This is a genomic window from Pseudomonas sp. MWU12-2037 (assembly GCF_023242345.1).
GTDB classification, from domain to species: domain Bacteria; phylum Pseudomonadota; class Gammaproteobacteria; order Pseudomonadales; family Pseudomonadaceae; genus Aquipseudomonas; species Aquipseudomonas gingeri_D.
Genome location: NZ_JALLIZ010000025.1, coordinates 1 through 57,671, shown reverse-complemented (window position 1 = coordinate 57,671; position 57,671 = coordinate 1). Strand labels below are relative to the sequence as shown.

The window sequence follows — 57,671 nt, the reverse complement described above, 5'->3', positions numbered from 1 at the left end:
GGCCGAAACCCCAGAGGATGATCCCGGCGACCAGGCCCAGCCCGCTGGCGATTTCACCGATGCCAGCGAAACCGTTGGCGGCGAAAATCGCCGGCGAGTCCGCGCCCAGCACCAGCATGCCCAAGGCTCCGGTCCCGATCGGGCCTAGCGCCAGCCAGCTCGAGGCCGCCATGTTTTCATGGGGCAACTTGTGCAAGACCATGCGCAACAGCAGGATCACCAGGATGCTGAACGCCACCGGCACCGAGAACGCCCAGAGCACATAGCTGGTGATCAACACGTTGAACTGCATAGGGGTATCGAGCAGGTGCGGCGCCAGCAGGCCACCGCTGGCCGCCGCCACTTCCGCGGCCACCACCGGCAACAGCCAGACCGCCGTCATCTGGTCAATGCTGTGCTCCTGGCGGGTGAACATCAGGTAGGGAATCAGCACGCCGCAGGCCAGGGACATGGCCACGTCGATCCACCACAGCACTTCGGCGACCTGCACCGCGCTGTCGCCCCAGCGTGGCACGCCGAACAGCAGGAAACCGTTGATGATGGTCGCCAGCCCCATGGGAATGGTGCCGAAGAACATCGAGACCGTGGAATGCCCGAAAATCCGCCGCGCCTCATGGAAGAACAATACCCAACGCGCGCCGTAGAGCAGGCTGAACACGGTGAACAGCAGGATATTGAACAGCCACAAGCCTTCGGCGAAGGCGCGCTGGCCCGGGACTTCGACCGGCAACTGGGCCAGGGCCAGCGCCAGGACACCGGTGCCCATGGTGGCGGCGAACCAGTTGGGGGTGAACTGGCGAATGACTTCACGAGGGTGCTGCAGGTGGCCTAAAGGCCGGATTCCGGGTTTGACGCTATTGGGGCACGGTTGCATGACTGACTCCTGTCCTCGGGTGAGGTTGCAGCCATCATAGAACCGGATCGAATATCCATATAACGGGTAATCTCTCTAACTGTTATCTATTTTACAGATAAGCAGTCAAGGACTAAACACACTATTCAGCTCGCCGCCGCTCTTCGGGTGCCTCAGATAGTTTTTCGGGATCGTGGTTTTGAGCCCCTTGGCCGCGACCGGGTTCAGTTGCTCGTTGCCAGTGCCTCACCTGATCGTTGACACTGGCAACTGTTTTATATTCGCTCTCGTTATTATGCCTTTAGTAGATGAAAAGGCCCTGGACTCACCGCCTCGCTGCTTGGCTCAGACGGGTCAAACACCAAGGCCACCTCGACTTTCACTAACGCGCCTATGGGCACCGCTTCCAGATCTCGGCGCGGGATTTCCATGGACAGGCCAGCGGTGACTTGCGAGGGGGTCACGGCCCCGCTATATATCTCGGTCCTGAGAGCATCCACCAACCAGACGGCGTCGAAAAACGCCGTGACCAATTGGCCCTGTGCGATCAACGGCCACGGCGCCAAGGTTACCTGCGCATTGCCCGTGAAGCTGCTCAGAACCAGTGTTTGGTCCTGGGCCTGCACGATCCTTGGTTTGGGCAGGTCGCCCGAATTCATCGCCATGACGACGATCCTGTCCCAATCCGATGGCAGCGAGGTCGTGACACCGCGCGTCACCGTGTAGGTGATAAACACATGCTTGTTCAGATTGAAAGCGATGACCGACACCGGGATAGGGATCTCCCGAGTGGTAGGCAGCGTCTGCTCCGGGGTGGTATGAGACCCGGCCCCGGCGGTGCCGGCCCAGGTCACGCTGACCCGATCCCCGGGTTGGATACCGTAGTCCGGAATCACCACGGTCAGATTATCCTTGCCATCCGCCGGACGCAGGGCCTGGTAGGGTGAGTAGCCAGAGCCTTGCTTGAGGCTGGGAGCGGTCAGATCCATTGCGCGGACAGTATAGGTGCGTAGAGGGAAGGTCTGGGCATGGGCTTCGTTGGTGCTTTTACTGAAGTCGACCTTGAACTCCATTGTCAGGGTGCTGCCATGCATCAGTTCCTTCAGGTAGCTATAGGCGGCCGGGACCTCATAGAATTCTTGGGAGATCCAAGTAGGATTGACCCTTGGGCCCCGTGGGGGCGGTGCCCAGATGTTCAGGTCATAGGGGACGGTCCCGTCGGCCTTGGTACCCTTGAGGCGCAGCCACACATCCTGATCCGGGGCGATAAACGGCCAGATGCCGACCCGGCAGGTCGCGTTGGCACTGATAGTACTCAGATTCAGTTCAGTGCCTTCCCCCTCATCGGCGGCTTGCAGAAGCTTCGGCTTGGCGCCCAACAGATCACTCTGAGCAAAGGGCAGTACCGCCACATTGAGTGGGGCCGACGGTGATAATTCGCGGCCACCACGGGTCACCGTATAGGTGACTGTTACAGGCCCACCCAGGTTGTAGACGATCACCTCGACCGGGACAGGTATCTCCCGGCTGCTAGGCAGCACTTGCAGAGGTGTGGTGTGTGACCCGGCGCCGGCGGTTCCCGCCCAGGTCACCCTGACCTCATCGCCGGGCAGGATGCCGTAATCCGGAATCACCACGGTCAGGGCATCCTTGGCCGCCACCGGATTCAACTGTTGGAAGTTGGGCGCGGTGCCGATGGCCTGCTTGACGCGAGGGGTGGACAGGTTCCGGACATCGAACACGTTTAAAAGGCGTACGTTGGAGAAGACCGGACTGACAGGATAGATCGCCTTGGCATACAGACGGCGATCACCGACGTCGACCGTTATATCTTTTGTCCAGATGCCCGTGGTTGCATTGGCTGTCGCCTCGCCCTTGAGAACTGCACCGGCTCCACTCCCGTCGTAAATCTCGACTTTTTGCCCCTTGCTGGCGTGACCCGAGAGCTTCAAGGTGAGACTGACTGTCGTGCCGCGGTCCGGAATTTCAACTTCGTCGGCGTCTTTGACGCTGTCGAGAGTCGGCTCCACGACGGGAACCACGGTTAAATTGCGAACGGTTGAGTAGATCGAATCGGCAGGATAGAGCGCTTTGGCATACAGACGGCATGCATGGATCTCGACGGTTATCTCTTTTGTCCATCTGCCTGTGTTTACATCGGCTATCGCCTGGCCCTTGGAAACCGCAGTGCTTCCACTTCCGTCGTAAATCTCGACGGTTTGCCCCAGGCTGGCGTGACCCGACAGTTTCAACGTGGTGCTGAGGGTGAGTCCGCCCTCCGAGACCTCTTCGTCGCTGGCGTCTTTAACGCTGTCGAGGGTCGGGCGAATCAGTTCGATGGACTTGACGGTATAGGTGCGCGACGGAAACGTGGTGGCCTGACCTACCTCGGTGCTCTGGTTGAAGGAGGCCTTGAACACCAGCGTCAATGTGCTGCCGTCCCGTAACCCCCGCAGATCGTCGTAGGGAATTTCTTTTTCACCGTATCCTCGGTTATACCATTCCACGCTTACCCAGTTACCTGACCCTCTCCAAAGATCTTTTTCGTAAGCTGAATCATCGATATTCGTACCCTCCACGTGCAGCCATGTGCGTTGGCCGTGTGCAATGAGCGGCCAGCTATCAACACGCACCATGGCGTCGCCCGACAAGCTGCCCACGTCCAGTTCGGCACCATTGCCGTCCTGCGCGGCCTCGAGGATACGTGGGCGGCTCGGCTCCAACGCGCTCTGCGGCAAGGCGCCGACAGCCAGCGTTAGGTCGTCCGAGGCCGGCAGCGGCTCGCCGTCGCGAATCACGGTGTAGCTGACCGTCACCGACTGGCCCAGACTGTAGGCAATCAGCGACACCGGCAACGGGATCGTCTTCTCCCCTACCGTTCCCACCTCAACCGGTGACGTGGTAACCGAACCCTCCGCCGGGCTGCCGGCCGCCCCGGTCCAGGTGACGCTGATCCTGTCGCTAGCCAGCATGCCGTCATATTGCGGCACCAGCGCCGTCAGCGTGTCTACCGCCGCCAGCGGCTCGAGCTGGCCGCCGGATGCCTCGTCAATGGTCAAGGCCGGCAACCTGTTGGTGGTGCCATTCAATATCGGCGGTTGTTTGAAGCGAATACAGTCGAAGCGCAGGGCAAAGTCGCCACTGACCTCCGCAGTCGTGATGCTCCAGGTGAGGCCGCTGGCGGTCAGGGGTCGATCACCCGTCGGCTCGATCTGAAGCCTTTGCGCAGGATCGACGGTGAGCGCCAGATCCTGACCGATCAGCACGCTGTCGGCGCGTGGTTCGAGGGTCAGTTGGTAGGACTGGCCGGGCAGGATCCGCCAACTCTCTTCGGGTGAAATTTCCGTTCCATCGACGCTGAGTTCGAACTGCGCCCATAGGCGGGTCGGGATGGTTTTGACAACAAAGTCTTGCGTGTCAGCTTCAGGCTTGTAAGGGCTGTCGACAACTGCGATGACCGTGGCATCGGCAGTTGGCTGATAACTGAAGAGTGCCCACCCACCCTCCCCAGTGAACTCGGTTTCCAGAAGGTCGCTGCCGTGGCGCCATTCGACGGCAGCGCCGGGTTCCGGCTTGCCGGAGACGGTGTAATGAACCTTCACCTGAAGATCGATGGTTTCCCTTTCCTCGACGCTTGGCCAATAGTCGGGCTGCCGCTGGTCGGTGATGTCGAGCTTGTAGGGCCCGACGATGCAGGCCAACGCTTCATAGGGAGCGGCATGGTAGACACTTTCGAAGCACAGGGTTGCCGTCTTGCCGTTGACCCCGAGGTCATCCTCATCGGCATCGTTGCGAATGTCCCAGGCTTTGGCGATATGTTGGGCCTCGTCATCCGCGTCGGGGTCTGTCGGCACCACTTGCAGCCCGGCCTGCCCGGCCTCGTTCTGATCGGTAAAGGAGGCATAGGCGCTGGTGCCGGTATAAATCCCGGCACCGGCCCATCCGCACTCTTCGGCCACCGGCAGGGTGAGAGCGTGCGCCCCTCCCCCCCGACAGATCGGCATATAGGCACGACCGTCCTTTTCCACCCAATAACGGGCGCCAACCCCATCAAATTCGGGCATGGGTTCATTCGTGCTCAACGCCAGCGGCTTGAGATGCACGAACACCGACACACCGTCGGCCATCTCGGGAGCGACATCCGTCCCCAGCGCCTTGCCGGAAAAATGCAACTCCCCCGGGCCGGCCGGCCAGTTCGGCTCTTGCGCGATAAGCTGATCACGCCCGGGCTCGGTCGTTGCATCGGCAGCGGCGGATGGATCGAACAGTCCGGACTGAAGGGCCAGGGCAGCCTTTGGCTGGGTGTTTGCGTCGTTCAGAACAATTTTGTCATCGCAGATCAGCCAATCGCGTGGCGGCTCCGCTGCCGCGTTCACGCTGCTCGTCTGCAACTCACGCGTCCAGAAATGCGTCCCGGCGTTGAAATACGCCACCACTCTTGGGTTTTCGCTCGCCTGCTGCGTCGGCTGATACAAAAACCTGACTTGATAGCCGGGCTCCCCCGTCAGGCGCAGGTCGATGGGCAGATCGAATTCGATCGCGGCTTCCGCTTCACCATAGAGGTAGACATACCGGCGCTGGGTGTCGTTGCTTGACACATAGATGAGATCGGCACCGCTGAAACCTGCTCCCGTGCGTCTCTTCCATTCGGGAGGCCAGGTGCTCGTGGGCAGGTCGGCTGCCGTGCCCAACAGGTTCCGGTTGATCCGTTTTTGCAGGTTCATGTCCACACTCCCCAACAGGTTGTGTTTGCGTCAGTCCGGGCGACTGCGTGCCAGTCTTGAACGAGGCCTTGTGTGCGCTGCGTCCTACCGGCGAAACCCCGTCTCATTTAAAAGCGCTTCGATTTTTTCGGAAAAATCTCTGCCGCCATCGAGGGCGGTGTATTCCACTTGGACGATAATGTCGGTCAGCGACGCTAGAAGCCGCTCTTGCGTGCCAGGGCGAGTCCGTGGAATGGAGATCTGCCACGAGGAGATCGCGCCGGTTCGTTCAAAGGACGCGTAGCGCTCTTCGTCGAAGGAAAAACGGGAGCCGATGCCGTCATCGTCGAGTCCGTCGGAAACCGCGATTTGCGGCTGAGCGCGCAGGTTATAGCGCACATGGGTGGTATCGGCATCGGGATGCTGGGGATCGTAGAGGTGACGAGCGCCGCCGAGATCGGGTTTGATCAAGAGCTTGCTGGAGATTTGCGTCAGCGTCATGCTGGCCATTTCATAGGGGCCGAGCAACGCCGGCAGCGTGACCGATATACGCCGGATCTGACGCAGGTAGTGGCCGGGATAGTCGCTGTCGTAAAACCGACTATCGAGATTGAAGTCCAGTTTCCCGGTGCTCTCGAGCAGCAGCAGTTTATCTGACCACTCTTCCTCCGCGAAATAGTCGCGCAGCGAGACCATCTTCCTGATCGTCAGGCGCCGTTCATAGCGATGGACAAAGGCCGACTCCATGCGCAACAGCCCAAGCGTCAGCGTGTCACCGGCCGTGAAGCCGTGATGGCTGTCGACCCATGCGCCCGGCAGGATAAAATGGGTTTCATAATCACCGATTTCATATTGCCAGCAGGCCTGCACCGACAAACACAGGGCGGTCACCGCATCGTAGGTCTGGAAATAAAGCGTTGCCATCTTGCTTTGCATCCAGCGGTAGAGCGAAGCCCGGGACGTGCGGGTCTGGGTGAGAAAGGCGTACATCTCCCTGGCTTGCTCGATGCTGCGGACCTGCTGGTTGAGCGAGACCACCGATGCCTGGATCTGGATTTTCTGGGCTTCCAGTTGCTTGTCCAGCGCGGCCCGCTCAGCGAGCGCCGCCTTGTGTTGGAAGTTCCATTCATCACGCATGCGCTGTTGCGAACCGTAGCGGTCGTGCAGGGTGCTCCAGATCGATTCTGTCTGACTGTATGCGCCCAGCATTGTCGCAGGCGCCTGAAACACACCACTGAACTTCATCCCCCCCGTAGCCATCCCGATGATATTGGGAACAGAATCCGCCCCATGTCCCACAGCGCTGACGAGTCCGGCGAGTAAGGTATTCGTTTTTGCCTGTTTCAGACTCTTGGCCGCCTCGATTTCTTCCTTGTTGAGATCCCTGAAGCTCACCCCCTCGAAATACTTTTCTCGCACTTCGATCGCAGCTCGGGAGGCCTCGAGGGCCTTGAGCATGGCCTTGGCATACTTCAACATTTCGTCTTGCAGTTCGCGACTGAAGTCCCCCATCTCGATCAGATGTTCCTGTTGCAGGGTTTCCTGGTCGCAGCGATCCGCCTGCTCCATGTATTGCCGGAGTTGATCGCCAAACCGGCACAGGGTCTGTACCGCCTGCTGCGCGCGGGGCAAGATGGCCATGAAGCGGTAAGGCGGAACGATCGGCGGCGTCAGGATATCTCGCAGGTTGAAGCCTCCACCACCGGCCTGGGCGCGCATCAGGTCTTTGGGGTTGATGGGCGTGTCGTAAAGCGGCAGGTCGATGGGCTTGCCGTCGATCGTCAGGTGATGCCGCAGGTTGTGCAGACGGGCTTGCAGCGTGTCCCAGACATCCAGCAGGTCCCGGTTGATTTCCGGCCGAAAGTCCGGGTGGTCCAGCATGGGCGCCCACAGTGCATGGCCGGATGTCAGCGGCAGATTGATCAGCGTATCGACCGACAGCGATTGGGCGAGCGCATCGAAACACTCGAGGTTTCGGGCGCCCTCCAGCTCACTGAGTGTTTTGGGTGTCCAGTTGGACGCTCCGCGCACATCAGGGGCCGGTCCCATCATCCGCGCAGCCCTCAGATAGAGCATTTTGGCTTCGGTCAGACTGTCGCGCGTGAGTTGCCTGTAGAGCCAATCCCCCCATTCGATCAGGGTTTCGACATAGTCACGAAAAATCCGTTTGCGATAGTGGATCGGGTTGCTGTAGGCGATGGCATCCGGATCGGCGGGCGATGCCACTTCGAAGCTTGGATCGCCCTCCATCAGCAACGGGCGCGAGCGCCAGTAGGCGGTGGTTTCGATGCGTCCCGGATTGATCCTGGCGGATGGATCGAACAGATGGTGCAGCCAGCCGAGCGCATCCTCGTAGCTCATTTCGCGACGCAGGCGCACCGCTATCAGGTGCGGAAGGTGGAAGAATATTTCCCAGAAATAGCGCCCGTTCGCCCCGTGGAAATCAAGAAACTCCGGTTCATTGGACCCTGGCCGCGGCGGCTCTTCGGTGTGCTGGCTGTCCCAGGAGAGCAAACTGTCGATGGAGAGCGCCGCCCGCTCCACCAATTCGCGACCGAACGTGGTGTTCAGGCGGATGGCGTCGACGGTTTTGTCCGCGCCGAACTCAAGACCAAAATCGAGAAACTGACCGGCCTGGCCTTGAACGCTTTCGGGTCCCCTGGCGATCCTCGGCCCGTCGAGCGACGGGGCCTTCAACCTGACCTCGTATTCTTGATAGCCCTGGCTCCAGGTATCGTCTGTGTATTCCCCCAACCCGACGGCAATGATTTGGGAAACGCTCGCCAAGGGGAGTATTTTCAAATGCGACGCCGCGCCATTGAATCGAAAGAGCGGCAGCTCACCGGCGGGCGTCTTGTCTTCCCCTACCCAGATCGGCATGGCCACTGGATTTGCCCATTGGGTGCCACGCCGGGTGAAGGATTCATTTATTTTAAAGCCGGAACTACCGCCACTCGTAACCTTCAGCCAGGTTCCAAAGGTGTAGTAAGCGTCATCCGACATATTCGCCATGTGCAAGAATGTATCGCTATAAACCCCCTCCCTGTCCACTGCCGGAAAAGATGTGCCAAACCTGGGAGGGCCCCCCACAAAATTCACGTGGTGCCCCACCGCCCCCTGCTCGTTCACTAACTCGATCCGCACGGGGAGCGCATAACCACGCCACGACGAGAAATCAAGTTTCACGTCGTAGTAGGGGCGGCCAGAAGACGACTCACGGAACACCATATCGATATCGAAAAAGGTAGATTGTGTTTGCGTGTCATTGGGTTGAACGCGCACCACGGCCTGAGATAGCCATTTCTCATGCAGTTTCTGCGCGCTATCGACTGTGACGGACAGGCTTTTTCCGGCGATATTCATTGCCCGAAGGCGCAGATAGTCTGTGAGCAGGGACGGATGCGCGCTGCCTTTGACTCGGATGGATTCCACTGGCCATTCCTTGTAATCCCCCTCTTCCCCCAGCTGCGGCAAGCGTCGCTGAAGGTAGGATGGGCCTTGATCAGGCGCCCCCTGCGAATACTGGGCGAGTAAGCGGTCAATATGGCGCTGCTCTTTTTCTACAAGTCCGATGCGGTTCAACAACTCATCCCACGCGTAATAGCATGTCGTGCGCTCGCCACCTGCGGTCGACAGGATAATGCCGAGCACCATCTGTTTCGCTTCTTTGGTAAGCCCGCTGTCGCTGGTGATAGCCAGAAGAGCGCTCTGGCCTTCATCGGCACGTGCACGTCGGTGGCGCTTGCCGGGTGGCGTGCTTTCGCGCTCGAGCATGACCGTGTCAACGGTCAAGGACGGCGCCCAAGTGCCGCTCAACCCGCGATAGGAAAAGCGAATATCGAACAGGTCCCAGTTGAGCCCCTCACTCTCGCCGATTTCATTGAGGGACGACCTGCTCACCCAGAAGACATAAAGCCGGTTGCCAAAGAAGGTCAGGCGCACGCTCGAAGCATCACCAATCCCGGCCTCGATAGGCTCCCATTCGCTCCAGGCACTGGGAGGAACGCGGGTTTGCTCCTGGCCGAGAACGATCGCGACCTTGCGCCAGTAATATTTATTGTCGGCACGCTTGCGCCCGAGAAAGTAATAATCCGCCCGGTAAACCGTTGAATCAGATATGACAAAAGGCCCATCGATATAACCGTTGAGCACATCGATATCGGCGACGTCCTCGAATCTCTCCAGGTAGGCGAGAACGGACGATTGTGCACGCTCGGTGTTGAGGCGCCCTTGCGCCAGGTCCCCCTCCAACTGTTCATAGAACCGTGATTTGACGATGCGCAATTGCGGATCGATATAGTTCTCCGGATAGCTTTGCAGTTTTTCCGCGCCGGCCCAGATCGCATAACGGCTTTCCCACCGGCGCCAGGTGTCGACTTCCCGCTCATCGAAAGGCTGGCTGAAACCCGGCTCGTCGCCGGAGTAGATGCCGTGGATATAGCGCTGCAGGCTGGCGATCATCTCGCCCACGGGGGAGGTTTTCGGTGCCGTGCCGACATGGTGGTCGAACAGGTGATACGCATCCAGATCAGCGGCGGCCGCCAACACGTTGGTATCGCCGTCCCGGGCCGCCACGGTACCCAGATAACATTCAAGGAGCGCTTCCTGGCGCTGCTTGCTCAAGGCTTCGAGTTTCGTCGTAAGATCGGTCATGACCATGCCTCTTGGATTTTCGTTCGCAAGATCTGGCTGTAGGGGGTGCCTTGCAGTGTTGCGCCGATCGAAAACACCGCCCTGGGATCCGGCAGCTGCCGGCAATCGATTTGCCAGCTCAAGCGTCCGCCCTCGGGCAGCCGACGCATCTGCAGGAAACTCGGATTGGCCACCAGCCCCTGGCCGACCGGATTGACGCCACTCCAGGTCAGGGCAATCTCGCGTCCTGTCATATCACTGGGGGCGGACCTGTCCTCAAGGGTCAATGTGTAGCGCTTGCCTACGCTGAACGTCAGCGAATCCTGCTCGTCTTCGCTCTCCGGCTGATCGATCAGCGTCAAGAAGAACGCCCAATGCGGCTCTGCCAGGACATTCACCGTGAACGTCACTGCCTGCCCCGCGAGGGCATTCAGCGTGGCCGACAAGGTATATTCTCCAGCCCCATCAATCGGCACGGCAAAAACCGCTGTGCCTTCGGAATCGGTTCGCGTCTCTTTCCCGCCCCCGGCGCCGTCCATGGTCCATTGCACGGGGTATTCGCCAACCCCCTGCAACACCGTCTCGGTACCGCCCCTGACCTCGGCTTCCACCCGGACCCGCATATGTACCACCTCACCGGCCTGTGCAATCACCGACACATTGGCCGGCGACGCCGCGGCAAGCCTCGGCACGGGAAGAATGATCATGACTTGTTCGAAGAACTCCGTTCTGTCGTCCCCGTCCTGTGAAGGCAACAGGGTCGCGCGGACCGTCATGGCCCCTTCCTTCACCACCGACGAAGGCAACTCGAGCACTGCGTATCCGTCAGGATCAGAAGCAACCGGCTCGTCAGATTCATACGTCGACCCATCGGCGAATTGCACGCTCCAGTCGATGTGTTCTTCCGGTTTGCCCGCTCCGCTCAGGGAGAGAACGCGGCAGGCGATGCTGACGTCCTGCCCCACGACATTCGGCCCCTGGAAGCGCAGCCTGTAGAGGCTTTTATCGATAAAGGGCGCGTCGATGAAGCAAAACGTTGCAAACCCTTCAAGCTCCAGACCGGCGCCCAGAGTTGCCCGGACCTTCGTGACCCCCACCTCGTTGCTGTACAGCTCGGCACGGGCGACCCCGTTTTCATCGGCAATCGTCGTATCCTTCCTGAACTGACCTGGCCCCTCGATCACGCTCCAGCGCACACGCCGGTTACGCCCCCAGTTCCCATAACCGTCGCGCAAGATGACGGACAATTCGAAAGACTCACGACGACCGGCCAGTTTGGGTGCAACGTCCTCATCCGGTTTCGGCTGACGCAGGTCCAGCGTTTCCTCGTCGCAGTCGATGGTCACCGCGGGCATGGCAATCCGCTGGTCGAGGCCGATGGTGGCAAACACCGTTGCAATGCCCATCTCGGCACTCGAGACCAGCGTGACTTCGACCACACCGTCCGCATCCGTGTGCGAGATATCCGCATCCAGGGCACCGGGGCCTGTCAGCGACCAACGCACGCGGATATTGACCAGCGCTTTGCCGCTCAAGTCCCGCACCAGCAAGCGATACACCGCCTGCGCCTTTTCCGGGACGTCGCTCAGCGCGTTGGCGACCAGGCGCGTCCGGTCGACCGAAGCCTCGCTCGTGGTCGCCTGGCCGACCTCGGGGGCATTGCCGGAACCGCCCAGTTGCAGTCGACCGGCATAGAGGCTGCCGAGGGCATATTGCACGGCGTTGCGATAGTCCTCCGTATTGGCGGACACCGGCAATCCGCCCAGTTCATGCAGCGCCAGAATACTGAGCTCGCTGGTGCGGGCCATTTCCAGCATCCGGATAAAACCATTGAATTGGCTCAGTTGCGTAATCACCCCCGTCGGGGCAATGAAGCGCGCGGCCTCAAGCACCTCGCGGGCGCTGACGCCCAACATCTCCGCAACCTTGACGGCGGCCGCATCCTGCATCAGGCGGGCATAATCCTCGCTCTCGGCAACCAGATCGGGATCGAAGGCCTGGGGATCGTTGACCAGGGACAAATAGTCCATCAATGCCGCTGGGGTCGCTTCCATTCGCGACGTGATATCGCGATAGGTTTGCAGGTGATACAGCGTGGTAAGCGCAATCGCGCCGGTTGCATCCAGGCCTGGGGCAAATCCGAATGGATCGGGGGCGTCGGGCCAGCCTTCCAGTTGCCGCTTGCTGGCCGCATGCCGGCTGAGCATTTCGCCATCCAGCTCGAACTGGCGAACCACATCGGCCAGGCGGTACAGGCTCCCGAGCTTCTGGAGCATGACGTCGACATTGCTCCAGTCTTCAAAGTCGCCGTCGCCGTCCTCGATGAACGCGTTCCGATACTGGGCCGCGGCGCGAAAACGCCGCGCAACCGGATCGGAGGGACTCAATAACTGCAAGGCCATCGAGCGCAACGACTCGGCGGGGGTCACCACGCCTTCCGTCTCCCAGACCCAACGCAAAATGGCGTAGACGCTCTGATCGGCCCATTCGATAAGAGGCAGGACAAGATCCGGCGAAATCGCCAGGTAGGTGGCCAGATGCTCCTCGACCAGCGCCCGCTGCGAAGCCCGCATCCGCAGAATGACCGCGGTCACGGATTCCACCACCGTATTTTTAAGCGTGTCCGCCTCACCCTGGTCGTTCATGGAGATGGGCTCCTCGCCCCGGGCGATCCTCTCCACCACATCGGCCACGATGTTGCGGACACTCACCGCGTAATCCGTGTCCGAGCCCGAGACGCCGTCAAGCACGATGCCCTGGGCATCGATAACGTCCGTGAGCGCGGCCACCCAATCAATGCCGAGCCTCGTCGCCCTGACATTCAAGGCGGCGGGAACACCTGCCTGCTCCAGGACTTCATTGGTGATGCGAAGACCGCCCAGCATCGTATGCAAGCTGGCGACCAATTGCCGTTCACTGTCACTGGCCACGGGCACTGTGGTGTTTGAACGCATGGCCCGCACAAACCACGCCAGATCGATGCCTTTGTCCCGGCACCAGCGCACGCAATCGACCACCGCCATCAACGCCGCGGAAAAGTCCATTTCACCCAGCGTGGGCAACGCATCGACCGAAGGGACGCCAGCCATCTGTTTCACAATCGGCCCCGATTGGCCGAGCGTCTGCACCAGCCCGATCAGGACCGTGGGGGTAACTTCCAGATAGCGGGCGATGCTGACAATGCGATAAAAGGAGGACAGGATCTCCAGGTTGCGCCTGAGTTCCGGCGGGTCATAGCTATTGGCGACAACACGCGCCAGATAGGTGAACTCGGACGTATCCAGGCCAAGGCTGGCACAGATCGCCTGGACGGTTTCCCGCCCGTGTTCATCGGTGTTGTCTTCGATCCGTGCGCTAAATGGCGAATTGTCCAGAAGCAGGGGGCTCCCCAAAAGCCCATGGTTGACAAAAATGCGGTCATATTGGGCGACCTCCTCTCCAGCGCCAAAAATCGATACCTTGTCGAGCCAGGCGGCAAAGTCCTCCGCGGTCACCCCATAACGCAGGCGCAGTTCGCAAAAAACCCCAAGGGCTTTCAGCGTATTGCGCGTGATTTGTGGCGCCCCGCTTTTTTTCTCGGCGCGATGGGCGGCGACAATCAGTTGATCCATCTCTCGAAAAGAGCTCCCCAGCCAGTGGCTGAGGCGGATCAGCCGGTGGATCCGATCCGCGCGTTCATCCGTCAGATTCGCCAGTTGAACGGGTGGATCGACCGGGACGGCTTCGGTGTCCCTGGCCTGTTGGAAGGTGTGCGGGTCATGCATGACCACCAGGTCAATGGCGGGGCTCCGCGCACCATTGATATAAACCGCGCCAAACTCATGGGGGCCGGGCTCCTGCAGGGAAACCGCCGCCGCGGACACATGCGCGGACAAAACCGGCGCGTCTTCGCTGACGGCAAACAACCCGGGCAGCGCGTCCCGCGTTATCCCGGCGCGCGTGCAGAATTCCGCGCTGTCTTCCAGAGCCGCCCGGGAATAGACTCGATAGGTCGTCCAGTAGAAGCTCGCCATCTCTTCTTCGTTTCCTGGCCGGGCGCCGTTGAAAATCGCCTCCAGAAGCAGTTCCCGGCGCGCCGGTCCGATTGGCAGACTCAGAAGGAAGGTGTCGTCGCCGCGATCTGTCTGCATGCCTGGAAAGGCAAAATAATGAAACTCCGGATCGGTTGCCCGCGCCAGCTCGCCAAACGCTGAAACAGACGAGTCAAAAAGCGACAGGATCACTTGAAGCTGCTCAACCCAATGCTCGTACGGCATGCTCAGCGGATAACGCGCTCTGGCAAGGACACTGTCCGCCTCAGCGGTGTCGGGATCCGATAGCCGCCCGGCGTCGAGAAGCGACGCCTCCAAAATCTTCGTCGACAGCGACAACACCGAACATTCCTGCGTCATTGCCGCGGAATCAATCAGTTCGGCGGCCATATCCGGCCGCCGAACCTGCAGACGAAACCGGTTCCCCTCGTCTCCGGCGCCCTCCAGGGAGAGTGCCTTTTTGTAAAGACTGACCAGATAGGCCACGGGCGAGGTTCTTGCCTCAATGGCATTCGGACGGGCCATGTTCGACCAGTCTTCGTCAAACTCCATGTCATAACGCGGCCCATCCGTGAGCGAGGCAAAACCACGACGCACATCATAGGTCAGGCGATCCGCGCCTCGAAGCTCGCGTTCGCGGTACTGCCGCGCCATCCATATCGCCGTGCTGACCGCGCGTTCATGCAGTTCCCGCGCCTGCCCGATGCGCAGGCCCTGTGCAACCCAGCGCTCAGGGTGCTCCCGCGCAAGCGCCAGGATCGAGCCCGCCTGCGCAACAATGGCATTGATTGTTTCGCTTCCAGACGGATTCAATTGCGACATGATGGTTGTCGCCAACAGAGCCCCGGAAGCTGAAGAATGGGAGCCGGAGGGCGCGCGAAGATCAGGTGGCATAAAAGTTCTCCGAAGAAAGACTTCTAGACCCACAGCCTGCGCGCGAAACTACCCAGTAAAACTGAAACCCACCCACGGCCAATAGCTAGGCCTTGCCGGCGATCAATACTATCGGCCTACTTAAGATGGGCCTTACCTGTGAACACCTGTCCGGACTCGCGCTTGGAGTCCAACATGAGTCGTCATCCGTCCTGCTTGAAATCAATGACGACCCTGAAATGAGGTAAGCACAGGTTTTTGCTTCCAGCAACTGCAGAACGTCGCTTGATAAGCAATCAGGGGCTGCCTTCGGTTTCGATCACCAGCACCCGTGCCTCGCCCAAGGGTTCGGCCAGGTGCTCACAACCGATGTCGGCATAAAAAATATCGCCGACCTCCAGCACCACGGCCTGCTCGACCCCGCCTTTGCGATAACGCATGCGGACCCGGCCATCAAGTACCACAAACACTTCCTGCCCGTCATTGACGTGCCAGATATAAGGCTGGTCGGTCCAGTGCAGACGGGTACTGATGCCGTTCATGCTGGCGATGTCCAGCGCCGCCCAGGGACGGCTGCCGGTGAAGTCTGCACTGCGGGTAATCGTCATGGGCGGGGGCCTTGATGGGATTGTCGAGCACTCATGATTGCCCGTGCCCCACACATTATCCCATTTTCCCTGACAGGTATTGATGACTCACTCGGCAAACAGGCGCAGGCCTGCGAAAGAAGCCGGTGTATCCGCCTCCCGTTCCAAACGATAAAGATCCAGTTGAGCCTCCCTGCGCAACCACGCGGCATCCAGCACCGGCTCCTTACCCGGCGCTGGCCGCTTGATTTCATCGCCACGCACCAACGCGCTGCGCAAAATCGCAAAACGCGCGCGGTTGATATGCCCACCGGAACCATAGACCCCCGCCCTGCCCAATTTCGCAGCGACGCCGGTTTCTCGCCCGAACCAACCGCCACCGATACCGAGGCGCACCATGATAAAGGCATGATCGCGGAGAATCGCCGCACAGGTCTGGATCAGTTCGATAAACCCCTGGGTCGCGATATCCATCGCCTCCAGCCCATGCAACTGGGCAATACGCTTACCAACCCACACGCCCCGGGTCTTGAGCAACAATCCATCGACGCAATCATGGGCCAGCTCGACCCGCCGCCGTGGATCGGGCTCGTGCAACAGCGCCTGCCGCAGGCTCCGCAAGGCAAAGGCCATGGGCGCCGCGCCCTGGGGCCGCATCCGCCGCGAGGGCAGCACATGGCAAAGCAATTGATGCAAGCCGAACAGACTCTCGGGTTGCAGGAACAAACGGGCCTGAGCGGACAACGGCTGCCAGGCCACCTCCTGCAACAGACCGAGCATTTGTGTCAGATCCGCCGACTGGAGCCGCAGGGCAAGCTGGGTGGACGTCGGCAAGGGCGTCCGGATGCCTGAGCGTGTGGGAGTCGTCATTGAGCACCGTGATCCTTCCGGTAAAAGACCTCAGTCTGACCAGCACCCCGCCGTCGATCTTGCAATAACCGATCAGCCGGCCGACCGGCTCAGGCCACCAGGTCCCGCGCCGGGCGGCGCCACAGCAACATCAGCAAGGCTCCGAGCGACAGCCCGATCAACATCACGCCATAGCCGTCGGTCGTGGCGATCAGGCCCAGGCTGTGACTCAGGTTGCCCGCCAACAACGCCGGCAGACAGAACGCCAGGTAGCTCAGCGCATAAAAAGCCGACATCAGCCCTGCCCGTTCATGGGGCAAGGCCAGCGGCACCACGCTGCGCAGCGCGCCGAGGAAACCCGAGCCGAAACCGCCCCCCGCGACCAAGGTGGCGAAGAGAAACAGCGGGAGACTGGCGCTGTGCACCGCCAGCAGAATCAGACTGACGCCAATGGCCAGCAGCACGGCCCCCAGGCGCAGGATTTTTTGCGCCGGGCGATCGCGCAAGGTGAAGATCGTCAACGCGCCGCTGAGGGTCAGGATTGCCACCAGCACGCCACCGATCAGATTGGACGTCGAGCCGGTCGCGGCGCGTACCAGCGAAGGCGCGAGGGACAGGTAGAAACCGCCCATGGCCCAGACCGCGACGTCCACCGGCAAGGCGATCCACAGGGCCTTGCGCGCTTGCGGCGGTACATGCAGGGTCGGACGCAACGAGGCCAGCGCGCCCGGCTGCGCGCTGACCGTTTCCGGCAAGCGCCAGACAGTCGCCGCCTGCACCACCAGCAGGCCGAACAGAATCCAGTACACCAACTGCATGGGGTGTGGCGCGAACTCCACCAGCAAACCGGAACCGAGGCCCCCGCAGGCCATGCCCAGCAAAGGCGCGATACTGTTGATCAACGGCCCCTTGCGGTTGTCGTTGTCCAGCAGGGACGCGCCCAGTACGCTGGTGGCCATGCCGGTGGCAAAACCTTGCAGCGCCCGCGCGGCGATCAGCAACACGACGCTGTCGGCCGTGATAAACAGCCACATCGCGCCGATATCCAACAGCAACGCGGTAAAGATCACCGGCCGGCGACCCAGATGGTCGGACAAGGAACCGACCGTCAACAAGGCCGCCAGCAGGCTCAGGGCATACACCCCGAAGATCAGCGTCAGGGTCGCCGCGGAAAACCGCAGGGTTTCCTGATACAGATGGTACAGGGGGGTCGGCGCGCTGGAGGCGGCCAGAAAAGTCAGCAAGGTGATCGACAGAAACACCAGGCTGGCACGGTTGGACACGGGCTTTTCGGCGCGAGGGGACATAGGCACACTCCACAAAAGCTAAAATATTGCTTTTACGGAGTGTGCTACGGCTTTTCTCTTAAAGCAAATTCTTTGTGTTAAGGTTTTGGCATGGCGATCAAAGAAAGTGTACGTCCGGGCGGCCGCAGTGCTCGGGTGCAGGAATCGATTCATCAGGCGGTCCGTGGGCTTCTCGAAGAGCAGGACCGCGCGAGCCTGACCGTCCCGCAGATCGCGGCGCGGGCCGGGGTCACACCCTCGACCATCTATCGGCGTTGGGGCGACCTGGCGGTGTTGTTGGCCGATGTGGCTTTTGCGCGTATGCGCCCGGAGGTCGAACCGGCCAATACCGGCAGCCTGCGCGGCGACCTGCGGGCCTGGGCCGAGCAGTATCTGGATGAGATCAGCTCGGAACCGGGCCGGCAGATGATGCGTGACGTGCAATGCAGCACCAGCACCGGTTATTGCACCACCATCCTCGGCGGGCAGTTGCAGATCATTCTCGATCGTTACCCGCAGGCAATGCTGCCCAGCGTCGAGCGCCTGCTGGACCTGATCGTCGCACCGACGGTGTTCCGCGTGTTGTTCGCGGACAAGCCGTTGAGTGTCGAAGCTCTGCACCAACAAATCGAGTTGGCACTCACCGCCCGTTAGCAACAGGGCTGCGACCTTGGTCGACACTGACGCCGCCCGGTCATCGTGCGAGACTGTAGCGCCAGGGCCGGACTGCCCTCGGAATGTCTTTTGCCGGGAGTTTCCATGTCGCTGTCCAGCGGGCTGATCGCCGCCGTCGCCCTGGCCTATATGGCCATCATGTTCGCCATCGCCTTTTATGGCGACCGCCGCAGCGCGCCCCTGCCGCCACGCGTGCGGGCCTGGGTGTACAGCCTGTCCCTGGCCGTCTATTGCACCAGTTGGACCTTCTTCGGCGCGGTCGGCCAGGCCGCCGACCAGCTCTGGGCGTTCCTGCCGATCTACCTGGGCCCCGTGCTGTTGCTGGTGTTCGCACCCTGGGTCCTGCAAAAGATGGTGCTGATCAGCAAACAGGAAAACATCACCTCCATCGCCGACTTCATCGCCGCCCGCTATGGCAAATCGCAATCCCTGGCGGTGGTCGTGGCGCTGATCTGCCTGGTCGGCGTACTGCCTTATATCGCCCTGCAACTGAAAGCCATCGTCCTCGGCGTCAACCTGCTGATCGGTGCCGGTGCCGACGCCATGGGCGTACGCGCCCAGGACACGGCGCTGGTGGTGTCGCTGATCCTGGCGCTGTTCACCATCGTCTTCGGTACCCGCAACCTCGACGCCACCGAACACCACCGCGGCATGGTGCTGGCGATTGCCTTCGAATCCCTGGTCAAGCTGTTCGCCTTTCTCGCCGTCGGCGCCTTCGTCACCTACGGCCTCTATGACGGTTTCGACGATTTGTTCAGCCAGGCCAAAACCTCGGCGCTGCTGGCCGAATACTGGGAAGAAACGGTCAACTGGCCGTCCATGGTGGTGCAGACCGGCGTGGCGATGATGGCGATCATCTGCCTGCCCCGGCAGTTCCATGTCACAGTGGTAGAAAATATCGAACCCCAGGATCTGCGCCTGGCCAAATGGGTGTTCCCCGCCTACCTGATACTCGCGGCACTGTTCGTGGTGCCGATCGCCCTGGCCGGGCGCATGATGTTGCCCACGGATGTCTTGCGTGATTCCTACGTTATCAGCCTACCGTTGGCCCAGGCCCATCCGTCGCTGGCCTTGCTGGCCTTTATCGGTGGTGCCTCGGCGGCCACCGGCATGGTGATTGTCGCCAGCGTCGCGTTGTCGACCATGGTCTCCAACGACATGTTGTTGCCCTGGCTACTACGCCGGCAGAACTCCGAACGGCCGTTCGAAGTGTTCCGCCACTGGATGCTCTCGGTGCGTCGGGTCAGCATTGTCGCCATTTTGCTGCTGGCCTATGTCAGCTACCGCCTGCTGGGCTCGACCGCGAGCCTGGCAACCATCGGCCAGATCGCCTTCGCCGCCGTGACCCAGCTCGCGCCGGCCATGCTCGGCGCGCTGTACTGGAAACAGGCCAACCGGCGCGGGGTGTTTGCCGGTATCGCCGGCGGCACCTTCCTCTGGTTCTATACCCTGATCCTACCCATCGCCGCCCGCAGCCTGGGCTGGTCGCTGAGCAGTTTCCCCGGGTTGGCCTGGCTGCACGGCAACCCGCTTAACCTGCCGATCAGCCCGCTGACCCAAGGCGTGGTGCTGTCGCTGGCAGGCAACTTCACCCTCTTCGCCTGGGTCTCGCTGCTGTCGCGCACACGGGTCTCCGAGCACTGGCAGGCCGGGCGCTTTATCGGCCAGGAACTCAATGCCCGGCCCAGCGCCCGCTCGATGCTGGCGGTGCAGATCGAAGACCTGCTGACCCTCGCCGCGCGCTTTGTCGGCGAAGAACGCGCACGCCAGAGTTTTATCCGTTTCGCCTATCGCCAGGGCAAGGGCTTCAACCCGAACCAGAACGCCGACAGCGACTGGATCGCCCACACCGAACGCCTGCTGGCCGGGGTACTCGGGGCCTCCTCGACCCGCGCGGTGGTGAAAGCCGCCATCGAAGGGCGGGAAATGCAACTTGAAGATGTCGTCCGGATCGCCGACGAAGCCTCCGAAGTGCTGCAGTTCAACCGCGCGTTGCTGCAAGGCGCCATCGAAAACATCACCCAGGGCATCAGCGTGGTCGACCAGTCACTGAGGCTGGTGGCCTGGAACCGCCGTTACCTGGAACTGTTCAATTACCCGGACGGCCTGATCAGCGTCGGCCGGCCGATTGCCGATATCATCCGCTACAACGCCGAGCGCGGCCTGTGCGGTCCCGGCGAGGCCGAAGTGCATGTCGCGCGGCGCCTGCACTGGATGCGCCAGGGCCGCGCGCATACCTCGGAGCGGCTGTTTCCCAACGGCCGGGTCATCGAGCTGATCGGCAACCCGATGCCCGGCGGCGGTTTTGTCATGAGCTTCACCGACATCACCGCGTTCCGCGAGGCCGAGCAAGCCCTGACCGAGGCCAACGAGGGCCTGGAACAGCGCGTCACCGAACGGACCCACGAACTGTCGCAACTGAACGTCGCCCTGACCGAAGCCAAGGGCACGGCGGAAGCGGCCAACCAGTCCAAGACCCGCTTCCTCGCGGCGGTCAGCCACGACCTGATGCAGCCGTTGAACGCCGCCCGCCTGTTCTCCGCCGCCCTCTCCCACCAGGACGACAGCCTGTCCCGGGAGGCCCGGCAACTGGTCCAGCACCTGGACAGCTCGCTGCGTTCGGCCGAGGACCTGATCAGCGACCTGCTGGATATCTCGCGCCTGGAAAACGGCAAGATCACGCCCAACCCGCAGCCCTTTGTCCTCAATGAGCTGTTCGACACCCTCGGCGCGGAGTTCAAGGCCCTGGCCCAGGAGCAAGGCATGAACTTCCGGGTTCGCGGCAGTCGCTTGCCGGTGAACAGCGATATCAAACTGTTGCGGCGGATCCTGCAGAACTTCCTGACCAATGCCTTCCGCTACGCCAAGGGCCCGGTCCTGCTCGGCGTGCGGCGCCAGGGCGGCCTGTTGTCCCTGGAAGTCTGGGACCGCGGGCCGGGGATTCCCGAGGACAAGCGCCAGGTGATTTTCGAGGAGTTCAAACGTCTCGACAGCCACCAGACCCGGGCCGAAAAAGGCCTGGGGCTGGGTTTGGCGATTGCCGACGGACTCTGCCGGGTACTCGGGCATCGCCTGCAAGTGCGCTCCTGGCCGGGGCACGGCAGTGTATTCAGCGTCAGCGTGCCGATTGCCCGTCATCCGGCGAGCGAGGCCGGCCACAGTCCGCCCGTCAACGGCCAGGCACTGAGCGGTACCCAGGTGTTATGCGTGGATAACGAGGACAGCATTCTGATCGGTATGCACAGCCTGCTGACCCGCTGGGGCTGCCGGGTCTCGACCGCGCGCAATCGCGAGGAGTGCGCCGCGCTGCTCGATGGCGGCCTGCGTCCGCAACTGGCGCTGGTGGACTATCACCTGGATAACGGCGAAACCGGAACCGGCCTGATGACCTGGATGCGCACGCGCCTGGCGGAGCCGCTGCCCGGTGTGGTGATCAGCGCCGACCTGCGCCCGGAAACCGTCGCACAGGTGCATGGGGCGGGGTTGGAGTACCTGGCCAAGCCGGTGAAACCGGCGGCGTTGCGGGCGTTGTTGAGTCGGCATCTGCCGCTTTGAACGCGGGCTGATTACTCAGGCAACTGCACCACGCCGTCCTCATCGGTCATCGCCCGTTCCAGCAGCTCCGCGGGCAGGCTCTTGCTCGCCCGCGCGCCCAGCAGCTTGAGCTGCTCGCTGCGGCTGACCAGGTTGCCACGCCCATCCGTCAGCTTGTTCCGCGCAGCAGCGTAGGCCTTGTCCAGTTGCTGGAGGCGATTGCCGACCTCGTCCAGGTCCTGGATAAACAACACGAACTTGTCGTACAGCCAACCGGCGCGCTCGGCGATTTCCCGGGCGTTCTGGCTCTGGCGTTCCTGCTTCCAGAGGCTGTCGATCACCCGCAAGGTGGCGAGCAAGGTGGTCGGGCTGACAATCACGATATTGCGGTCGAAGGCTTCCTGGAACAGGTTCGGCTCGGCCTGCAAGGCCGCCGAAAACGCCGCTTCGATGGGCACGAAGAGCAAGACGAAATCCAGGCTGTGCAAACCTTCCAGACGCTTGTAGTCCTTGCCGGCCAACCCCTTCACATGATTACGCAACGACAGCACATGCTGCTTGAGCGCCGCCTGGCCGATCGCCTCGTCATCGGCACCGACATATTGCTGGTAGGCGGTCAGGCTGACCTTGGAGTCCACCACCACCTGTTTGTCACCCGGCAACAGGATCAGCACGTCCGGCTGGAAACGCTCGCCATCCGGTCCTTTCAGGCTGACCTGGGTCTGGTACTCGCGGCCTTTTTCCAACCCGGCATGCTCAAGCACCCGTTCGAGAATCAATTCGCCCCAGTTGCCCTGGGTCTTCTGGCCCTTGAGCGCCCGGGTCAGGTTGGTCGCCTCATCGCTCAGGCGCAGGTTCAGCTGTTGCAGGCGCTCCAGCTCCTTGCCCAGGGAGAAGCGTTCGCGGGCTTCCTGTTGATAACTCTCTTCCACACGTTTTTCGAAGGACTGGATACGTTCCTTCAAGGGGTCGAGCAATTGTCCGAGGCGCTGCTGGCTGTTTTCGGCAAAACGCGCCTCGCGCTCGTCGAAGATCTTCGCGGCCATTTCGGCAAACTGCGCACGCAGCTCATCCCGCGAGCCCTGCAGGTCGTCCAGGCGCTGCTGATGGCTTTCCTGCTGTTCCCGCAGCTCGGCACTCAACGACGCCGCCTGGGCATCCAGGCGGCGCAGCTCGGCCTCTTTCTGGGCACGCTCGAGGTTCCAGGCATGGGCGGCGTCGCGACCGTTGTCACGCTCGACCTGCAGCAGTTCGACTTCCCGGCGCAGCGCCGCCAGTTCCGCCTGCTTGACGGTATTGGCCTGGCTCAGGTCGCTGACCTCGTCGCGGCTGGCATCCAGTTGTGCACCGAGCCCATCCGCCGCCAGCCGGGCACTGCTCAGACGCTCGTCAAACAGCACCAGCTCGGCCTGGGCAGCACTCGCCCGGCGCTGCAACTGCCAGGCCAGGGCCAGCAACGGCAACGCCGCGCCCGCCAAACCGAGCAAGAGACTGGTCAGATCCAACGCCATAAGAACTCCCAAGGTGCCAACCAATTGTAAAGAATCAAGGGTAACGAAGGTGATCGGCCCTGGACAGTTCGCGCCAGGTAGAAATCGTATCGGGCCGGGACAAGGGCAAGGAAGCCAAGCGAAATTTCATGTAGCACTGCACGCCAGATCGCGGGGCGCGCCACTCTACGCTGTTTTTCGTACGGGTAAAGCCGAAAAAACTCGACATGCCCGTCCTAGAGCAAGCGCTTGGGACAATCCACAGAAGCTGTGGATAACTCAGTGGACAACCCCTCTCCAACCCTCGCAAAGCCGCATGGAATGGGGCTCGCAGTCAAACTGTCGATTTTTTCACCAATAAAAAAAGACGATATTTTTCATTGACTTGTATTGGCGATACAGGCATTCGAGGGACAGATTGCGCAGATGACAGTCCGGTGACAAGCCGTGGGCCGATTGTGCACAAGTAGTGCGATAACGGTTATATCGACGCACCTTTTTTGCACAGGCGCGGCCATTCGCTCTTTAGCGCTACTCCTGGAGCCAGCATATCGCCCCCTTTCGGGCAGCGTCCCGCCAGCGAAATTCCGCCTCGGTACCACGGGAGCGCCTTGAACAAGTTTTTTGCCAACACGCTTCCCTTATCCGTTTTAATGCGATAGTATCCGCCCCGTTAGTACCAAGCTGAAAGTCAATTCAGGTCGAACATTCCCTCAGAAGCACTCTCCAAAATGGATCAGTCGCTCGAAAAAGGGATCGACCCCTCGATGGTTTCCAGGTAAATCCTCTCCAGTACAGCCTTATGAAAGGCGGCTGCCGAAGGTTGTTACTCTGACCGAACCAACCTGCAAGATTGATCAGGATCTTCACCCCGGGCCCAGAACCTTTGCCCTTGTTGTGATTGCCTGCCCTCCTAAGTACCTACCTGCCAGCCCCAGCGCCACTTGATTTCATGCGCTCAACTGGCGGCTTTGTTCCAGTCAGGTTCTTCGTCCGATCCATAATGGTTCGACGCTACTGGAACGTTTTAACGTTGCACGGATCAGATTCCGTGTCATTTGCAGGAACACCTAATAATTATGTCGACTCAAATCCATACCCAGGACGCTATTCGCACCCTGACCAACGCCTTCGCACCGATGAACTGCCTGATCATGGCCGCTCGCAAAGGCTGCTTCAGCTTCACGCTGGTCAACGAACACGGTATCGCTCGTCACAGCGAACGTCTGTATCCGGACCAGTACTCCAGCGCCGAACCGCTGCAGGCGGTCATCGACCGCACGCGCCAGGCCCTGGTTGCCTGAGGCCCGTATAGCCCAGCTTAGAAACAAGCTGTAACCCAAAAGCCCGGTCTTTGTTGCCGGGCTTTTTATTGCCTGAAGTTTCGCGATTTTGACTGTATGGCTAAGCACGAATAAATATATAAGCCACGCGCTCATAGTTTAAATATTTTAAAAACAGTCCTTTACAGCAGAGATATGACACTACACTTCAACTCAAGCGGCCCGGGCCGCTTCCGGCGGGCCTGAACGCCTCCACCGCTACCAGGGGCCAGGCCACGCCGACCAATAAAAAACGCCGATCACACGGCCGGAGTATCGAGGGTGTCATGGGTATCGCCGCCAGGGAACTGCGCCTTTATGTGATTCGCCCGACCCTGCTGTACCTGGGTCGCCACAGCCCGAGCGCCGAAGCACTGCTGCTGGGCATCGCCGCCAGCCAGTCGGACCTGGGCTCGGCCCTGCACGACCGCCGCGGTCACGGCCTGTACTGCATCGACGAAAGCCGCCATGCCGCGTTATGGGACCGCTACCTGGCCCCGGACCCGGAATTGGCCAGCCTGGTGCGCGGCCTGGCCAGCCAGCACGCTTTTTTTAGCAGCCCGAATCTCGAACTGGCGGTGAATCTTCGTTATTCCACGGCCATCGCCTGGCTGCTGGTGGAAGAACACCACCCCAAGCTCCCCGCCATCGACGATCTGCTCGGTATGGCGCGGATCTGGCGACAGACTTTCCAGCCACAAGGACGTTTACGGGATTTCACCCGTGCCTGGCAAAGTTGTGACTCATCGGTCACTCCGATCGCCTGCTAGAGCCAAAACCCAGTTTCCGGGAAAACCAATCGATTTTGGTCGGATTGTCCTACAAAACCGCTCTATCTCCAGCAATTCACCCTATAGCGCCGGGGCGAAAATGTTGCTACTTTTCGCCTCGGTGATCACCACGGAGTTCTAATAATGAAAAAAGTAATGCTCAAGACCACTCTCAGCCTTTCTGTTGCTCTGGCATCCACCCAGCTTTTCGCGAGTGGCTTTGCCCTCAACGAACAGAGCATCAGCGGGATGGGGACCGGTTATGCGGGTCGATCTTCTTCTGCCGAAGATGCAAGTACCGTTTACGGCAACCCTGCCGGTATGTCCCTGCTCAAACGCGATCAAGTCACTGCGGGCGTTGCCGCGATTGATGCCAGTTCCGATATCAAAACCGTTCGCGGCGGCCCTCCAGGCGGCACCAGCGACGGCGACATGGTTCCATTCACCTCTGTACCCAACGCCTTCTTCGTCAAACAGCTGGGCAACGGCTGGGCATTGGGTCTCGGTGCCTACGCGCCTTTCGGCTTGATAACCGATTATGAAAGCAGCGCTTCCGGTCGTTATTACGGCCAGAAGAGCGAAGTCAAGGTTGTCACCCTGCAACCGACTGTCAGCTATGCATTCAACGATATGGTTTCCGTCGGTTTCGGTCCGACCATCAACCGTATCAGCGGCGAACTGAGCTCCGCGACGCCTTTTGCCCCGACTTTCGGGCGCAACGACGGTTCGGTGGACGTCAAGGGCGACGACACGGCGATCGGCTACAACATCGGTGTGATTGTCCAGCCTACCGACACCACGCGCCTGGGCCTGACCTACCATTCCAAGGTCAGCTACACCCTGGATGGCCACACCAGCATCACCGGCGTCGGCTTCGGTCCGTTCAATGGCAGCCGCTACAAGGGTTCCCTGGATATCACCACGCCAGAGAACGTCGACTTCTCGATCACCCAGAAACTGGATGATCAGTGGACCGTGTATGCCGGTAGCACCTGGACCCGTTGGAGCCGTCTAAAAGACATCACCATCAACAACCAGGGTGTTCCTGCCGGGCTTGGTGGTTCCCCCGGTCCGATCGGTACCATCACCGAACAACAGAACTGGCATGACACCTGGGCCTCGGCGATCGGTGTCTCCTACCGGGTCAACAAGGAATGGATCCTGCGCAGCGGCTTGTCGGTTGACCAGGCGCCAACCAACAATACCGATCGTTCCGTGCGTATCCCGACCGGTGATCGCCGGGCCATCAGCTTCGGTGCCGGCTACAGCCCAACCGACGACCTGACGATCGACGTCGCCCTCTCCTACCTCAAGGAAGAAGACGTCAACGTCAACCTGAACAACCCGCAAAAAGGCGGCGCCTACACCGCCAAGTACGAAAACAGCGCTTGGGGCTACGGCCTGGGCATGACGTACAAGTTCTGATTCACTACGGGCCTGAATCGCTCGCTAGCTGGATAGAAAAAACCCGCATCGTCTGATGCGGGTTTTTTATTACCTGATATTTATCAGGGCTTCGAGGCGATGGCCTTCTCCACCGCCTCGATCAGCTCGGGATTGTCGGGTTTGGTCAGGCTGGAGAAATGCGCGATCACCTTGCCCTGGCGGTCCACCACATACTTGTAGAAATTCCACTTTGGCGCCGCGCTCTGCTGCGCCAGCACCTTGAACAGGTGCACGGCATCCGGCCCTCTGACCGTTTGCGGTTCGGTCATGGTGAAGGTGACGCCATAGTTCACATAGCAGACCTTGGCCGTCTCGGCGCCATCGTCGGACTCCTGCTTGAAGTCATCCGACGGCACGCCGATCAGCTCCAGGCCCTGGCCCTTGTAACGCTGATAGAGCGCCTCAAGGCCTTTGAACTGTGGGGCAAAGCCACAGAAGCTGGCGGTATTGACGATCAGCAGCGGCTTGCCGGCAAAACGCTGGCAAAGATCGATGGACTCCTTGGCCCGTAACTTCGGCAATTGTCCCTGCAAGAGTTCCGGACAACCGGCAGCCAGAGCCGCCCCGGAAAAGGCCATCAAAACGGCAGGAACCGCCAGCCAGCGCATCGCCATATCCTGAATCCTGGAGAAAGATCGAGCCGTCAACTTACGCGCCGGTCCCCCTTTCTAGCAAGCGGCCCTTAACAAGCGCCCATGCCCAACTGCATCAACGCCAGGCCGCCCTGATGCCAGCCCCACCAGGCCAGCGCCAGCAGCAAGGCGATCACCGCCAGGGCCAGCAGTCGCGACCAGAAGGCACTCATGCCAGGCCTGCCTGCGCCTGTAACCGCGCCACGGGCCGCTCACGCACCGGCCAGTTCAAGGCCGCAGCGAGCAGGCTCAGAAGGATCGAGACCTGCCAGATCAAGTCGTAGCTGCCGGTGTGGTCATACACCACCCCACCCAGCCAGCCGCCGAGGAAGGCCCCCAACTGGTGGAAGAGAAACACGATCCCGCCGAGCATGGAGAGATTGCGCACGCCGAACAGCGTCGCCACGGTGCCGTTGGTCAGGGGCACCGTCGACAGCCAGAGAAAGCCCATGGCCATGCCGAACAGATAGGCACTGAACTGCGTCACCGGCACCCAGAGAAACACCGAGATCACCACGGCCCGCGCCAGGTACAGGGCAGTCAGCAGGCGTGGCTTGGACATCCGTCCGCCGAGCCAGCCGGCGGTGTAGGTACCGAAGATATTGAACAGGCCGATCAGCGCCAGTACCGTGGTCCCGACCGTGGCCGGCAGGTGCTGGTCGACCAGGTAGGCCGGCAGGTGCACACCGATAAATACCACCTGGAAACCACAGACAAAAAAGCCGAACGCCAGCAACCAGAAGCCGGAATGGGAACAGGCCTCGCGCAGTGCCTCGGACAGGGTCTGCTCACCCTCAAGCTTGGGCAGCGGCTTGTCCTTGAGCATGCTCACCAGCGGCACGATCAGCGCCACCAGCACGCCCAGCACCAGCAACGCCGTCGACCAGCCGAGCCAGCCGATCAACCCCAGGGTCCCCGGCAGCATGGCGAACTGGCCGAAGGATCCGGCGGCACTGGCAATACCCATGGCCATGCTGCGCTTCTGCGGCGGTACGGCACGTCCGACCACACCGAGGATCACCGAGAACGAGGTTCCCGACAGGCCGATACCGATCAGCAGGCCCGCACTCAGGGACAGGGTCAGGGCGGAATCGGACAGGCCCATGCAGACCAGCCCGACGGCGTACAACACGCCACCGATCAACACCACTTTCGCCGCGCCGAAGCGGTCGGCCAGGGCACCGGTAAAGGGTTGGGACAGGCCCCATATCAGGTTCTGCAAGGCGATGGCAAAGGCGAATACTTCGCGGCCCCAGCCGAACTGCGCGCTCATGGGGGGCAGGAACAGCCCGAAACCGTGCCTTATCCCGAGGGACAGCGCGAGGATCAGCGCACTCCCGAGCAAAATCCAGCCACTGGCACGCCACATCGAGGTCATTATTGTTCTTCCTTAGCGGGTATATACCCGTTTTATGTCGATAAAACGGCGATTACTCGCCGCTTGCCAACTCTTCCAACAAGGCTACCAGAGCCGCGCGCTTTTCATCACCCAGGCGGTTCGCCAGACGCTGCTGCGCCGCTTCCCAGGCGGGCCCGGCGGCCACCAGCCGTTCGGCCCCGGCATCGGTGAGCCGGACCAGGCGGTTACGCTGGTCGGCGCCTTCGGTCAGGGCCACCAGGCCGTCACACTCCAGCACCCGCAGGTTACGCCCGAGGGTACTGCGATCCAGGCCCATGGCTTCGGCCAGGCTGGAAATGCTCGGCTGGTCGAGGCGCTTGAGATTGCACAGCAGAGAATACTGGGCAACGTTGATCCCGAAGCCGTCGAGAGCGCCGTCGTAATGTCTGCTGACGCCACGAGCGGCGCGACGCAGGCAGATGCATAAGCAATCGGTTGATAACATGGCGTGTGTATATACCTGTGACACAGTGAAAACAAGTTTTGCGCAACGCCTTCAGAACAGCGCCAACCCCACCAGCACCAGCACTTCCAGCAACTCCAGCAACGCCCCCGCCGTGTCGCCGGTGGTGCCGCCCAGACGTCGCATCATCAGTTGCCGCAACCAGCAGAAACCCAACACCGCCAGTAACACCGCCCCAGCGCCCTTGAACCCGGCCAGCAACCCACAGAACAACGCACTCGCCAGCAACACATACCAGCCGGCCCGGCGCGGCAGATGATCGACCAATGCCTGCCCCAATCCACCGGCACGCACATAAGGCGTGGTCAGGAACAACCCGAGCAAGGCACTACGACCGATCAGCGGCGCCAGCAGCAACGCCACTGTCTGCTGTTGCTCGATCAACGCCAGCAAGGCACAGAACTTCAACAGCAGCACCAGCACCAGGGTGACCACGGCAATCGGCCCACTGCGCGGGTCCTTCATGATCAACAAGGTCCGCTCACGATCGCCGAAACCGCCCAGCCAGGCATCCGCGCTATCAGCCAGGCCGTCCAGGTGAAGGCCGCCGCTGAGCAGCACCCAGGCCGTCAGCAACAAGGCACCATGGAGCAACAGCGGCGCCCCCGCCAACGTCCAATCGAGTGCATAAAGCACGCCGCCGAACAGCAACCCCACCAGCGGGTAGCACAACAACGACCGCCCCATCTCCCGAGGTTCCGGCATGCCCGGCAGACGAATCGGCAGGCTGCTGAGAAACTGCAAGGCGATCCAGAACGGCAAGCGGCTCACGGCGCTTCCCCCAGCCCACCGTCAGCCGCCACCTGCAGCGCGAACAAGGCGCCATGGGCCACCTCGATCTGCAATAGCTGCTCGCGCGGCAATCCACGGGCACGAGCCAGCAGAACCTTCATCACCCCACCATGACTGATCAACAGCAGGCGCTGGCCGGCATAGCGCTGCTGCAAGCGCGACACCGCCGCCAGTACCCGCTCGGCGAACAGCTCAACCGGCTCGCCATCCGGTGGTGTGAAGCCGTAAGGATCGGACCAGAACCGCCCCAGATCGTCGGCGTCCGTCTCCATCAACGCCGCCGCGCTCCGCCCTTCCCAGGCACCGAAATGCAATTCGCGCAGGTCACCCTCGATCTCGACCGGAAGCCCCAGGCGCGCGCCCAGCTCTTCGGCAAACCGCGCGCAACGCTGCAAGGGCGAACTGATCAGGCGATCCCAAGGCCCTTGCTGCGCCACACCGGCACGCATCTGCTCCCAGCCCTTGTGTGTCAAGGCATCGTCCAGGCTGCCGCGCAAGCCGCCACCCAGTTCGGTTTCGCCGTGACGCAACAGGTCCAGGCGCACACTCATGCCGGGCGATCCGCCACGGCCGCCTCGGCAAAGGTCGCCATCTGCCCGTGCAGGTCGCAGGCCAGGCGCACCAATGGCACCGCCAACGCCGCGCCGCTGCCTTCGCCCAGGCGCAGGCCCAGATCGAGCAACGGTTCGGCCAGCAGGCTCTCCAGCACATGCCGATGCCCGCGCTCGGCGCCACGGTGGGCGAAGATCAGCCACTGCCGACACTCGGGATTCAAGCGCACCGCGACCATCGCCGCAACAGTGCAGATAAAGCCGTCGACCAGCGCCGCCACGCCCTCCTGGGCACAAGCCACATAGGCCCCGGCCAGCGCCGCGATCTCGAAACCGCCCAGGCGGAACAAGGCCTGCAACCCATCGTCGGTGTGTTCGGCATGCAGCGCCAGCGCCCGCTCGATCACCTGCGCCTTGTGGCTGACGCCGGCCGGGTCGAGCCCAGTGCCGGGGCCGGCCAACAACGCCGCCGGGCATTTCAGCAACGCACAGGCCACCGCGCTGGCCGAAGCCGTGTTGCCGATGCCCATTTCGCCGCCGATAAACAACTCGCTGCCCGCTGCTACCGCGCGCCGTACGCTGTCACGCCCGGCTTCCAGCGCCAAGCGGCCCTGGGCTTCGGTCATGGCCGGCCCCTGGGCGAAGTTCGCCGTACCGGCGCCGATCTGCAGATGACGCACACCTGGCAGGTTGAGCATCGGCGTGACCGTGCCAAGGTCGTTGATATCCAACTGTGCGCCCAGTTGCCGCGCCAGCACACTGATGGCCGCACCGCCGCCGACGAAGTTGGCGAGCATCTGCCCGGTCACTTCCTGCGGATAAGCCGATACGCCTTCAGCCACCACGCCATGGTCACCGGCAAAAATCGCGATCCACAGCGTATCGACCCGCGGCTTGAGCCGGCCCTGCAGACCCGCCAGTTGCACCGCGACCTGCTCCAACTGGCCCAGGGAGCCGGTAGGTTTGGTCAGTTGCTGCTGACGCTCGAATGCCGCGTCTTGCGCCTGCAGATCAATCGCCTTGCACGGGTTCAGCCACCACGATTCACTCATAACACAGTTCCTTTCAAAGTCAGGGGCAAACCGGCGACTGTCAGCACCACTCGCTGACAACGCTCGGCCAGAGCTTGATGCAGCCAACCGGCTTCATCGACATAACGGCGAGTCAATTCGCCCAACGGGACGATACCCAGACCGGTTTCGTTGCTGACAAAAATAATCTCTCCCGGCAATTGCGCCAGGTTCGACAACAGGGCTTCGCGCTCGACCTTCAAACGCTCGGCGTCCTCCAGCATTAAAAGATTGGTCAACCACAGGGTCAGGCAATCCACCAACAGGCAGGTGTCGGCCGCTGCGTTTTCACGCAGGACCCGGGCCAGCTCCAGCGGCTCTTCGATCAACTGCCAATGGGCCGGACGACGCTGGCGATGCAGGGCGACCCGCTCGTTCAACTCGCCGTCCAGAGGCTGGCTGGTGGCGATATAGGTCACCGACAGCGCGCTTTCAGCCGCCAGGCGTTCGGCCAGGCGACTCTTGCCGGAACGGGCACCACCGAGAATCAGTTGCAGCATGTCAGGACGCCCTTATTCAAGACCGCAGAGCTGACGCAAGCGGTCGGTATCCAGATGTTTTTCCACCAGGTCGGCCAGGCGTTCGATGTCGCGTTCGCGCAGGGCGTGATAATCCACCTCCTGCACCTGCGCCAGGCCGGCCCAGCGCAGCAGGGCACTGCACGCCCGGGGCGACTCGAACAAACCGTGCAGGTAAGTCCCGAGCACCTGCCCGTCGGCGCTTTGGGCACCGTCGCAACGACCATCGTCCAGGTGCACGGCCGGCTGCTCCAGCGCCGCACCGACGGTGACCCCGGCATGGATCTCATAACCGCTGACTTCAGCCTCTTCCAACGCCAGACGGCCGTGCACATTGCGTAGTTGTTTTTCCTGCTCGAGCTCGGTGCTCAGGGCCAGCAGGCCGAACCCGGCACTGGAGCCAGGCGCCCCTTCCAACCCGAGGGGATCATGCACCTGCTCACCGAGCATCTGCAGGCCACCGCAGATGCCCAGCACCTTGCCGCCATAACGCAGGTGACGGTTGATCGCCGTGTCCCAGCCCTGCTGGCGCAGATAGGCCAGATCGCTGCGCACGCTCTTGGAGCCGGGCAGGATGATCAGGTCCGAGGCCGCAATGGCCTGGCCGGGACCGATAAATTGCAGGTCGACCTGGGGATGCAGGCGCAACGGATCGAAATCGGTATGGTTGCTGATGCGTGGCAGCACCGGCACCACCACCTTCAGCACCTGGTCGGCCTTGTCGGCCTGGCGCTGGTCGAGCCCGTCCTCGGCTTCCAGGTGCAGGTCCAGCACATAGGGCAGCACGCCGATCACCGGCTTGCCGGTACGCTGTTCCAGCCAATCCAGCCCGGGCTGCAACAGCGCGAGATCGCCGCGAAAACGGTTGATGATAAAGCCCTTGACCCGCGCCTGCTCGCTGGGCGACAGCAGTTCGAGGGTGCCCACCAGATGGGCGAACACCCCGCCGCGATTGATATCGGCAATCAGCAGCACCGGGCAATCCACCGCCTCGGCGAAACCCATATTGGCGATATCCCCGGCACGCAGATTGATCTCCGCCGGCGAGCCCGCACCTTCGACCATCACCACCGGATAGGCGGCGCTCAGGCGCTGGTGCGAGGCCAGCACCGCCTGCATGGCGATGGCTTTGTAGTCGTGATAGGCCACGGCGTTCATGCTGGTCACGGCGCGGCCATGGATAATCACCTGGGCGCCGGTGTCGCTGTTGGGTTTGAGCAACACCGGGTTCATATCGGTGTGGGGCACGAGGCCCGCCGCCTGGGCCTGGACCGCCTGGGCCCGGCCGATCTCGCCGCCGTCGGCGGTCACCGCGCTGTTGAGCGCCATGTTCTGCGGCTTGAACGGCACCACGCGTACACCCTGGCGGGTCAGCCAGCGGCACAGCGCAGTCACCAGGGTACTTTTGCCGGCATCGGAGGTGGTGCCTTGCACCATCAGGGTGGTCATGCCGGCTCCCCGGCAAAGGCCAGCAGCGCCTGCTCCAGGCGCAACCAGTGCGCTTCATCCGCGGGCAGGCCGAAACGCAGGCTGCTGTTCTGGGTGAACAGGCGCAGCAGAATGCCCCGCCGTGCCATGAACTCATACAGCGCCTCGGCCCGCGCCGTCACCAACCACTGGAACAGCGCGCAACCGCCCTGGGGCGCCAGGCCGAAACGCGTCAACAATGCCACCAGACGCTGGCTGGCCTGTTCGCTACGCACACGCTGGAGTTCATGACCGGCGGTATCGGCAAGGCACACCTGTCCCAGCACCCGGGTCGGCCCGCTGACCGCCCAGGGCCCGACCTGTTCGGCGAGCAACCTGAGCAGCTGGCCTTCGGCGAGGACAAAACCCAGGCGCACACCGGCCAGACCGAAAAACTTGCCGAACGAGCGCAGGACAATCAACCCGACCCGATGACTGTGGGCCGCCAGGCTGCGCTGCGGGGTGTTGTCCATAAAGGCTTCGTCCACCACCAGCCAGCCACCGCGCTGGGCCAGGCGCGCATGCCATTCCAGCAACCGCTCCGGGGCCAGGCTCAGGCCGGTGGGATTGTTCGGATTGACCACCACCAGCACATTGAGGCTGTCGAGAAAAAAATCGACTTCGTGTTCCAGCACTTCACGCACGATGTAGCCGTTGCGTCGCCAGGCTTCAGCGTGCTCGGCGTAACAAGGCGACAGCACACCGACCTTGCCCGCACGACGCAGGCGCGGCAGCAACTGGATCGCCGCCTGGGAGCCGGGCACCGGCAACACCTGGGGCGCGCCGTAGTAGGTGCAGGCGGCCTGTTCCAGGCCGTCATCGGTTTCCGGCAGGCGCGCCCAGGCACGCTCGGGGATCGGTGGAATCGGCCAGGGCCAGGGCGCCAGGCCACTGGACAGGTCCAGCCAATCGGACTCGGCAATGCCGTAGTGTTCCACCGCCTTGCGCAGGCGTCCGCCGTGCTCAAGCATAGATCTCAGCTCCCAGACAGAGAATCAGCAACCACAACCACACACCCCGTTGCACCAACTGCCAGCCGCGGTCGATGGAGTCGGCGGTGGCCGGCTCCCCTTCGCCCAACTGCGGACGCTGGTGCAATTCACCGTGATAAATCGCCGCCCCGCCCAACTCGACCCCCAGCGCGCCGGCGCCCGCCGCCATCACCGGCCCGGCATTCGGGCTGTCCCAGGTCGGTCCCTGGCGGCGCCAGCATTGCAGCGCCAGTCCGGTTTTACCAAGCAAGGCGTAGGTCAGAGCCACCAAGCGTGCAGGAATATAGTTCAAGACATCGTCGATCCGCGCCGCCGCCCAACCAAAACGCTCGAAGCGCTCGTTGCGGTAGCCCCACATGGCATCGAGGGTATTGCTCAGGCGATAGAGCACCACACCGGGCGCACCGGCCACGACAAACCAGAACAACGCGGCGAACACCGCATCGCTGCCGTTTTCCAGGACCGATTCGGTGGCCGCGCGGGCCACTTCGGTGTGATCGAGTTCCGTAGTCTGGCGGCTGACCAGATAACTCACCCGCTGGCGGGCGCGATCCAGGTCGTCGCTGCGCAACGCCTGGGCCACGGGGATCACATGCTCGCCGAGGCTGCGCAGACCGAGGGCGCAATAGAGCGCGAGGATTTCGACGAGCCAGCCGATATAAGGCGCCCACGACAAGGCCGTGGCCAGGAGGGTCAGCGGCAGCACCGCGAGCACCCAGGCGGTGACCCCGTGACTGCGCCAGCCACGTCCGCCGGAGTTGAAACGTTGTTCGATACGGTCCGCCAGACGGCCGAACGCCACCAGCGGATGCCAGCGTTTGGGTTCGCCCAGCAGCGCATCCAGCGCAACCCCGGCGACACTCAACAACGCCACACTCATTGACTCACTCCCCAATAATTCTCATACAACAATTCACTCAAGGGACGCGGCTGCGCCCAACCTTCCAATACCAGCATCGGTGCCGGATAAAATGCCTGGACCGGGCCCAGGCACAGCACCGCCAGCGGCTTGGCCCCCGTCGGCAGACCGAGCAGTTGCGCCAGGGCCAACGGCTCGAACAACGAGACCCAGCCCATGCCCAGGCCTTCGGCGCGGGACGCCAGCCAGAGATTCTGGATGGCACAGGACAAGGACGCCATGTCCATTTCCGGCAAGGTCCGCCGACCGAAGATATGGCGCTCGCGATCGTCCATCAGCGCGGCGACCAGCACCTCGGCACAGTCGTTGATGCCCTCGACCTTCAACTTCATGAATTCATCGGAACGCTCACCGAGGGCCTCGGCGGTGCGGATCCGTTCTTCTTCCACCAACTGCTGGATCTGGCCGCGCAATGCGCGGTCGGTAATACGAATAAAGCGCCAGGGCTGCATCAGCCCGACACTGGGCGCCTGATGCGCCGCTTCCAGCAGGCGCGAGAGCAATTCGGGCGCCACGCTGCCACCGGTAAAGTGGCGCATATCGCGGCGTTCACCGATGACACGGTAGACCGCCGCGCGTTCTTCAGGGCTAAAAGCGTTGTCGGTCATGGCCTCCGCGCGGGTAAGTCCGCGCGCTCCGAGAGTGCGCCGGCCTTGGCAGAGTGGGTATCCGGTGCCAACAGCGCGGCAATCGCCCGCGGGTTGGACGGAAAATAAAAATGCACATAAGAGGCGGTCATCCGCCCCTGGCGATACACCGCCTCGGCGCCGCGCCCGCCATTGGGGCTCAGGCCCCGGGCAATCGGCTCGAGCACCGTGGTGGTCAACGAATGATGATAGGTGTGACCGCGCAACAGCCCTTCCGGCAACTCCACCGCCTGCAAGGCCAGGGCCGCGAGGCGCTTCTGCATCATCGCCTCACCTGCTAGTAATCCGAGCAGTTCGGCGCGTTGTCCTTCGACATCGGTCAGCGCATCGAGCAGATAGAGCATCCCGCCACACTCGGCGAGCAAGGGCTTTCCGGCCTGGTGGTGGGCACGGATCGCCGCCAGCATCGGGGCGTTCTGCGCCAGGGCCAGGTGATGCAGCTCCGGATAACCACCGGGCAGGTAAAGGCTGTCCGCCTCGGGCAAGACCTGATCGTGGATCGGCGAGAAAAACCGCAGCTCCGCGCCCATGGCCCGCAACAGGTCCAGGTTGGCGCCATAGATGAAGGCAAAGGCCTCGTCATGGGCGACGGCGATGCGCACACCGGCCAGCAGCGGCTCGGCGGCTAGCGGCTCGGGCGCCTCAAAGGCCACCGGCGGCGGCAACGCGACCTCGCAACTGCCGGCCAGGGCCTCGGCGGCGGCGTCCAGGCGCTTGTCCAGGTCATTCAATTCACTGGCCTGCACCAGGCCGAGATGGCGGCTCGGCAGCTCGATCCCGGTTTCCCGGGAGAGCGCGCCATACCAGCGCAGGCCTTCGGTCAGGCTGCCTTCAAGCAATTGCGCATGGCGCAGGGTGCCGACTCGGTTGGCCAGCACCCCGGCGAACGGCAGGTCCGGCTGGTAACGCGCCAGCCCCAGGGCCAGGGCGCCGAAGGTCTGGGCCATGGCCGTACCGTCGATGACTCCGAGCACCGGCACACCGAAATGTCGGGCCAGATCGGCGCTCGACGGCGTACCGTCGAACAGCCCCATGACACCCTCGATCAGGATCAGGTCGGCCTCGCCCGCCGCTTCCCAGAGCAACCGACGACTTTCCTCTGCGCCGACCATCCACAAATCCAGCTGATAGACCGGCGCACCGCTGGCGCGCTCATGAATCATCGGGTCGAGAAAATCCGGGCCGCACTTGAACACCCGGACCTTGCGCCCCTGATTGCGGTGCAGGCGCGCCAGGGCCGCCGTCACCGTGGTCTTGCCCTGTCCGGAAGCCGGCGCGGCGATCAGCACCGCCGGGCAATGACGCGTTTGCCTCATAGTTCGATGCCCTTCTGGGCCTTGATCCCGGCCTGGAACGCATGCTTGAGCAGGCCCATTTCGGTCACGGTGTCGGCCAGCTCGATCATTTCCGGCTTGGCGCCGCGGCCGGTGACCAGCACGTGCTGCATCGGCGGACGGGCTTGGAGGTCGGTCAACACCTGGTCGAGGTCCAGGTAGCCGTGCTTGAGGGCGATATTCAGCTCATCGAGCACCACCAGGCCGATGCTCGGATCACGGAGCATTTCCTGGGAGACTGTCCAGGCGGCTTCGGCGGCGGCGATATCGCGCTGGCGATCCTGGGTCTCCCAGGTAAAGCCCTCGCCCATCACATGGAAGCGCACCTGCTCGGGGAAGCGCCGGAAGAACAGCTCTTCGCCGGTGCTGTTGCGTCCCTTGATAAATTGCACCACGCCGCACTGCATGCCATGGCCCATGGCCCGGGCGAGCATGCCAAAGGCCGAGCTGCTCTTGCCCTTGCCGTTGCCGGTCAGTACCAGCAGCAGGCCGCATTCGTTCGGGGCACTGGCGATACGCTCGTCGATAACGGCCTTTTTGCGCAGCATGCGCGCCAAGTGACGTTCGTCGCGATCGGGGGATTCGTTCATGGCAGCTCTCCGTTGGGGCTGGATAAGGCAAACGGGGGGCAGGAAAAAACGCGGCCGGGGCCGTCCAGCATCGCCCGCCGTGACGCTGTGGGATGGATCAGGCCGGTCTCCGGGCTCATGAGCTGCGTATTCGCGGGACCGCGCGCCTTCCCATGTCGCAGGACACAGTGGCTCAAGGCGCGGTCTTGACTCATTTACCGTTGCGGGGGCAGCGCCGGAATCGCGCCTGTCGAAGGGCTCACCGGCTTCCCTGTTTCACCCTGTCGGCGGTTCGCCACAGAGCACCTGAAACAATCGGCGAAGGTTAGAGGGTTGGGGGTGGAGCGTCAAATAAAGCCGCTGTCAGAAAAGCAAACGCTCCAGACCGGCCGAGGTGTTTGTAGACAATGCAGGACGGTGCTGTTCGATTCGTGACCGGATAGCGAGACCGGCACTATCGCGTTTACCTATAAGGTATAGGGCAAAATTTTATAAAAAACTGGTAGAACTAACAGTATCCCTCGCCACAGCTCACAGCCTACTTTGAGTCAGTCGAAGCCTTAACGTCGACTGACCGAAAACTTGATCTATCCCATAGATCCATAGGCGCAGGACACCCTCCATGGCCCCTCAATTGAATGACATACCTGACGAAGCCAAGCTTGCACGCCGTCTGGCAGCGCGCACTGGAGTTTTGTTTCAGACGGTCTCCGAGATGCTGACTGATATCGATCTCGACTACTCGGTGGTCGGCGCTGGGGACATCATTCTCGCGCAAGGCTTCCGATATGAAGTCAAGGCAAAGACAGAGGACGGTCATTACCTTGTTTCGTCAGCGGGCCTGAAACTTAGCGTGCTTCCCGACACATCGGAGCGCATGTCGCTATCCGCATTCGGCGCAGACTCCACGGGAACCGAGGATTGCTTGTCTTTCCTGCAAATAGCCGCCAGCGCTGCCAACGAGGCCAAGGCGACATTGGTCGCGAGGGGCCGGTTCAAGCTCTCGGGGGCCGGCAATGTTGAACTCACCACGGATTGCGATTTTTCCGGCGCTATATTCGATTGTTCAACATGGTCCGGGCACTTTGTTTTTGGAAGAGAGAAACAGGTAGTCATATACGAGCCCGGCTCAGCAGTCGTTCGATTACTGGAGAGTTCATCAGATCTGAGCGTTGGCTCGTCGCGCTTCTCAGGCTGGTTCGGGCGCCCGGAAGTCAGTGATAGCTTTGTTATTATCAACACCGAACAGGATTTTTATTCTTACCGTTCGGAGATAAGAAAACGAGTTGAACTCAATAGAGTGTACAAGGATGGCGTTGTATCGTCACCACTAAGGTATTCCATGACGGGTGTTGGAGTGTCGTCTGTCAAAGTGTTTCCGATGGAGGATCGGCGGCGTACGGTTAAGGGGTTGACGCTCGATATTCGCGGGAACGAGCTCTCAAATGAATTTGTGCGCGTGAGCACCAGTCTGCTCGATCTGGATGTTCGATTCATTCAAGATGAAACTTTTTACACCCCCAGAAACCCAACCTATATTTATTTCATCGAATGCTGTCAAGTCAGGGCCCGAGCTGAAATGCAGTGGGTCATCCGAAACAAAGACTTTAACTATGCTTACAACCTTCAACTTCGCACTTGTTACGATATTGAAATAACACCGCACGCCGATGGTGAGGGATGGGGCGCGACCGGCAGCAATCTCAGTCAACGGGTCACTTTCCGAGACGGCGTTCTCAACCGTGTCGATTTCCACGAGCCATTCATGGAGTGGCTGAGACTGCGAAACATGGTGGTGGGTCATTCGGGCGTTCTGGTTACCGCCCTCGGCGACCTGGACTTGGACACGGTGACTTTCCACGCTCGCAAGATGGCAAGCATCAGTGACGCGTTCGTTAAAGGACGCGGGGATACAGGAGGATTCTGCGATGGCGACCTCCTGATGCGTAACATCACGATCATCGACGGTAAGGGGGCCGGAGACCTGCAGCTTCTTCAGCACACGCAAAGCAGCACCGGTACGGCGAAACCCGCCGGAACCCCTATCGAGTATCGCTTTTGGCGCCGGGTCATTGTCGATGGCCTTCAGTATCGGACACCATTGAACAGTGGCACTCAACGGCTCTGGATCAATCCCGGCGCAATTTCTCCCGGTGAAGCATCAGTGTCGGCGTGCGAAGAATTCACCCTGCACAATGCTCACGGCCCCGGCCTGTATGTGAACGTGAATCTGAATGACAGAACGCCATCGAAAGAGGGCATATTCCCGCTCAAACTCGACCTTGAAAATATTGTAGGGGAAGCCATTGCTACACAGGGCGCCAGCCCGAATTTCAGAGTGAACGCCTCCATAAGAAATTGCCGTGGATACGGCCAAAAAGATGGGATTGACATCAAGACGCAAGCACCGGGTGAATACATGATTACCGGCGGTTGCGTTTCCAGATTCGATTGTTCCGGCACGCAATCACCGCTCATGCTCCGCGCCTATGGTGCAGCCGTTGTTTATGCAAACGACGGCAACAAGCTGATCGATGCCAATGAAAAGTGCGATATCCGGCTGGTGGACTGTACCTTCCACGTCCCCACGCCGGAATGGCTCGCCGAGTTGCTGAAAGCCCTGCTGGTACGCCCACAATTCATCATCAACGGGAAGCGAACAGCGTGGACCATCGGGGACGACTTGCACGGGAGTCCGGGAGAATATGAATTACCCTACCCTCCGCATGCCGAGCAGAGGGTCAGGTTGGTGATGGGGTATACCGGAAATTCGACGGTGACAGAAGTTGAATTGGTTATACCTTCGGTTGGAAGACGCACGGCCGTGACCGGCATCTATGAGAACGACGAGCAGGGTTTGGGAATTCTGGATCGCACCGCAGATACCAGGCTTGTTGCCTCGGGCGATGTCTGGTTCAGATATATGCTGCTCGGATAGGAGGCAGGCATATTTGCAATGAGTGAAATAAGGAAAACTCGTTTTACAGACATCGGTGGCCGTGAATACTCCTTGGGTTCGGGGACAACCAAAGGTCATTGCCGTGTACCTGATCAAACCCAACCTTCGTCACGATCTGCCCTTGGCCTACAGAGCCCAGGGCAGCGTGATTTACACCAGCGACGATAAAAGGATACTCGACGCCTGTTCGGGCGCCATTGCCTGCTCACTGGGCTATGGGAACGAGTACATCCTCGGCAGGATGACGGAGCAAGCGCAAAAACTCAGCGCGGCCTATCGCACGCAATTTCTCAATCTGCCCGCGGAACAACTGTCCGAGCGACTCTGCAACAAGCTCGGTTATGCCGGTGCTTTCTTCGTCAACAGCGGTTCAGAAGCCATTGAGGCCGCTTGCCGCACCGCCATTCAATACTGGGACGAAGTGGGCTTGCCCAAGAAAAAACATATTCTGAGCCGGAAAATCAGCTATCACGGCTCCACCAAAGCCACCTTGTCGCTCTCTGGGCACTGGCCACGCCGTCGCGGGGTCTCCAGTCCCCGGGAACGTCCGACCCTGGCAGTCCCCTATTGCTATCGATGCCCTTACGGAAAAACACCGAACACCTGCCAATTGGCCTGTGCCAATGCACTGGAAATAGAACTGGGTGAAATCGGCGATGACGATATCGCGGCCGTTCTGATCGAGCCGATTACCGGCGCTTCCGGGGCCGCCATTACCCCGCCGGCGGGTTATCTCGAAAGAATCAGAGACATCTGCACTCACCATCACATCCTCCTGATCGCCGACGAAGTACTGACCGCCATGGGCAGGACGGGCACCTGGCTGGCCATGGAGCATGGCAACGTCAAGGCCGATATCAGTGTGATCGGCAAAGGCTTGAACGCGGGTTACTTTCCTATTTCCAGCATCCTGGTCAGCGAAGCGATCAAGGAAGCAATTGAACTGGGGAGCGGTATTTTTTCCTATGGCCACACCCACTCCAATCACCCGGTAGGCGCGGCGGTGGGTAATGCGGTCATGGATCTTCTCGAAAGCCACGCGCTGGTGGCGCTCTGCGTCGCGCGAGCATCGACTGTCGAATCACAGCTGCGCCAGAACATGGCGGCCTCCTGCCTGATTGGCGATGTACGCGGCAAAGGCCTGTTCTGGGGCCTGGAAATCGTCAGCGACAAACGCAGCAAAAAAACCTTTCCCAAATCCAGCAACGCCGCCGAAAAGCTGGTGCGGCACGCCTTCGAGAAAGGCTTGAATCTCTACCCCGCCAGCGGCTTCGCCTCGTACGAACACGGTGATGCACTGATCTTCGCGCCACCCTTGAACACCTCCTCGGGCGAGCTTGAGGAAATGCTTGCGCTGCTGGCCGAAGTGATTCGCAGCGCACCCCGTTGCCTGCAAAAGGAGTGACCCCATGCTCGATGCCCTGGGAAGCAGCGCGGTGCTTGAACATACCGTGACGCCCGCCGACCTGGCGTCTCACTGGCGCAATGAGATGCCGGTCCTGGCCACCCCCATACTGCTATGGCTGGCGGAACTCGTGGCAATGAAAGCCATTGAGGGCTTGATGCCCAGCAGCCGGATAACACTGGGCGTCGCCCATGACAGCCGACATCTGGCCCCCACCCTGGAAGGCGCCACTGTCAGCGTCTGCGCCACGCTTAGCAGTGTAAAAGGCCACTACCTGGAATTTTCGGTACAGGCCAGCGATGGCCTGGAGATGATCTTTTCAGGCACCCACACCAGGGCCATCGTCGATCGCCAGGCCTTCATGGCACGCATCGCGGCTAAAAGCCCTGGAGTGCGCGCATGAAGCCGAATCCCTTCAGTGCAAAGAAAGGCGCCTCATGGATCCTGCTGCTGGTGGCCGGCGCCGCCTTGCTGGGTGTCGCACCGGTGGTGGTCAAGGCGCTTCCCTTCGAGGCAGAGGTTTCGGCTTTCTACCGGGTACTGCTCGCCGTGCCGTTCATGATGGTGCTCTGCGCCGTCAATGGCTCGACTCCATCGACCATGCCCAGGGATTTGCGCTTCTACGGTCTGACTGTGCTCGCCATCGTATTGTTTACCGCCGACCTGACCGTCATGCATTTCGCCATCAGACGCACGGATGTCGCCGTCGCGACCCTGCTGACCAACTGCGCGCCGTTCTTCGTGGTCCTGATGGGCCTTGCCGGGGTCGTCGAAAAACCGAAGAAACTGGAAATCGCCTGCCTGTTGCTGGCCATGGGTGGCATGTACGTACTCTGTGTCATGGACAAGCCCTTCACCCGCGATTATTGGGGCGAAGCCTTGGCGCTGCTGGCCGCCTTTTTCTACGCCGCGTATATCGTGACCATCAAGAAGGTCAGGGTCTATGAGTGCTCGTCCGCCCTGATCATGCTGTTCATCACGGTCGGCTGCAGCTTCCTGCTGTTCCCGGTGTTCATGCACGCCGGCGCGCCCTTGCCCACCGACCTGCCCACCTGGGCCTTGTTGCTGGCACTGGTGCTCTGCGGCCAGGTGTTGGGGCAACTGCTGGTGACACTGGCCCTGAAAGGCCTCTCGGCCTCGTTCAGTTCAATCGTGCTGCTTCTGCAACCCATCACCGCCACTGCTCTGTCCTGGTCATTGCTCAATGAAACCCTGACGCCCCTCGAACTGACCGGGATGAGCATCGTCCTCCTGGCGATCGCCACCAGCTCCCTGGCCCCGGGCAAACAGTAAGGCTTTACCTACAGAGCAAAAGGCGTGGGATGACACCGATAAAAGATCACAAGGACTCCCCTCTCACTACACACGGCGAATAATCAGGACTCCAATAAACAACATAACGCCCATGAAACTGACCAATATTGACGTCGACCTGCTCAGGGCACTGGTCTGTGTCAGCAACACCCACGGGTTTACCAAAGCGGCTGAAAAGCTGTTCCGCACGCAATCGGCCATCAGCCTGCAAATAAAAAAACTCGAGCAACTGACCCATCAAAAACTGCTCGAAAGAGGCAAGGAAATACGTCTGACCCCCGCAGGCGAGAAGGTCTATCACTACGCCCTGCAAATATTGAAACTCAATGATGAACTCATCCATACCCTGATTCATCATGGGCCGGCCGACACCACCCTGAGTATCGGTTTACCCGAACATCACGACCCAGAGCTGCTGTCGCACCTTATGGATGAGCGTTGCTTTTCGACGACAAAGACCTGCCCCTTGTTTATTGGTGACTCGTGCGCAAACCTCTGCAGAATGCTTGACCACAATCAATTGGATATGGCGTTCATATTGCACACCGAACTGGCCGATGCCATTGAAATCAAGCGAGCACCATTAAGCTGGGTCTCGGCGCTCGACTCATCATTGCCCCGCAGCACCACCCTGCCGCTCGCGGTCCCCGCCCCAGGAAGCCTGATTCGACAACTTGCGCAGAAGACCTTGCGGGATCACGCACGGGACTCGACAGTGGTCTGTTCGAGCAACGACTTCATGCCCCTCAGGATCGCCATCGCCACCGACCAGGCCATCGGCATCATGCCCAGCCATGCGGTTCCCGAGGGACTGAGCATCGTGAAGGAGGACTGCCTGCCACGTTTGCCCGAGACCAAACTGTTTATCAAACTGTCGGCCTCTCTCCATGAAACGCAGAAAAAAATCGTCGCTGAACTGATCGCGTCTTTATGCCAGCCATGATCAGTCTCAAGGACGCACGCCACCTTTCAGCATCTGGTTGAAGATATTGACTCTTTGTATATCGTTGGTGCCTCCGGCGATTTTCATACCCGCGGCATCCCGTAAATATTTGCTGACCGCGGGATCCGAATAACCGCCGTGCCCATGGATCTGCATCAAACTCTCGGCCGCTTTCGTCAAGTATTCAGCGCCCTGGTACTTGGCCGTGGAACACAGGATTGAAGTTTCCGGATCGCCCTCGGCCAAATGCTCTAACGCGACATAGGTCAGGTTTCGACAAATGAGCGAAGACATCTTCATTTCGGTCAAGCGCCCCTGAATATACTGGTAAGCCGCAATCTGCCGGCCAAATGCCTGGCGCTCCAGACTTCGCGCCAAGGCAGTGTCGGTCATGCCATCGATAAGCCCGGCCGCGATCACCCCATACAACGCCCGCTCGAATGAAATGATCTCGTACAAAATGCCAAGACCGGCACCGGGCGCGCCGATAATATTGCCCTCGTCAACGACGACATTGCTCAACTCCAGGTCCGCCGTCGGGCTGGTACGGATCCCCAGATTGCTCTCCTTGGCCCCGACACTCACACCGGGCACCTTCAGGTCCATGAAAAACAGCGTGATGTCTTTCTTCAAACCCAGGTCGGGAATGCGCCCGGCCAGCATTCCCATGGTTGCAACCGGCGCATTGGTAATATGCTTCTTCCGACCGTTCAATCGATAACCGCCCTCCTGCCTGACGGCGGACATCTGCATCCTCGACAAATCGGAACCGCCGGAAGACTCGGTCATCGCCGTCACGGCAATTTCACCTTTGAGCAACCTTGGTACCCAACGCTGTATCTGTTGCGCAGTGCCATAGCCGCACAGCAGCCGCAACGAACCTATATGTCCAAGCACCGTAATCAGAAAGCCCAGGTCACGGCATTCCCGCGCAACCACATCCAGGCACTCGACACATTCAATCCAGGTCCCGCCTAACCCCCCGTGCTCAACGCTTACGGGGATTTTCCACATCCCGAGATCGGCCATCAGTTGCCAGCTACGCCAATCCAGCGTTGCGTCTCGATCATGTTGCAACGCCCCCTCGGCAACAGCCTGCCCCACACGCTTGAACACAGACCGGTCAATCACCGCCGCACGGTTTGAACTTGGCATGACAACTCCCCCTTCTATCGGTTTATGGGTCTTTTATGAACGCGATCGAGCCGCAGGCCCAACGAGTTCTAAAAATCCACCGAAGAAGAAATGCTGATACCGCGCAGTGGCCACAATCCCTGTCAAACCAGAAACCCCGCCCAAACCCTGGCCACGATCAAAAAACCGGCGCCAGAATTTGTGCTACGTTGAGGAAGGCGATATCAAATAGCCATAACCCAACCAAGAATAAAAAGGGGAGCTCCATGCAAGGCCTGATCATCAACAATCCGAAACTGGAATTCCTGCGTCCCGCCCTGGAGCGCTGGCCTGAATGCATTGATCGCTACAATCAACTCCTCGGTGACGGTCAGGCGCCCTACTGGTTCAATGAACGGGCCAACCTGGGGTTGCTGTCGGTAGCCGCCTGGGCCGCGGAAATGGTCAGCCTGGAGCATTTTCCGACCAAGAAGCAGATCGAAGACGGTGACCGCAGCGGACGCTGCGACCTGCAGATATCCACCGCGCAGGAGTCGGTCTATATCCAGGCCACGCAACGCTGGCCCAAGGTCAACAACCTGAACCCTATGCCGGCCCTGCTGGATGTGGCGAGCGATGCGAAAAAGATCAGCCACCCCCATCACCTGAAACTCGGCTGCCTGTTCGTCTCGCCGTTCAAACCGCAGCAGAGCCCCAGCCCGGAAGACCTGCAAGATATGATCGACGACCTGCAAAAAGCCAACAGCTGCGCCGTGGCCTGGTACTTTCCCTACGCCTATCGCAAATTGCACAACGAAGCCGGCCAGTATCACCCCGGCATCGCCCTGCTGTTCAAGGAGGCCTGAACAGGCCCCTAACGCTTACGGCACAAAGTCAAACCATCGCCCAACGGCAGCAACGACAGATCCACCCGCGCGTCATCCTTCAAGGCCCGGTTCAGCGCCTGGATGGCCCGGGTGTCGGCGCTTTGCGTATTCACCTCCAGTACCCGCCCGCTCCACAGCGTGTTATCGAAAATCGCCAGGCCGCCCGCGCGCAACAAGCGCAAGGCACTTTCCAGATACGCCGGGTAATTGGCCTTGTCGGCATCGATGAACATAAAGTCGAACTGCCCGCCCTGCCCCTGCCGCTCCAACTGCGCCAGGGTCTCCAGCGCCGGCGCCAGGCGCAACTCGATACGTTCGGCCAGGCCCGCCTCCCGCCAGTAGCGCAGCGCAGTGGCGTTGTAGTCCCCGGGGATGTCGCAACACAGCAGGCTACCGCCCTCCGGCAAGGCCGAGGCCATGCACAAGGCGCTGTAGCCGGTGAAGGTGCCGACTTCGAGCAATCGTCGGGCGCCGGTCAGCTTGACCAGCAGCGCGAGGAACTGGCCCTGCTCAGGCGCCACCTGCCAGCGCGCCATGGGCAGCGCCTGGGTTTCGTCGCGCAGTCGCTTGAGTAACGGCGTTTCGCGCAGGGAAACGTCCAGCAGATAACCGTAGAGGGCATCGTCCAGCTTGAGGGTGCGAGCGGTCATGACAACCTCGCGGTAACTCGGTGATTAAGGGTTGCTCGCCAGGTGCCCGGCCGGCAACACACGTTTGGCGTTCAGGTAGGCGTGTTGCCAATAGGCCTTGGACAGGCTGTCCAGTTTCACCGTGCCGCCAGTGGCCGGCGCATGGACGAAACGGCCTTCACCGACATAGATGCCGGCATGGCTGACCTGGGAGCCGCCATTGGTGGCGAAGAAGATCAGGTCGCCGGTCTGCAAGGCGTTCTGCGGCACGCTCGGCGCCCGCATCACAATCATCTCGCGGGTCGAACGCGGCAGGTTGATGCCCGCCATATCGCGATACACGTAGGCAATCAGGCCACTGCAATCAAAACCCGAGTCCGGTGTGTTGCCGCCCCAACGATAGGGCGTGCCGACCAGGCCCAAGGCGCGGAACAGCACGTCTTCTGCTTCTGGCGAGGAGGGTTGCGGGGAGGCGAACACCACGGGACGAGCCACCGGTGCCGGCGGCGGCGGCGCATGGCCGGCACAGGCACCGAGCAATGCGGTGAAGGCAATCAAGGCAATACGGGCCGTGGTCGACATGTGCAGAAATCCTGACTGAATGCGGCTTTCTCTGCCGTGGCGTAGAGAAATCAAAACCGCGCAAGCAGGGCTCGCGCGGTCAGATACTCAACAATATGTCAGGATTCTAGCGGCTATACGCCAAACTTCAAGTATCACTTTAACTTCGGACGTTTTTTGTACAGCTTGCCTGGTATTGGAACCTGGCTTTTAGCCATCAACCAGGCCGATGGCGCTGAAAACGTCCAAGCGATTACCGGTTGCTGGCGGTGACCGTAGTGGGAGCCATCGCCAGGGCGCGCTTGGCTTCGATAAAGGTCTTGCTCCAGTAGCTGTCGCCCAGGCTGTCGATCCGCACACCACCGCTACGGCGGCTGCTGGAGTGGATGAACTGATCATCCCCCAGGTAGATCCCGGCGTGGCTGACACGACCGCGACGACCATTGGTGGCGAAGAACAGCAGGTCACCCGGCTTGAGCTTGTTGCGTGCAACCAGCGGCGCCTTCACGTTGATCATCTCACGGGTGGAGCGCGGCAGGTCGAGCCCGGCTTCCTCACGGAACAGATAACCGATGAAGCCGCTGCAGTCAAAGCCGGAGCTCTCGTTGGTGCCGCCAAAACGGTAACGGGTACCGATCAGGGACATGCCACGTTCGAGAATGCTGTCAGCAAGGACAGGCAACCGGTAAGGCTTGCCGTCGGCGAACTCGGCGAGTTCTTTTTCCGTGGCCAGCTCATCGTCCAGTACGGCCGAGGATTTGACGCCAGAAACCGAGGCGGTTTTGACCGAATTATCGACCTGTTGTTGCGAAACCGGCGTATGCGCCGCGCAACCGAACAACAGGGTAACAAGTGCGAGAGGCACGAGGGGTGCGAAGCGATTTAGCATGGGCACGACCGTGGCTGATTTGTAAGGAAAAGCGACTATGCCCTCTATCACCCTCATTTGCAAATTTTATGGAACAGGATGTGACTCGGTCGTTTCTTGAAAACATCTAAGGACTTAATACCCAAACGGATCCCACACGCCCGAAAGAAAGCTTCCGGCGTGGGTTTTGTGACGTCTGGAATTTGGCGAAAAAGCGCTGAAAGCCCCGGTTTTACCAGCCCAGGGTCTCTTTTAGAAAGGGTATGGTGAGTTTGCGCTGGGCCTGCAACGAGGCCTGATCGAGCCGTTCGAGCAATTCGAACAGGGCGCTCATGCTGCGAGTACCACGGGTCAGGATGAAATGTCCTACCTCGTCGGTCAAATGCAGGCCGCGTCTTGAAGCACGCAGTTGCAAAGCCCGCAGCTTGTCTTCATCCGAGAGGGGGCGCATCTGGAAAATCAGCGCCAGGGTCAGGCGCGATTTCAGGTCGGCCAGCTTGACCGGCAGTTCACGGGGCGAAGTCGAGGCGGCAATCAGCAGGCGTCGCCCGCTGTCACGCAGACGGTTGAACAGGTGAAACAGCGCCTCTTCCCAATCCGCGCGACCGGCGACCACTTGCAGGTCGTCCAGGCACACCAACTCGTACTGCTCGAGGTTGTCGAGCAACTCGACCCCACGGTCCATCAACTCCGCCAACGGCAGGTACACCGCCGGCTCCCCCATCTGCTCGAAGCGCAGGCACGCTGCCTGCAACAGGTGGGTACGCCCCACGCCGTCCTTGCCCCAGAGGTAGATCAGGCTTTCGGTCCACCCGGCGTCGGCTTCGCATAGCCGCTCGACATAGCCGAGTGCAGCGGCATTGGCGCCTGGGTAGTAGTTGATGAAGGTGGCGTCATCACGCAGACGCACACCTAGGGGCAGCTGAATCGGTTTCATGCTGACTGAACGGTTACCGGGAACCGTTAGTGGCCTCTGTGTAAAGTCTGCAAAGTTTATACCCGTGAGGCTGGGTGCACAATGCAACAGACCACAAGCAAAATCAAAGGTTTGCGTGCGCTCTTCAGAGATCGGGGTCTTCCCGGCCGCCGTACATGTCCGAACTTTTGTACAGATCGTGCATATGCCGCACCAGCACCATGATCACCGCGGCCACCGGCAGGGCCAGTAATATGCCCGTGAAACCGAACAGTTCACCCCCGGCCAGGATCGCGAAGATCACCGCCACCGGGTGCAGGCCGATGCGGTCGCCGACCAGCAGCGGCGTCAGCACCATCCCCTCCAGGGCCTGGCCGATCATGAACACCGCGAGGATCCCGATCATCGGGTACAGGTCACCGCCAAACTGGAACAGGCCGGCGATCATCGCCGCGCTGATGCCGATCACAAAGCCCATATAAGGCACGATGGCCGCCAGCCCGGCCAGCAGGCCGATCAACAGGCCCAATTCCAGGCCGACCAGCATCAGGCCACCGGCATAGATCCCCCCCAACGCCAGCATCACCAGCAACTGGCCGCGCATGAACGCCCCCAGCACGTCATGACACTCGCCCGCCAGGGAGACAATCTGCGCCTCGCGGTCACGGGGCAGCAGGCTGCGGATCTTGGCCGTCATCAGGTCCCAGTCCCGCAGCAAGTAGAAACTCACCACAGGCACCAGCAACAGGTTCGCCGCGAAGCCGATCAGTGCCAGGCTGGAAGCTGTCGCCTGGGACAGCACCACGCCGACGATGTCGCCGGTCTGGCCCATGTGCTCACTGATGGCTGCCTTGACCTTGTCGAACTTCCAGAAACCGTCGGCCAGGCCGAACTTGTGCTGGGCCCAGGGCAGAGCGGTGTGCTGCAGCCAGTCGAGCATCTGCGGCGCCAGTTCATAGAGGCGGAAGAACTGCTTGGCCAGCATCGGTACCAGCACCAGCAGCAAGGTCATCAACACCAGGATAAACAGCGCGAACACCGAGACCACGCCCCAGGTCCGGGACATCCCGAGTTTTTCCAGGCGGTCGACCAGCGGGTCGAACATATAGGCCAGCAGCAGGCTCACCAGGAACGGCGAGAGTATCGGGTGCAACAGGTACACGAACACGCACAGCAGGATCGCCGCGCCCAACCAGAACCATCGACGTGTGTCGGTCATGGACGACCTCTGCCTTATATATAGAAAGAAATTCAATAGAACCGAAAACCTACCAACGGAAACGCAACTGCGCCGCCGCAGGTACAGGTGCAACAGGTGCCGCGGCCGGGGCGCCTGGGGCGACTGGCGTCGCGTTGGCCGTCACCGCCGGCAAGGCTTCGCCCGCCGGGATCTCCTGCAACTTCGCCAGCCCCAGTTGCGCGCGCAGCTGTTCGGCACTGCCGTTGACCTGATAGATGATCCGGTCGCCGTCCACGCTTTGTGGCCGACCGCCAAAGGGTTCGAGCAAATGTTCCAGGGCCGCGTAACGCTCCAGGGTCATGCCCTGCACTTCCAGCCGTTGTTCAGTCGCCACCCCGGGCTTGGCCGCAAAACGCGGCGCCAGGCGTTCGCTCACCGCCAACAGCACCGCATCCGCCAACGCGGCGCTGTCGGTGCCTTGGGCCGTGCCCTGCTCTTTCTGGTCGCCCAGCCACAAGCGCCATTTCGCCTGCCACTGCCCGCCCTCTTCATGGGCATGCACCGCCAGCAGCGCATCGGCGCCGTAGCGCTCGGACACGTCGTGCAACGGCGAGGCATCGCTGCCTTCAAGATTCTTCGCCGTGGCGACGATCTGTTCGTTCAGGTCGGCCAACGGCAGACGCAGTGGCAGGCCACGGTGTTGCGCCGCCCGACGCAACGGCTCGGCGGCCGATTGACCGTCACCGACCAGGTTGGAGCCCTCGGTCGAATCGTTCAGCCACCAACCGAGAATCGCCGGTCGGTTACTGCCCCACAGCGCCAGCCCGGCACCGCGCAAGGCTCGGTCGGTACTCACCGGGTCGAAATCCACCTGCAGGCTTTCCGGCGGCCCGGCGTCGTAACCGTACTGGCTGATGATTTGCTGCGGGTCCTTGCGCACTTCGGCCAAGCCGGGGTTCTGCAGCGCCTTGGGATCGCCAGTCAGGCGCAATACCAGGGTTTCCAGGGCACGCTGGGTGGCCTGGTTGCGTTCATCCGGGGTCTGGCTGCCGACCGGTTCCCGTACCTGGTACAAGCCATTCAGGGTTTGCGCGTGGATCGCCAGGCTCAACAGGGAAAGACAGCCGGCACTCAATAATTTGATCAGACGCATGAAAAATTCCCGACGGACAGAAAGCGGCAGGTAAAGACCGCGTGAATACAAGGCGACAGGTTTAGGACCACGGTGCAGTGCCATTATTCACACAATCGCTGAAAAGTTTTTCCCCGTCATAAAGATCGCGGGTCAAGGGCTATACCTTATACAGCCACGTCAATTGCGGCCAGCACGAGCGTACAGGGATTTTTTTAACACGATATGACCCTGCCGTCGGCCCGAGGATGGCCGCTGCTGCCCAAGCCTGATAAAATCGCGCGCCTTCGCAGACCGGCGAGCATCCGGCCTCCCAGGAAACCCGAACCCGTTCGTGTTCCCCATGAGACCCAACCGCTGCCGGTCGATACCCCCTGAATCCCCCCTAAAGGCCTGGATCATGAGCAAGCAACCCTCCCTGAGCTACAAGGACGCCGGTGTAGACATCGACGCCGGTGAAGCATTGGTCGAACGCATCAAGAGCGTGGCCAAGCGCACTGCGCGCCCGGAAGTCATGGGCGGCCTGGGCGGTTTCGGCGCCCTCTGCGAGATCCCGGCCGGTTACAAGCAGCCGGTCCTGGTCTCCGGCACCGACGGCGTCGGCACCAAGCTGCGCCTGGCACTGAACCTGAACAAGCATGACAGCATCGGTATCGACCTGGTGGCCATGTGCGTGAACGACCTGGTGGTCTGCGGGGCCGAACCGCTGTTCTTCCTCGACTACTACGCCACCGGCAAGCTCAATGTCGACACCGCCGCCCAGGTGGTCACCGGCATCGGCGCCGGCTGTGAACTGGCCGGCTGCTCCCTGGTAGGCGGCGAAACCGCTGAAATGCCGGGCATGTACGAAGGCGAAGACTACGACCTGGCCGGTTTCTGCGTCGGCGTGGTGGAAAAGGCCGAGATCATCGACGGCTCGAAAGTCGCCGCCGGCGATGCCCTGATCGCCCTGCCGTCTTCCGGCCCGCACTCCAACGGCTACTCGCTGATCCGCAAGATCATCGAAGTGTCGGGTGCCGACATCGAAACCATCCAGCTCGACGGCAAGCCGCTGACCGACCTGCTGATGGCGCCGACCCGTATCTACGTCAAGCCCTTGCTCAAGCTGATCAAGGACACCGGCGCGGTCAAGGCCATGGCCCACATCACCGGCGGCGGCCTGCTCGACAACATCCCGCGCGTCCTGCCAAAAGGCGCCCAGGCCGTGGTCGACGTGGCCAGCTGGCAGCGTCCGGCGGTCTTCGACTGGCTGCAGGAAAAAGGTAACGTCAACGAAACCGAAATGCACCGCGTGCTGAACTGCGGTGTCGGCATGGTCATCTGTGTCGCCCAGGAACACGTCGAAGCAGCACTCAACGTCCTGCGCGAAGCCGGCGAACAGCCATGGGTCATCGGCCAGATCGCCACTGCCGCTGAAGGCGCTGCCCAGGTCGAGCTGAAGAACCTCAAGGCTCACTGATGTCCGAGCCGATGACCTCGACCTGTAACGTCGTGGTGTTGCTGTCCGGCACCGGCAGCAACTTGCAGGCCCTGATCGACGACGTGCGGACCGGCGAAAATCCGGCCCGCATCGCCGCGGTGATCTCCAACCGCGCCGACGCCTATGGCCTGCAACGCGCCCGGGACGCGGGGATCGAAACCCGCGCCCTGGACCACAAGGCCTTCGACGGCCGCGAAGCCTTCGACGCCGCCCTGATCGAACTGATCGACGCCTTCAATCCGCAACTGGTGGTGCTGGCCGGTTTCATGCGCATTCTCAGCGCTGATTTCGTCCGCCACTACCAGGGACGCCTGCTGAATATCCACCCCTCTCTCCTGCCCAAGTACAAAGGCCTGCACACCCACCAGCGCGCGCTGGAAGCCGGTGATCGGGAGCATGGCTGCAGCGTGCACTTCGTCACCGAGGAACTCGATGGCGGGCCTCTGGTCGTACAGGCTGTGGTTACGGTAGAGTCTGACGATACCGCGCAGAGTCTGGCGCAACGGGTCCACACCCAGGAACACAGGATTTATCCGCTGGCGGTACGCTGGTTTGCCGAGGGGCGTTTGGTCCTGGGCGAACAGGGTGCATTGTTGGACGGTCAATTACTCGCGGCCAGCGGCCAAATGATTCGAACCTAGGAGATTTTATGCGTCGTGCCCTGCTCTTCGCCCTTACCCTGCTCGCCTTGCCGGCAGTGCAAGCAGCGGATCTTCAACCTTTCTCCGCCAGCTATACCGCCGACTGGAAACAGCTGCCCATGAGCGGTTCGGCCGAGCGCAGCCTGTCGAAAAACGATAACGGCACCTGGACCTTGAGTTTCAAGGCTTCCATGATGATCGCCAGCCTGACCGAGGAAAGCACCATCCGCCTCGACAAGGACACCCTGTTGCCACAGAGCTACAACTTCGAACGTGGCGGCCTGGGTAAGGCGAAGAAGATCAACCTGGACTTCGACTGGGCGTCGAAGATGGTCACCGGCAGCGATCGCGGTGATCCGGTCAAGGTGCCTCTGAACAGCGGCATGCTCGACAAGTCGACTTATCAGTTGGCCCTGCAACGTGATGTCGCGGCCGGCAAGAAAAGCATGAGCTACCAGGTGGTCGAAGGCACCGACACCGACACCTACGACTTCCGGGTGCTGGGCGCGGAAAAAGTCAGCACCAAGGCCGGCTCGGTCGATGCGATCAAGGTCGAGCGCGTGCGCGACCCGACGCAGAACAAGCGCACTACCGTGATGTGGTTCGCCAAGGATTGGGATTACCTACTGGTCCGCCTGCAACAGGTGGAAACCGACGGCAAGGAGTACAACATCATGCTCCAGGAAGGCACCGTGGCCGGCAAAGAGGTCAAGGGCAGCTGATTCAAGCGGCCAGAAAGAGCCCCGCGAACGCGGGGCTTTTTTATGCCTGCTCGCTGCTGCATGCAAGCGGATGTTGCAAGGCTCAAGGGCCTCTTCGCGGCGATGCAGCGTCCCGACAAGCCCTGCTCCTACAGTCTCGTGTCGTATATAAAATCAGTGAACGACACAAGACTGTAGGAGCAGGGCTTGCCCGCGAAAGCTATCTCACATTCACCGCCACCCTCTTGCATAACCACGTTTGCAAGCGTCTGGGACGCTGTTTTGCAGCATAGCCAAGATGAAACTTTTGTCAGAAAACTTTCGCTCGAAAAGCGCAAACCCAAGCAATCCGGGCCTTCGGCCATTATTGCGTTTCTCGCAAGAATAAATTCCGTCCGTTACCGATTTACGTAGGAGGCTAATGAATCATATAACAGAGGCCTGCGACGCGTTGCCGCAGTTCAACAGAGACTGGAGCTTGCAGATGACCGTAAAAGTAACCGAACGCGATGATGCACACATGTCCCATGAAGGCGTTGCCCACGGCATTCGAATCTGGGATGTACACCAGCAGGACCTGCTGGTCGGCATGTTTCACAACGAGACCGACGCTCATAATTATAAGAACGAGCTGGAAACCCTCGAGAAGAAACGCGAGATGCAGGCGTCCTGAACGCCTGGCAGTGACAGACTTGTAAAACGACAAACCCCGCTGCCTGGCGGGGTTTGTCGTTTCTGGCCGGTGGAGGTGTGCCAGCTTAAGCGACTTGAGCGATATGCAGCTCAACATGCAATCCGGCAGCGGCCAGCCTGTTGATCATCGGCGTCATCGCATTGAGAAAGGCACCATTTTGACGTACAGTCAAAGCAATATTGTCCACTTCGCCGAGGGGAATTCATCATGGGCGTCGCTACAGACACCAGACAGGACCGTATCAATCTCCGGCTGAAGCCCAGCGCCAAGAATACGCTGGAGCGCGCCGCGAGCTTTGAAGGCAAGACCGTCAGTAATTTCATACTGACCAGTGCGTTGGCTCATGCTGAAAAAACCATTCACGAGCACGAAGCTATGAGCCTGAATAGCAGAGACTCCGAAGTCTTCTTCAATGCATTGGCCAAACCGATCCGCTTCAACGAAAAACTGACCGCCGCCTTCGAGGAACATGATCAGCGCGTCACCAGCCAATGACCGATTATTCAAATTTGCTCATACGACCACTGGGGAGTGATCACGACAGGCCTGGATTCCATTGCGGCGTAGCCTCACTGGATGGCTATATTCAAAAGCAGGCTCGCCAGGATGTGAAGCGCCGTGTCAGCCGAGTCTTTGTGGCAACCACGGCGGAACAGCCGAAGAGTATTGTGGGCTACTACACGCTCTCCACCCTGTCGATCGAACTCAGCCAATTGCCGGGTGACCTCGCCTCTAAACTCCCACGACATCCTGTGCCAGCAGCCTTGCTAGGCAGGTTGGCGGTCAATCACGCGGCTCAGCGTCATGGGGTGGGGAAAATCCTGCTGGTCGATGCCATCAAGCGAACCCTGGCCGTCAGCGATGAGATCGCCATTTACGCCATGGTCGTCGATGCCATTGATGAGCGAGCACAGCGTTTCTATGAATCATTCGGTTTCTCACCTCTTGGTTCAGAAAGCCGGCGCTTGTTCCTACCGCTCAAATCCATCTGAATCCGCTCATCGCGACACACCGTTTTGCACAGACCTTAAACGGAAAAGAGATCAAGCAGCCAAGTGCCTGATCTCTCTTGGCGGAACTGCCTCAACCAGTCGGATGATTGTCCAATGCGGACGCCAGCTTATTGGACGGGGACGAACCCTCAAGCAGCGCATCCACCACCGCCCGCGCCACTTCCACCGAATGCAACATGCCCCAGAACAACGGTAAGCGCGCCATGAAACCCACATTCCAAGCCGATATTTGATGCCCGATGCTGCGCTCCCGAATTCTTTCCGGAGCCTGCTGCCATGATGCGACCCGATGCAAAAGTAGAAAAAGTCTACCTCTACCCCAAACCCGTGGACTTTCGAAAGTCCATCGATGGCCTCGCTGCCCTCGTCGAGCTGGATATCAAAGTCGCCGTGTTCGACCCCGTGCTTTTTGTCTTCCTCAACAAGCCACGCAACCGAGTGAAAATATTATATTGGGAGCGCAACGGCTTCTGCCTATGGCTCAAACGCCTCGAGTCCGAGCGCTTTAAAACATCGCCCGATGCCGGCGACGAGGCGATCGTCCTGACAGTCCAGGAACTGAACTGGCTGCTCGACGGCTTCGACCTCTGGCGCAACCGTCCACATCAGGTTTTGACGCCTCGATATGTCGCGTAGTCGGGTATAATCCTGACCATGATTTCGATGCCCGAAGACCTTCCTGACGACCCCGTTTTACTCAAGCAATTGCTTGCGCAGATGCTCAATGAGCGTGAGGTTGATAAGGAGCACATCAGCGACTTGAAAGAACAGATCAAGCTGTTGCGTGATCGTCTCTTCGGGCGCAAGTCAGAGCAATCCGTTGATCCGATT

General features: G+C 60.8%; 48 protein-coding genes, 1 pseudogene and 1 riboswitch (1 of these 50 running past the window's edge). Of the genes and pseudogenes, 19 read left to right on the top strand and 30 right to left on the bottom strand.

Annotation, left to right across the window (positions count from 1 at the left end):
• The 7 genes from M5B42_RS29415 to M5B42_RS29385 all read right to left on the bottom strand — a co-directional run.
• Positions 1 to 874: the 5' portion of a TDT family transporter gene (locus M5B42_RS29415; RefSeq protein ID WP_248747788.1), read on the bottom strand. Its footprint begins 281 nt before the window's first position; only the first 874 of its 1,155 coding nucleotides appear in the window; the start codon lies at positions 872 to 874; its stop codon lies beyond the left edge, outside the window.
• A 272-nt stretch (positions 875 to 1,146) separates the two neighbouring features.
• Entirely contained in the window at positions 1,147 to 5,577 is a 4,431-nt protein-coding gene (locus M5B42_RS29410; RefSeq protein ID WP_248747787.1) for a hypothetical protein, read from the bottom strand.
• An 84-nt stretch (positions 5,578 to 5,661) separates the two neighbouring features.
• Positions 5,662 to 10,209: a neuraminidase-like domain-containing protein gene (locus M5B42_RS29405; RefSeq protein WP_248747786.1), complete on the bottom strand. Its 4,548-nt coding sequence runs from the start codon at positions 10,207 to 10,209 to the stop codon at positions 5,662 to 5,664.
• Entirely contained in the window at positions 10,206 to 15,041 is a 4,836-nt protein-coding gene (locus M5B42_RS29400; RefSeq protein WP_248747785.1) for a Tc toxin subunit A, read from the bottom strand. The genes M5B42_RS29405 and M5B42_RS29400 overlap by 4 nt, the downstream gene beginning before the upstream one ends.
• 347 nt (positions 15,042 to 15,388) lie before the next feature.
• Entirely contained in the window at positions 15,389 to 15,700 is a 312-nt protein-coding gene (locus M5B42_RS29395) for a cupin domain-containing protein (protein WP_248747784.1), read from the bottom strand.
• 87 nt (positions 15,701 to 15,787) lie between these two features.
• Positions 15,788 to 16,549 (bottom strand): hypothetical protein, encoded by a 762-nt coding sequence (locus M5B42_RS29390; RefSeq protein ID WP_248747783.1) that lies wholly within the window; start codon positions 16,547 to 16,549, stop codon positions 15,788 to 15,790.
• 89 nt (positions 16,550 to 16,638) lie between these two features.
• Positions 16,639 to 17,835 (bottom strand): MFS transporter, encoded by a 1,197-nt coding sequence (locus M5B42_RS29385; RefSeq protein ID WP_248747782.1) that lies wholly within the window; start codon positions 17,833 to 17,835, stop codon positions 16,639 to 16,641.
• Between the two features lie 90 nt (positions 17,836 to 17,925).
• Between M5B42_RS29385 and M5B42_RS29380 the strand changes: the two genes are divergently transcribed.
• A complete protein-coding gene (locus tag M5B42_RS29380; protein WP_248747781.1) occupies positions 17,926 to 18,468 on the top strand; it encodes a TetR/AcrR family transcriptional regulator in 543 nt (180 codons plus the stop codon).
• A gap of 105 nt (positions 18,469 to 18,573) precedes the next feature.
• Positions 18,574 to 22,044 (top strand): hybrid sensor histidine kinase/response regulator, encoded by a 3,471-nt coding sequence (locus M5B42_RS29375; RefSeq protein ID WP_248747780.1) that lies wholly within the window; start codon positions 18,574 to 18,576, stop codon positions 22,042 to 22,044.
• An 11-nt stretch (positions 22,045 to 22,055) separates the two neighbouring features.
• Here the strand turns inward: M5B42_RS29375 and rmuC are convergent, their stop codons facing one another.
• Positions 22,056 to 23,420, bottom strand: coding sequence for a DNA recombination protein RmuC (gene rmuC, locus M5B42_RS29370; protein ID WP_248747806.1), 1,365 nt, complete (start codon positions 23,418 to 23,420; stop codon positions 22,056 to 22,058).
• A 1,172-nt stretch (positions 23,421 to 24,592) separates the two neighbouring features.
• Here rmuC and M5B42_RS29365 point away from each other — a divergent pair.
• From M5B42_RS29365 to M5B42_RS29355, 3 genes are all read left to right on the top strand, one after another.
• Positions 24,593 to 24,817: a hypothetical protein gene (locus M5B42_RS29365; protein WP_003214941.1), complete on the top strand. Its 225-nt coding sequence runs from the start codon at positions 24,593 to 24,595 to the stop codon at positions 24,815 to 24,817.
• A gap of 305 nt (positions 24,818 to 25,122) precedes the next feature.
• The gene (locus tag M5B42_RS29360) at positions 25,123 to 25,605 is read left to right on the top strand and encodes a hypothetical protein (RefSeq protein WP_103494394.1); all 483 of its coding nucleotides are present in this window, start codon (positions 25,123 to 25,125) and stop codon (positions 25,603 to 25,605) included.
• A gap of 144 nt (positions 25,606 to 25,749) precedes the next feature.
• Positions 25,750 to 27,030: an outer membrane protein transport protein gene (locus M5B42_RS29355; RefSeq protein ID WP_247263257.1), complete on the top strand. Its 1,281-nt coding sequence runs from the start codon at positions 25,750 to 25,752 to the stop codon at positions 27,028 to 27,030.
• An 83-nt stretch (positions 27,031 to 27,113) separates the two neighbouring features.
• Here the strand turns inward: M5B42_RS29355 and M5B42_RS29350 are convergent, their stop codons facing one another.
• The 14 genes from M5B42_RS29350 to cobO all read right to left on the bottom strand — a co-directional run bounded on the left by M5B42_RS29350 (position 27,114) and on the right by cobO (position 38,425).
• Complete coding sequence (locus M5B42_RS29350; protein ID WP_248747779.1) at positions 27,114 to 27,665, bottom strand: glutathione peroxidase; 552 nt, start codon at positions 27,663 to 27,665, stop codon at positions 27,114 to 27,116.
• 68 nt (positions 27,666 to 27,733) lie between these two features.
• Complete coding sequence (locus tag M5B42_RS32155) at positions 27,734 to 27,856, bottom strand: hypothetical protein (RefSeq protein WP_256261664.1); 123 nt, start codon at positions 27,854 to 27,856, stop codon at positions 27,734 to 27,736.
• Entirely contained in the window at positions 27,853 to 29,052 is a 1,200-nt protein-coding gene (locus M5B42_RS29345; RefSeq protein ID WP_248747805.1) for an MFS transporter, read from the bottom strand. The genes M5B42_RS32155 and M5B42_RS29345 overlap by 4 nt, the downstream gene beginning before the upstream one ends.
• A 61-nt stretch (positions 29,053 to 29,113) precedes the next feature.
• Positions 29,114 to 29,527, bottom strand: a complete 414-nt coding sequence (locus tag M5B42_RS29340; protein WP_152741497.1) for a MarR family winged helix-turn-helix transcriptional regulator — start codon at positions 29,525 to 29,527, stop codon at positions 29,114 to 29,116.
• A 51-nt stretch (positions 29,528 to 29,578) separates the two neighbouring features.
• On the bottom strand, positions 29,579 to 30,316 hold the full coding sequence (locus M5B42_RS29335; protein ID WP_349292795.1) for an adenosylcobinamide-GDP ribazoletransferase: 738 nt from the start codon (positions 30,314 to 30,316) through the stop codon (positions 29,579 to 29,581).
• Positions 30,313 to 30,888 (bottom strand): alpha-ribazole phosphatase family protein, encoded by a 576-nt coding sequence (gene cobC, locus M5B42_RS29330; protein WP_103498999.1) that lies wholly within the window; start codon positions 30,886 to 30,888, stop codon positions 30,313 to 30,315. The genes M5B42_RS29335 and cobC overlap by 4 nt, the downstream gene beginning before the upstream one ends.
• Positions 30,885 to 31,940 (bottom strand): nicotinate-nucleotide--dimethylbenzimidazole phosphoribosyltransferase, encoded by a 1,056-nt coding sequence (gene cobT / locus M5B42_RS29325; protein WP_103498998.1) that lies wholly within the window; start codon positions 31,938 to 31,940, stop codon positions 30,885 to 30,887. Before cobT ends, cobC begins: the two co-directional genes overlap by 4 nt.
• On the bottom strand, positions 31,937 to 32,458 hold the full coding sequence (cobU, locus tag M5B42_RS29320) for a bifunctional adenosylcobinamide kinase/adenosylcobinamide-phosphate guanylyltransferase (RefSeq protein WP_177102138.1): 522 nt from the start codon (positions 32,456 to 32,458) through the stop codon (positions 31,937 to 31,939). Before cobU ends, cobT begins: the two co-directional genes overlap by 4 nt.
• A 12-nt stretch (positions 32,459 to 32,470) precedes the next feature.
• Positions 32,471 to 33,925, bottom strand: coding sequence for a cobyric acid synthase (locus M5B42_RS29315; protein ID WP_248747778.1), 1,455 nt, complete (start codon positions 33,923 to 33,925; stop codon positions 32,471 to 32,473).
• Entirely contained in the window at positions 33,922 to 34,914 is a 993-nt protein-coding gene (gene cobD, locus M5B42_RS29310; protein ID WP_248747777.1) for a threonine-phosphate decarboxylase CobD, read from the bottom strand. The genes M5B42_RS29315 and cobD overlap by 4 nt, the downstream gene beginning before the upstream one ends.
• Entirely contained in the window at positions 34,907 to 35,815 is a 909-nt protein-coding gene (gene cbiB / locus M5B42_RS29305) for an adenosylcobinamide-phosphate synthase CbiB (RefSeq protein ID WP_103498994.1), read from the bottom strand. The genes cobD and cbiB overlap by 8 nt, the downstream gene beginning before the upstream one ends.
• Positions 35,812 to 36,462 carry a 5,6-dimethylbenzimidazole synthase gene (gene bluB / locus M5B42_RS29300; protein WP_248747776.1) on the bottom strand — a complete coding sequence of 217 codons (651 nt, stop codon included), beginning with the start codon at positions 36,460 to 36,462 and terminating at the stop codon, positions 35,812 to 35,814. The genes cbiB and bluB overlap by 4 nt, the downstream gene beginning before the upstream one ends.
• Positions 36,459 to 37,817, bottom strand: a complete 1,359-nt coding sequence (locus tag M5B42_RS29295) for a cobyrinate a,c-diamide synthase (protein ID WP_248747775.1) — start codon at positions 37,815 to 37,817, stop codon at positions 36,459 to 36,461. Before M5B42_RS29295 ends, bluB begins: the two co-directional genes overlap by 4 nt.
• A complete protein-coding gene (cobO, locus tag M5B42_RS29290) occupies positions 37,814 to 38,425 on the bottom strand; it encodes a cob(I)yrinic acid a,c-diamide adenosyltransferase (protein ID WP_103498991.1) in 612 nt (203 codons plus the stop codon). The genes M5B42_RS29295 and cobO overlap by 4 nt, the downstream gene beginning before the upstream one ends.
• Positions 38,426 to 38,507: 82 nt before the next feature.
• Positions 38,508 to 38,729, bottom strand: a riboswitch (cobalamin riboswitch).
• A 297-nt stretch (positions 38,730 to 39,026) separates the two neighbouring features.
• Here cobO and M5B42_RS29285 point away from each other — a divergent pair.
• The 5 genes from M5B42_RS29285 (at position 39,027) to M5B42_RS29265 (ending at position 45,025) form a co-directional block, all read left to right on the top strand.
• On the top strand, positions 39,027 to 41,342 hold the full coding sequence (locus tag M5B42_RS29285; protein ID WP_248747774.1) for a hypothetical protein: 2,316 nt from the start codon (positions 39,027 to 39,029) through the stop codon (positions 41,340 to 41,342).
• 103 nt (positions 41,343 to 41,445) lie between these two features.
• The gene (locus M5B42_RS29280; RefSeq protein WP_248747773.1) at positions 41,446 to 42,768 is read left to right on the top strand and encodes an aminotransferase class III-fold pyridoxal phosphate-dependent enzyme; all 1,323 of its coding nucleotides are present in this window, start codon (positions 41,446 to 41,448) and stop codon (positions 42,766 to 42,768) included.
• A gap of 4 nt (positions 42,769 to 42,772) precedes the next feature.
• Positions 42,773 to 43,171 (top strand): hypothetical protein, encoded by a 399-nt coding sequence (locus M5B42_RS29275; RefSeq protein ID WP_248747772.1) that lies wholly within the window; start codon positions 42,773 to 42,775, stop codon positions 43,169 to 43,171.
• Positions 43,168 to 44,061 carry a DMT family transporter gene (locus M5B42_RS29270; protein WP_248747771.1) on the top strand — a complete coding sequence of 298 codons (894 nt, stop codon included), beginning with the start codon at positions 43,168 to 43,170 and terminating at the stop codon, positions 44,059 to 44,061. The genes M5B42_RS29275 and M5B42_RS29270 overlap by 4 nt, the downstream gene beginning before the upstream one ends.
• 112 nt (positions 44,062 to 44,173) lie before the next feature.
• Positions 44,174 to 45,025 carry a LysR family transcriptional regulator gene (locus M5B42_RS29265; RefSeq protein ID WP_248747770.1) on the top strand — a complete coding sequence of 284 codons (852 nt, stop codon included), beginning with the start codon at positions 44,174 to 44,176 and terminating at the stop codon, positions 45,023 to 45,025.
• A gap of 6 nt (positions 45,026 to 45,031) precedes the next feature.
• On the opposite strand, the gene M5B42_RS29260 is transcribed toward M5B42_RS29265, so the two are convergent.
• On the bottom strand, positions 45,032 to 46,180 hold the full coding sequence (locus M5B42_RS29260; RefSeq protein ID WP_248747769.1) for an acyl-CoA dehydrogenase family protein: 1,149 nt from the start codon (positions 46,178 to 46,180) through the stop codon (positions 45,032 to 45,034).
• Between the two features lie 245 nt (positions 46,181 to 46,425).
• Here M5B42_RS29260 and M5B42_RS29255 point away from each other — a divergent pair, with 245 nt between their 5' ends.
• Positions 46,426 to 47,004 carry a hypothetical protein gene (locus M5B42_RS29255; RefSeq protein WP_248747768.1) on the top strand — a complete coding sequence of 193 codons (579 nt, stop codon included), beginning with the start codon at positions 46,426 to 46,428 and terminating at the stop codon, positions 47,002 to 47,004.
• An 8-nt stretch (positions 47,005 to 47,012) separates the two neighbouring features.
• Here M5B42_RS29255 and M5B42_RS29250 read toward each other — a convergent pair whose 3' ends face one another.
• From M5B42_RS29250 to M5B42_RS29225, 6 genes are all read right to left on the bottom strand, one after another.
• Complete coding sequence (locus tag M5B42_RS29250) at positions 47,013 to 47,675, bottom strand: class I SAM-dependent methyltransferase (protein ID WP_248747767.1); 663 nt, start codon at positions 47,673 to 47,675, stop codon at positions 47,013 to 47,015.
• A 24-nt stretch (positions 47,676 to 47,699) separates the two neighbouring features.
• Positions 47,700 to 48,236, bottom strand: coding sequence for a C40 family peptidase (locus M5B42_RS29245; protein ID WP_103498987.1), 537 nt, complete (start codon positions 48,234 to 48,236; stop codon positions 47,700 to 47,702).
• Between the two features lie 232 nt (positions 48,237 to 48,468).
• The gene (locus tag M5B42_RS29240) at positions 48,469 to 49,104 is read right to left on the bottom strand and encodes an NlpC/P60 family protein (RefSeq protein WP_103498986.1); all 636 of its coding nucleotides are present in this window, start codon (positions 49,102 to 49,104) and stop codon (positions 48,469 to 48,471) included.
• A 211-nt stretch (positions 49,105 to 49,315) separates the two neighbouring features.
• A complete protein-coding gene (gene hda / locus M5B42_RS29235; protein ID WP_100940947.1) occupies positions 49,316 to 50,020 on the bottom strand; it encodes a DnaA regulatory inactivator Hda in 705 nt (234 codons plus the stop codon).
• A gap of 124 nt (positions 50,021 to 50,144) precedes the next feature.
• Complete coding sequence (locus tag M5B42_RS29230) at positions 50,145 to 51,218, bottom strand: AI-2E family transporter (protein WP_152741507.1); 1,074 nt, start codon at positions 51,216 to 51,218, stop codon at positions 50,145 to 50,147.
• Between the two features lie 49 nt (positions 51,219 to 51,267).
• Entirely contained in the window at positions 51,268 to 52,332 is a 1,065-nt protein-coding gene (locus tag M5B42_RS29225; protein ID WP_248747766.1) for a DUF2066 domain-containing protein, read from the bottom strand.
• A gap of 379 nt (positions 52,333 to 52,711) precedes the next feature.
• Between M5B42_RS29225 and purM the strand changes: the two genes are divergently transcribed.
• The 6 genes from purM (at position 52,712) to M5B42_RS29195 (ending at position 56,819) form a co-directional block, all read left to right on the top strand.
• Positions 52,712 to 53,770 (top strand): phosphoribosylformylglycinamidine cyclo-ligase, encoded by a 1,059-nt coding sequence (gene purM, locus M5B42_RS29220; RefSeq protein WP_100940951.1) that lies wholly within the window; start codon positions 52,712 to 52,714, stop codon positions 53,768 to 53,770.
• Positions 53,771 to 53,781: 11 nt separating this feature from the next.
• On the top strand, positions 53,782 to 54,432 hold the full coding sequence (gene purN, locus M5B42_RS29215; protein WP_152741534.1) for a phosphoribosylglycinamide formyltransferase: 651 nt from the start codon (positions 53,782 to 53,784) through the stop codon (positions 54,430 to 54,432).
• 8 nt (positions 54,433 to 54,440) lie between these two features.
• Positions 54,441 to 55,154, top strand: a complete 714-nt coding sequence (locus M5B42_RS29210; RefSeq protein ID WP_248747765.1) for a DUF3108 domain-containing protein — start codon at positions 54,441 to 54,443, stop codon at positions 55,152 to 55,154.
• Positions 55,155 to 55,617: 463 nt separating this feature from the next.
• Positions 55,618 to 55,806, top strand: coding sequence for a hypothetical protein (locus tag M5B42_RS29205; protein WP_100940982.1), 189 nt, complete (start codon positions 55,618 to 55,620; stop codon positions 55,804 to 55,806).
• A 228-nt stretch (positions 55,807 to 56,034) separates the two neighbouring features.
• Positions 56,035 to 56,322, top strand: coding sequence for a DUF1778 domain-containing protein (locus M5B42_RS29200; protein WP_103499728.1), 288 nt, complete (start codon positions 56,035 to 56,037; stop codon positions 56,320 to 56,322).
• A complete protein-coding gene (locus M5B42_RS29195; RefSeq protein WP_248747764.1) occupies positions 56,319 to 56,819 on the top strand; it encodes a GNAT family N-acetyltransferase in 501 nt (166 codons plus the stop codon). Before M5B42_RS29200 ends, M5B42_RS29195 begins: the two co-directional genes overlap by 4 nt.
• 91 nt (positions 56,820 to 56,910) lie before the next feature.
• Here the strand turns inward: M5B42_RS29195 and M5B42_RS32150 are convergent, their stop codons facing one another.
• Positions 56,911 to 57,045: a hypothetical protein gene (locus M5B42_RS32150; protein WP_283099860.1), complete on the bottom strand. Its 135-nt coding sequence runs from the start codon at positions 57,043 to 57,045 to the stop codon at positions 56,911 to 56,913.
• A gap of 71 nt (positions 57,046 to 57,116) precedes the next feature.
• Between M5B42_RS32150 and tnpB the strand changes: the two genes are divergently transcribed.
• Both tnpB and M5B42_RS29185 read left to right on the top strand, forming a co-directional pair.
• On the top strand, positions 57,117 to 57,476 hold the full coding sequence (gene tnpB / locus M5B42_RS29190) for an IS66 family insertion sequence element accessory protein TnpB (protein WP_024686526.1): 360 nt from the start codon (positions 57,117 to 57,119) through the stop codon (positions 57,474 to 57,476).
• 18 nt (positions 57,477 to 57,494) lie between these two features.
• Positions 57,495 to 57,671: pseudogene (locus tag M5B42_RS29185) on the top strand (IS66 family transposase); the annotation flags it as partial.

Bases quoted from the DNA above. Each gene is read 5' to 3' on its own strand.
- cobO (WP_103498991.1), bottom strand. From the start codon at position 38,425: ATGAACGAATCCCCCGATCGCGACGAACGTCACTTGGCGCGCATGCTG.
- M5B42_RS29255 (WP_248747768.1), top strand. From the start codon at position 46,426: ATGCAAGGCCTGATCATCAACAATCCGAAACTGGAATTCCTGCGTCCC.
- M5B42_RS29390 (WP_248747783.1), bottom strand. From the start codon at position 16,549: ATGACGACTCCCACACGCTCAGGCATCCGGACGCCCTTGCCGACGTCC.
- M5B42_RS29265 (WP_248747770.1), top strand. From the start codon at position 44,174: ATGAAACTGACCAATATTGACGTCGACCTGCTCAGGGCACTGGTCTGT.
- M5B42_RS29250 (WP_248747767.1), bottom strand. From the start codon at position 47,675: ATGACCGCTCGCACCCTCAAGCTGGACGATGCCCTCTACGGTTATCTG.
- M5B42_RS29360 (WP_103494394.1), top strand. From the start codon at position 25,123: ATGGGTATCGCCGCCAGGGAACTGCGCCTTTATGTGATTCGCCCGACC.
- M5B42_RS29400 (WP_248747785.1), bottom strand. From the start codon at position 15,041: ATGTCGCAATTGAATCCGTCTGGAAGCGAAACAATCAATGCCATTGTT.
- hda (WP_100940947.1), bottom strand. From the start codon at position 50,020: ATGAAACCGATTCAGCTGCCCCTAGGTGTGCGTCTGCGTGATGACGCC.
- M5B42_RS29260 (WP_248747769.1), bottom strand. From the start codon at position 46,180: ATGCCAAGTTCAAACCGTGCGGCGGTGATTGACCGGTCTGTGTTCAAG.
- M5B42_RS32155 (WP_256261664.1), bottom strand. From the start codon at position 27,856: ATGAGTGCCTTCTGGTCGCGACTGCTGGCCCTGGCGGTGATCGCCTTG.
- M5B42_RS29205 (WP_100940982.1), top strand. From the start codon at position 55,618: ATGACCGTAAAAGTAACCGAACGCGATGATGCACACATGTCCCATGAA.
- bluB (WP_248747776.1), bottom strand. From the start codon at position 36,462: ATGACCGACAACGCTTTTAGCCCTGAAGAACGCGCGGCGGTCTACCGT.
- M5B42_RS29245 (WP_103498987.1), bottom strand. From the start codon at position 48,236: ATGTCGACCACGGCCCGTATTGCCTTGATTGCCTTCACCGCATTGCTC.
- M5B42_RS29240 (WP_103498986.1), bottom strand. From the start codon at position 49,104: ATGCTAAATCGCTTCGCACCCCTCGTGCCTCTCGCACTTGTTACCCTG.
- M5B42_RS29350 (WP_248747779.1), bottom strand. From the start codon at position 27,665: ATGGCGATGCGCTGGCTGGCGGTTCCTGCCGTTTTGATGGCCTTTTCC.
- M5B42_RS29410 (WP_248747787.1), bottom strand. From the start codon at position 5,577: ATGAACCTGCAAAAACGGATCAACCGGAACCTGTTGGGCACGGCAGCC.
- M5B42_RS29195 (WP_248747764.1), top strand. From the start codon at position 56,319: ATGACCGATTATTCAAATTTGCTCATACGACCACTGGGGAGTGATCAC.
- M5B42_RS29230 (WP_152741507.1), bottom strand. From the start codon at position 51,218: ATGACCGACACACGTCGATGGTTCTGGTTGGGCGCGGCGATCCTGCTG.
- M5B42_RS29395 (WP_248747784.1), bottom strand. From the start codon at position 15,700: ATGACGATTACCCGCAGTGCAGACTTCACCGGCAGCCGTCCCTGGGCG.
- M5B42_RS29210 (WP_248747765.1), top strand. From the start codon at position 54,441: ATGCGTCGTGCCCTGCTCTTCGCCCTTACCCTGCTCGCCTTGCCGGCA.
- cobC (WP_103498999.1), bottom strand. From the start codon at position 30,888: ATGAGTGTGCGCCTGGACCTGTTGCGTCACGGCGAAACCGAACTGGGT.
- M5B42_RS29380 (WP_248747781.1), top strand. From the start codon at position 17,926: ATGGCGATCAAAGAAAGTGTACGTCCGGGCGGCCGCAGTGCTCGGGTG.
- cobT (WP_103498998.1), bottom strand. From the start codon at position 31,940: ATGAGTGAATCGTGGTGGCTGAACCCGTGCAAGGCGATTGATCTGCAG.
- M5B42_RS29385 (WP_248747782.1), bottom strand. From the start codon at position 17,835: ATGTCCCCTCGCGCCGAAAAGCCCGTGTCCAACCGTGCCAGCCTGGTG.
- purN (WP_152741534.1), top strand. From the start codon at position 53,782: ATGACCTCGACCTGTAACGTCGTGGTGTTGCTGTCCGGCACCGGCAGC.
- M5B42_RS29270 (WP_248747771.1), top strand. From the start codon at position 43,168: ATGAAGCCGAATCCCTTCAGTGCAAAGAAAGGCGCCTCATGGATCCTG.
- M5B42_RS29200 (WP_103499728.1), top strand. From the start codon at position 56,035: ATGGGCGTCGCTACAGACACCAGACAGGACCGTATCAATCTCCGGCTG.
- M5B42_RS29345 (WP_248747805.1), bottom strand. From the start codon at position 29,052: ATGTGGCGTGCCAGTGGCTGGATTTTGCTCGGGAGTGCGCTGATCCTC.
- cobU (WP_177102138.1), bottom strand. From the start codon at position 32,458: ATGCTGCAACTGATTCTCGGTGGTGCCCGTTCCGGCAAGAGTCGCCTG.
- M5B42_RS29375 (WP_248747780.1), top strand. From the start codon at position 18,574: ATGTCGCTGTCCAGCGGGCTGATCGCCGCCGTCGCCCTGGCCTATATG.
- tnpB (WP_024686526.1), top strand. From the start codon at position 57,117: ATGATGCGACCCGATGCAAAAGTAGAAAAAGTCTACCTCTACCCCAAA.
- cbiB (WP_103498994.1), bottom strand. From the start codon at position 35,815: ATGAGTGTGGCGTTGTTGAGTGTCGCCGGGGTTGCGCTGGATGCGCTG.
- M5B42_RS29315 (WP_248747778.1), bottom strand. From the start codon at position 33,925: ATGACCACCCTGATGGTGCAAGGCACCACCTCCGATGCCGGCAAAAGT.
- M5B42_RS29340 (WP_152741497.1), bottom strand. From the start codon at position 29,527: ATGTTATCAACCGATTGCTTATGCATCTGCCTGCGTCGCGCCGCTCGT.
- M5B42_RS29295 (WP_248747775.1), bottom strand. From the start codon at position 37,817: ATGAGGCAAACGCGTCATTGCCCGGCGGTGCTGATCGCCGCGCCGGCT.
- M5B42_RS29225 (WP_248747766.1), bottom strand. From the start codon at position 52,332: ATGCGTCTGATCAAATTATTGAGTGCCGGCTGTCTTTCCCTGTTGAGC.
- purM (WP_100940951.1), top strand. From the start codon at position 52,712: ATGAGCAAGCAACCCTCCCTGAGCTACAAGGACGCCGGTGTAGACATC.
- cobD (WP_248747777.1), bottom strand. From the start codon at position 34,914: ATGCTTGAGCACGGCGGACGCCTGCGCAAGGCGGTGGAACACTACGGC.
- M5B42_RS29405 (WP_248747786.1), bottom strand. From the start codon at position 10,209: ATGACCGATCTTACGACGAAACTCGAAGCCTTGAGCAAGCAGCGCCAG.
- M5B42_RS32150 (WP_283099860.1), bottom strand. From the start codon at position 57,045: ATGGCGCGCTTACCGTTGTTCTGGGGCATGTTGCATTCGGTGGAAGTG.
- M5B42_RS29285 (WP_248747774.1), top strand. From the start codon at position 39,027: ATGGCCCCTCAATTGAATGACATACCTGACGAAGCCAAGCTTGCACGC.
- M5B42_RS29275 (WP_248747772.1), top strand. From the start codon at position 42,773: ATGCTCGATGCCCTGGGAAGCAGCGCGGTGCTTGAACATACCGTGACG.
- M5B42_RS29365 (WP_003214941.1), top strand. From the start codon at position 24,593: ATGTCGACTCAAATCCATACCCAGGACGCTATTCGCACCCTGACCAAC.
- M5B42_RS29355 (WP_247263257.1), top strand. From the start codon at position 25,750: ATGAAAAAAGTAATGCTCAAGACCACTCTCAGCCTTTCTGTTGCTCTG.